The 57,671-nt window shown below is 72.9% G+C and carries 48 protein-coding genes, 1 tRNA gene and 1 pseudogene (2 of these 50 cut by a window edge); 24 read left to right on the top strand and 26 right to left on the bottom strand.

Translation table 11 applies throughout. The features are described from left to right. Together rfaE2 and SM573_RS14875 are read left to right on the top strand one after the other, a co-directional pair. A protein-coding gene (gene rfaE2, locus SM573_RS14880; RefSeq protein ID WP_474616305.1) for a D-glycero-beta-D-manno-heptose 1-phosphate adenylyltransferase crosses the window boundary here: on the top strand, positions 1-1,296 show its 3' portion. It extends 513 nt beyond the left edge of the window; 1,296 of the gene's 1,809 nt are visible here — the last part of the coding sequence; the start codon falls outside the window, past its left edge; it ends in the stop codon at positions 1,294-1,296. Continuing rightward, entirely contained in the window at positions 1,293-2,171 is an 879-nt protein-coding gene (locus tag SM573_RS14875; RefSeq protein WP_474616304.1) for a glycosyltransferase family 2 protein, read from the top strand. The genes rfaE2 and SM573_RS14875 overlap by 4 nt, the downstream gene beginning before the upstream one ends. A gap of 37 nt (positions 2,172-2,208) precedes the next feature. Here the strand turns inward: SM573_RS14875 and SM573_RS14870 are convergent, their stop codons facing one another. Further along, positions 2,209-3,312 carry a glycosyltransferase family 9 protein gene (locus SM573_RS14870; protein WP_474616303.1) on the bottom strand — a complete coding sequence of 368 codons (1,104 nt, stop codon included), beginning with the start codon at positions 3,310-3,312 and terminating at the stop codon, positions 2,209-2,211. A 5-nt stretch (positions 3,313-3,317) separates the two neighbouring features. Next, positions 3,318-3,863: an Hsp20/alpha crystallin family protein gene (locus SM573_RS14865; protein WP_474612757.1), complete on the bottom strand. Its 546-nt coding sequence runs from the start codon at positions 3,861-3,863 to the stop codon at positions 3,318-3,320. 151 nt (positions 3,864-4,014) lie between these two features. Here SM573_RS14865 and SM573_RS14860 point away from each other — a divergent pair, with 151 nt between their 5' ends. The 5 genes from SM573_RS14860 to SM573_RS14840 all read left to right on the top strand — a co-directional run bounded on the left by SM573_RS14860 (position 4,015) and on the right by SM573_RS14840 (position 8,525). Next, positions 4,015-4,632: a pyridoxamine 5'-phosphate oxidase family protein gene (locus tag SM573_RS14860; protein ID WP_474616302.1), complete on the top strand. Its 618-nt coding sequence runs from the start codon at positions 4,015-4,017 to the stop codon at positions 4,630-4,632. A 99-nt stretch (positions 4,633-4,731) separates the two neighbouring features. Next, positions 4,732-5,316: a winged helix-turn-helix domain-containing protein gene (locus SM573_RS14855; protein WP_474616301.1), complete on the top strand. Its 585-nt coding sequence runs from the start codon at positions 4,732-4,734 to the stop codon at positions 5,314-5,316. A gap of 310 nt (positions 5,317-5,626) precedes the next feature. After that, positions 5,627-6,835 (top strand): MFS transporter, encoded by a 1,209-nt coding sequence (locus SM573_RS14850; protein WP_474616365.1) that lies wholly within the window; start codon positions 5,627-5,629, stop codon positions 6,833-6,835. A gap of 99 nt (positions 6,836-6,934) precedes the next feature. Beyond that, complete coding sequence (locus SM573_RS14845; protein WP_474616300.1) at positions 6,935-7,543, top strand: hypothetical protein; 609 nt, start codon at positions 6,935-6,937, stop codon at positions 7,541-7,543. Between the two features lie 220 nt (positions 7,544-7,763). Beyond that, positions 7,764-8,525: a hypothetical protein gene (locus tag SM573_RS14840; RefSeq protein WP_474616299.1), complete on the top strand. Its 762-nt coding sequence runs from the start codon at positions 7,764-7,766 to the stop codon at positions 8,523-8,525. A 227-nt stretch (positions 8,526-8,752) separates the two neighbouring features. Here the strand turns inward: SM573_RS14840 and SM573_RS14835 are convergent, their stop codons facing one another. Beyond that, a complete protein-coding gene (locus tag SM573_RS14835; protein WP_474612903.1) occupies positions 8,753-9,136 on the bottom strand; it encodes a VOC family protein in 384 nt (127 codons plus the stop codon). Between the two features lie 501 nt (positions 9,137-9,637). Here SM573_RS14835 and SM573_RS14830 point away from each other — a divergent pair. Beyond that, on the top strand, positions 9,638-10,171 hold the full coding sequence (locus SM573_RS14830) for an NUDIX domain-containing protein (protein ID WP_474612752.1): 534 nt from the start codon (positions 9,638-9,640) through the stop codon (positions 10,169-10,171). A gap of 282 nt (positions 10,172-10,453) precedes the next feature. On the opposite strand, the gene SM573_RS14825 is transcribed toward SM573_RS14830, so the two are convergent. After that, complete coding sequence (locus SM573_RS14825) at positions 10,454-10,783, bottom strand: hypothetical protein (RefSeq protein WP_474612751.1); 330 nt, start codon at positions 10,781-10,783, stop codon at positions 10,454-10,456. Positions 10,784-11,242: 459 nt separating this feature from the next. Between SM573_RS14825 and SM573_RS14820 the strand changes: the two genes are divergently transcribed. Together SM573_RS14820 and SM573_RS14815 are read left to right on the top strand one after the other, a co-directional pair. Next, positions 11,243-11,914 (top strand): hypothetical protein, encoded by a 672-nt coding sequence (locus tag SM573_RS14820; RefSeq protein ID WP_474612750.1) that lies wholly within the window; start codon positions 11,243-11,245, stop codon positions 11,912-11,914. Between the two features lie 251 nt (positions 11,915-12,165). After that, positions 12,166-12,837, top strand: a complete 672-nt coding sequence (locus SM573_RS14815) for a tyrosine-type recombinase/integrase (RefSeq protein WP_474616298.1) — start codon at positions 12,166-12,168, stop codon at positions 12,835-12,837. A gap of 17 nt (positions 12,838-12,854) precedes the next feature. On the opposite strand, the gene SM573_RS14810 is transcribed toward SM573_RS14815, so the two are convergent. Continuing rightward, a tRNA-Thr gene (locus SM573_RS14810) sits at positions 12,855-12,928 on the bottom strand. 144 nt (positions 12,929-13,072) lie between these two features. Here SM573_RS14810 and SM573_RS14805 point away from each other — a divergent pair. Continuing rightward, positions 13,073-14,878 carry a metallophosphoesterase family protein gene (locus SM573_RS14805; RefSeq protein WP_474616297.1) on the top strand — a complete coding sequence of 602 codons (1,806 nt, stop codon included), beginning with the start codon at positions 13,073-13,075 and terminating at the stop codon, positions 14,876-14,878. 26 nt (positions 14,879-14,904) lie between these two features. Here SM573_RS14805 and SM573_RS14800 read toward each other — a convergent pair whose 3' ends face one another. From SM573_RS14800 to tmk, 6 genes are all read right to left on the bottom strand, one after another. Then, the gene (locus SM573_RS14800) at positions 14,905-15,744 is read right to left on the bottom strand and encodes a PSP1 domain-containing protein (protein ID WP_474612747.1); all 840 of its coding nucleotides are present in this window, start codon (positions 15,742-15,744) and stop codon (positions 14,905-14,907) included. A 365-nt stretch (positions 15,745-16,109) separates the two neighbouring features. Next, positions 16,110-16,796 (bottom strand): hypothetical protein, encoded by a 687-nt coding sequence (locus SM573_RS14795; RefSeq protein WP_474616296.1) that lies wholly within the window; start codon positions 16,794-16,796, stop codon positions 16,110-16,112. After that, positions 16,796-17,101, bottom strand: coding sequence for a hypothetical protein (locus SM573_RS14790; protein WP_474612745.1), 306 nt, complete (start codon positions 17,099-17,101; stop codon positions 16,796-16,798). Before SM573_RS14790 ends, SM573_RS14795 begins: the two co-directional genes overlap by 1 nt. 1 nt (position 17,102) lies before the next feature. Then, positions 17,103-17,432, bottom strand: coding sequence for a YbaB/EbfC family nucleoid-associated protein (locus SM573_RS14785; RefSeq protein ID WP_474612744.1), 330 nt, complete (start codon positions 17,430-17,432; stop codon positions 17,103-17,105). Positions 17,433-17,589: 157 nt separating this feature from the next. Next, on the bottom strand, positions 17,590-18,861 hold the full coding sequence (locus SM573_RS14780) for a DNA polymerase III subunit delta' (RefSeq protein WP_474616295.1): 1,272 nt from the start codon (positions 18,859-18,861) through the stop codon (positions 17,590-17,592). Next, a complete protein-coding gene (gene tmk, locus SM573_RS14775) occupies positions 18,861-21,185 on the bottom strand; it encodes a dTMP kinase (protein WP_474612742.1) in 2,325 nt (774 codons plus the stop codon). The genes SM573_RS14780 and tmk overlap by 1 nt, the downstream gene beginning before the upstream one ends. Positions 21,186-21,333: 148 nt before the next feature. On the opposite strand from tmk, the gene SM573_RS14770 reads away from it, so the two are divergent. Further along, positions 21,334-22,542: an amino acid deaminase/aldolase gene (locus SM573_RS14770; RefSeq protein ID WP_474616294.1), complete on the top strand. Its 1,209-nt coding sequence runs from the start codon at positions 21,334-21,336 to the stop codon at positions 22,540-22,542. A 137-nt stretch (positions 22,543-22,679) separates the two neighbouring features. Here SM573_RS14770 and SM573_RS14765 read toward each other — a convergent pair whose 3' ends face one another. Next, positions 22,680-23,255: a TetR/AcrR family transcriptional regulator gene (locus SM573_RS14765; protein ID WP_474612902.1), complete on the bottom strand. Its 576-nt coding sequence runs from the start codon at positions 23,253-23,255 to the stop codon at positions 22,680-22,682. Positions 23,256-23,480: 225 nt separating this feature from the next. On the opposite strand from SM573_RS14765, the gene SM573_RS14760 reads away from it, so the two are divergent. The 4 genes from SM573_RS14760 (at position 23,481) to SM573_RS14745 (ending at position 28,060) form a co-directional block, all read left to right on the top strand. Beyond that, positions 23,481-24,797 carry a D-arabinono-1,4-lactone oxidase gene (locus SM573_RS14760; protein WP_474616293.1) on the top strand — a complete coding sequence of 439 codons (1,317 nt, stop codon included), beginning with the start codon at positions 23,481-23,483 and terminating at the stop codon, positions 24,795-24,797. A gap of 129 nt (positions 24,798-24,926) precedes the next feature. Beyond that, the gene (locus SM573_RS14755) at positions 24,927-25,823 is read left to right on the top strand and encodes an ABC transporter ATP-binding protein (protein WP_474616292.1); all 897 of its coding nucleotides are present in this window, start codon (positions 24,927-24,929) and stop codon (positions 25,821-25,823) included. Next, a complete protein-coding gene (locus SM573_RS14750) occupies positions 25,820-27,451 on the top strand; it encodes an ABC transporter permease (RefSeq protein ID WP_474616291.1) in 1,632 nt (543 codons plus the stop codon). The genes SM573_RS14755 and SM573_RS14750 overlap by 4 nt, the downstream gene beginning before the upstream one ends. A gap of 120 nt (positions 27,452-27,571) precedes the next feature. Next, the gene (locus SM573_RS14745) at positions 27,572-28,060 is read left to right on the top strand and encodes a GbsR/MarR family transcriptional regulator (RefSeq protein WP_474612737.1); all 489 of its coding nucleotides are present in this window, start codon (positions 27,572-27,574) and stop codon (positions 28,058-28,060) included. An 81-nt stretch (positions 28,061-28,141) separates the two neighbouring features. On the opposite strand, the gene topA is transcribed toward SM573_RS14745, so the two are convergent. The 6 genes from topA to SM573_RS14715 form a co-directional block, all read right to left on the bottom strand. Continuing rightward, positions 28,142-30,970 carry a type I DNA topoisomerase gene (gene topA / locus SM573_RS14740; RefSeq protein ID WP_474616290.1) on the bottom strand — a complete coding sequence of 943 codons (2,829 nt, stop codon included), beginning with the start codon at positions 30,968-30,970 and terminating at the stop codon, positions 28,142-28,144. A 305-nt stretch (positions 30,971-31,275) separates the two neighbouring features. After that, positions 31,276-31,836, bottom strand: coding sequence for a hypothetical protein (locus tag SM573_RS14735; RefSeq protein ID WP_474612901.1), 561 nt, complete (start codon positions 31,834-31,836; stop codon positions 31,276-31,278). A 200-nt stretch (positions 31,837-32,036) separates the two neighbouring features. Further along, on the bottom strand, positions 32,037-32,579 hold the full coding sequence (locus tag SM573_RS14730; protein ID WP_474612735.1) for a hypothetical protein: 543 nt from the start codon (positions 32,577-32,579) through the stop codon (positions 32,037-32,039). Between the two features lie 102 nt (positions 32,580-32,681). Beyond that, complete coding sequence (locus tag SM573_RS14725) at positions 32,682-35,042, bottom strand: sodium-translocating pyrophosphatase (protein ID WP_474616289.1); 2,361 nt, start codon at positions 35,040-35,042, stop codon at positions 32,682-32,684. Positions 35,043-35,374: 332 nt separating this feature from the next. After that, a complete protein-coding gene (locus tag SM573_RS14720; RefSeq protein WP_474612733.1) occupies positions 35,375-35,812 on the bottom strand; it encodes an ATP-binding protein in 438 nt (145 codons plus the stop codon). Next, positions 35,809-36,165, bottom strand: coding sequence for an STAS domain-containing protein (locus SM573_RS14715; RefSeq protein WP_474612732.1), 357 nt, complete (start codon positions 36,163-36,165; stop codon positions 35,809-35,811). Before SM573_RS14715 ends, SM573_RS14720 begins: the two co-directional genes overlap by 4 nt. A gap of 188 nt (positions 36,166-36,353) precedes the next feature. On the opposite strand from SM573_RS14715, the gene SM573_RS14710 reads away from it, so the two are divergent. Together SM573_RS14710 and SM573_RS14705 are read left to right on the top strand one after the other, a co-directional pair. Continuing rightward, positions 36,354-38,729 carry a DEAD/DEAH box helicase gene (locus SM573_RS14710; protein WP_474616364.1) on the top strand — a complete coding sequence of 792 codons (2,376 nt, stop codon included), beginning with the start codon at positions 36,354-36,356 and terminating at the stop codon, positions 38,727-38,729. Positions 38,730-38,880: 151 nt separating this feature from the next. Further along, positions 38,881-39,459, top strand: a complete 579-nt coding sequence (locus SM573_RS14705) for an LURP-one-related family protein (protein ID WP_474612731.1) — start codon at positions 38,881-38,883, stop codon at positions 39,457-39,459. 178 nt (positions 39,460-39,637) lie between these two features. Here SM573_RS14705 and SM573_RS14700 read toward each other — a convergent pair. The 7 genes and pseudogenes from SM573_RS14700 to ssd form a co-directional block, all read right to left on the bottom strand. Further along, a pseudogene (locus SM573_RS14700) lies at positions 39,638-40,033 on the bottom strand (Rv3654c family TadE-like protein); the annotation flags it as partial. Between the two features lie 164 nt (positions 40,034-40,197). After that, positions 40,198-40,563, bottom strand: coding sequence for a TadE family type IV pilus minor pilin (locus SM573_RS14695; RefSeq protein WP_474612899.1), 366 nt, complete (start codon positions 40,561-40,563; stop codon positions 40,198-40,200). After that, complete coding sequence (locus SM573_RS14690) at positions 40,563-40,691, bottom strand: DUF4244 domain-containing protein (protein ID WP_208418639.1); 129 nt, start codon at positions 40,689-40,691, stop codon at positions 40,563-40,565. Before SM573_RS14690 ends, SM573_RS14695 begins: the two co-directional genes overlap by 1 nt. Positions 40,692-40,756: 65 nt before the next feature. Continuing rightward, positions 40,757-41,575: a type II secretion system F family protein gene (locus SM573_RS14685; RefSeq protein WP_474616288.1), complete on the bottom strand. Its 819-nt coding sequence runs from the start codon at positions 41,573-41,575 to the stop codon at positions 40,757-40,759. Beyond that, positions 41,575-42,636, bottom strand: a complete 1,062-nt coding sequence (locus SM573_RS14680) for a hypothetical protein (RefSeq protein ID WP_474616287.1) — start codon at positions 42,634-42,636, stop codon at positions 41,575-41,577. The genes SM573_RS14685 and SM573_RS14680 overlap by 1 nt, the downstream gene beginning before the upstream one ends. Continuing rightward, on the bottom strand, positions 42,633-43,832 hold the full coding sequence (locus SM573_RS14675) for a TadA family conjugal transfer-associated ATPase (RefSeq protein ID WP_474612727.1): 1,200 nt from the start codon (positions 43,830-43,832) through the stop codon (positions 42,633-42,635). The genes SM573_RS14680 and SM573_RS14675 overlap by 4 nt, the downstream gene beginning before the upstream one ends. Next, positions 43,829-44,929, bottom strand: a complete 1,101-nt coding sequence (gene ssd, locus SM573_RS14670) for a septum site-determining protein Ssd (protein ID WP_474616286.1) — start codon at positions 44,927-44,929, stop codon at positions 43,829-43,831. The genes SM573_RS14675 and ssd overlap by 4 nt, the downstream gene beginning before the upstream one ends. Positions 44,930-45,391: 462 nt before the next feature. Here ssd and SM573_RS14665 point away from each other — a divergent pair, with 462 nt between their 5' ends. Then, entirely contained in the window at positions 45,392-46,318 is a 927-nt protein-coding gene (locus tag SM573_RS14665; RefSeq protein ID WP_474612725.1) for an LLM class F420-dependent oxidoreductase, read from the top strand. A 618-nt stretch (positions 46,319-46,936) separates the two neighbouring features. Then, positions 46,937-47,740: an HAD family hydrolase gene (locus SM573_RS14660; RefSeq protein WP_474612724.1), complete on the top strand. Its 804-nt coding sequence runs from the start codon at positions 46,937-46,939 to the stop codon at positions 47,738-47,740. A gap of 145 nt (positions 47,741-47,885) precedes the next feature. Here the strand turns inward: SM573_RS14660 and SM573_RS14655 are convergent, their stop codons facing one another. Beyond that, positions 47,886-48,632, bottom strand: coding sequence for a Fic family protein (locus SM573_RS14655; RefSeq protein ID WP_474612723.1), 747 nt, complete (start codon positions 48,630-48,632; stop codon positions 47,886-47,888). A gap of 254 nt (positions 48,633-48,886) precedes the next feature. Here SM573_RS14655 and acs point away from each other — a divergent pair, with 254 nt between their 5' ends. The 4 genes from acs to SM573_RS14635 form a co-directional block, all read left to right on the top strand. Beyond that, positions 48,887-50,875: an acetate--CoA ligase gene (gene acs / locus SM573_RS14650; RefSeq protein ID WP_474612722.1), complete on the top strand. Its 1,989-nt coding sequence runs from the start codon at positions 48,887-48,889 to the stop codon at positions 50,873-50,875. 264 nt (positions 50,876-51,139) lie between these two features. Continuing rightward, positions 51,140-53,932: an immune inhibitor A domain-containing protein gene (locus tag SM573_RS14645; RefSeq protein ID WP_474612721.1), complete on the top strand. Its 2,793-nt coding sequence runs from the start codon at positions 51,140-51,142 to the stop codon at positions 53,930-53,932. A 375-nt stretch (positions 53,933-54,307) separates the two neighbouring features. After that, positions 54,308-56,614: an immune inhibitor A domain-containing protein gene (locus SM573_RS14640; protein WP_474616285.1), complete on the top strand. Its 2,307-nt coding sequence runs from the start codon at positions 54,308-54,310 to the stop codon at positions 56,612-56,614. Between the two features lie 321 nt (positions 56,615-56,935). Then, positions 56,936-57,671, top strand: the start of a protein-coding gene (locus SM573_RS14635; RefSeq protein WP_474612898.1) for an immune inhibitor A domain-containing protein. Its footprint extends 1,670 nt past the window's final position; the window shows 736 of its 2,406 coding nt (coding positions 1-736); the start codon lies at positions 56,936-56,938; its stop codon lies off the right edge, out of view.

Below are 57,671 nucleotides of genomic sequence, written 5' to 3'. Positions count from 1 at the left end.
TGCGACTACGGGCTCGGCGCGTTGCCCGCGGCGGTACGCGCCTGGCTGGTCGCCCACCGCGAGCGGTACGCCACCGTGGCCCTGGACGCGCACGACCTCGCCGACTGGCGTGGCCTCGCCCCGACCGTCGTGACGCCGAGCTTCGCCGAGGCGACCCGGCTGCTCGCCCGTGCCGGCCGGCGCACCGCCGCCAACGAGCTGCACCTGGACCACCCGGACGGCGACCCGGCCGACGGCCCGTCCGAGCTGAGCGTCGGTGCGGCCCCGGGTGACCGTCCGCGCCACGCCGAGGTCGCACCGGCCGGCGCGGCGCGCGCCGACCGGACCGGACCGACCGGTGAACCGACCCCCGGCGAGGACCGGGTGGCGATGACCGGCGACGGGCTCAGCGTGACCGCGACCGGCGTCACGGTGAACGCGACCGCCGGCGAGGGCGTCGACCGGGTGACCCTGGCCGAGTCGCGCCTGCCCGAGCTGCACGCGCACACCGGCGCGGACGTGGTGGCGGTGACCCTGGACACCGAGGGCGCCGTGGTCGGCGCGGCCGACGGGGAACGACGGCGCAGCCACAGCACTCCCGTGCCGGCCAGCCACGCGGTGGGCGCCGGGGACGCGTACCTGGCGGCCATGACGCTGGCGCTGGCCGCCGACGCGCCGCTCTCGACCGCCGCGCAGCTCGCCCAGCTCGCCGCCACCATCACCGTCTCGGACACCGGCACCTGCGTGTGCCGCCGCGAGGACCTGCTCGCCGCGCTCGACCAGCCGGCCCCGGACGCCGGGCACCCGGTGCTCGTCGGCGCCGACGAGCTGGCCGCCATCGTGGACGCGCACCGCGGCGCGGGCCGGTCGGTGGTGTTCACCAACGGCTGCTTCGACGTGCTGCACCGGGGCCACGTGCGCTACCTGGAGCAGGCCCGCACCCTCGGGGACCTGCTGATCGTGGCGGTCAACTCCGACGAGAGCGTACGGCGGCTCAAGGGGCCGGACCGCCCGGTGAACCCGGGCGAGGACCGGGCCGCCCTGCTCGCCGCGCTCACCTGCGTGGACCACGTGGTGGTGTTCGAGGAGGACTCGCCCGCCGACCTCATCAAGATCGTCCGTCCGGACGTCTACGTGAAGGGTGGCGACTACCCGCCGGAGATGGTGCCGGAGGCGCCCCTGGTCCGCCGGCTGGGCGGGCAGGTCCGCACCCTCGGCTACGTGCCCGACCGCTCGACGTCGCGGATCATCGAGCGGATCCGTACGCACGGCCAGGAGCGGGACACCGACCCGTCGCTCTCCAGCAAGCCGTCGTGAACCGGCCGCTCGACCCGGGCACACCGGAGCAGTTCCGCGCCGACCGGGCGGTCGACGTGCTGATCCCGACCCGCAACCGCCCCACCGAACTGGCGGTCACGCTCTCCGGGCTGGCCGCCCAGGAGGGCGTGCCCGGGTTCGGTGTGGTGGTCAGCGACCAGTCCGACGGCGAACCGGCGTTCGCCCACCCGGCGGCCGCCACCATGGTCCGGGCGCTGCGTCACCGTGGCCACCCGGTGCTGCTCACCCGCCGGCTGCCCCGCCGCGGGCTGGCCGAGCACCGGGCCTATCTCCTGGCCGCCTCGCAGGCCCGGTACGTGCTCTGCCTCGACGACGACGTCTGGCTGGAACCGGGGGCGCTGCACCGGCTGGTGACCGCCCTGACCGAGCTGGGCTGCGGGTTCGTGGGCAACGCGGTGCACGGTCTCTCCTACGTGGACGACGTCCGGCCGGAGACCCACGGGCACTACGAGGAGTGGATCGGCCGCCCCGTGCCCGAGCGGATCCGCCCCGGCACCCCCGAGTGGGACCGGGCCCAGATCCACCCGGCCGCGAACCTGCTGCACGTCACGGAGAAGTTGAACCTGCCGCCCGGGGCCTGGCGCGCGTACAAGGTCTCGTGGATCGGCGGGTGCGTCCTCTACGACCGGGCGAAGCTGATCGACTCGGGGGGGTTCGACTTCTGGCGCCGGGTGCAGGAGAAGCACCAGGGTGAGGACGTCGCCGCCCAGCTCGCCGTGCTCGCCCGCCACGGCGGCGCGGGGGTGCTGCCCAGCGGGGCGTACCACCTGGAGACGCCGACCACCGTCACCGAGCGGGAGGTGGAGGCGTGGGAGGTCGTCCTCGCCGACGAGGACGCCCCGCAGCCCGCCTGAGCCGGCGGCCATCAGCGGGGCGGCCCGCGCCCGGCTCCTACCGGAGCAGCTCGCGGGCGGCCTCCACCACCTCGGCCACCGGCACGTCGGTGACGAACGAGTCCCGGTGCGGGCACTCGCCGTCGCCGGGGCGGTGGGGGTAGATGTCGGTCGTGCAGTCCACCCCGCACACGGGGCAGCGCACCGTCCACGAGGTGATCGGCCGGTGCCGGGCGCGTAGCGGGGTCGCCGTGTTGATGAGGTTGCCGACCCAGAAGATGCCGACCGTCGAGGCGCCGACCGCTCCCGCCAGGTGCAGCGGCCCGGTGTCGTTGGAGATCACGAGCGCGCAGTCGGCGTAACAGGCCGCCAGGCCGCCGAGGCTGAGCGTGCCGACCTGCGGACGCACCGGCACCCCGGCCGCCGCGACCACCCGGTCGACCACCTCCTGCTCGGCGGGGGTGCCGGTGACCAACACCTCGTATCCGTCGGAGGCCAGCTCACGGGCGACCTCCGCGAAGCGTTCGGCCGGCCAGCGTCGCCGGGTGTCGGTCGCGCCGGGGTGCAGCGCCACGCGGGGCCGCTCCACCGGGCCGAGCACCTCCGCCGCCTCCGCCCGGTCGGCGGCGGTGACCGCGAGCGTCGGCACGATGGTGGTGGCCGGGGCGCCCACCAGCGCCGCCACCTCCAGGTAGCGGATCACCTCGTGCTGGTAGTAGACGTACCGGACCCAGCGGTCCAGCGGCGGCGCCGACTCGGCGCGTAGGCCGGCGGTCATCCGGGCCCCCAGCGCGGCGACCAGCGGATTGGAGTTGGCGCCACCGCCGTGCATCTGCAACGCCAGGTCGAAGCGTTCGGCGCGGGCGGCCGCGAGGAAGTCGTCCATCGCCGCGGGCGGTTCGCCCGCCTCCGGCTGGCGGATGCCGTCGGCCGCCGGGACCACCAGCACCCGGTCGACCGGGCCGGGCCGGTCGCGCCAGAGCTTCGTGTGCCACGGCGAGCCGAGCAGCACGATCTCCGCCCGGGGGTACGCGGCCCGCAGCGCGTGAAGCGCCGGCAGCACGAAGATGAAGTCGCCGAGCGCGTTGGCGCGCAGCACGGCGATCCGTTCGACGTCGGGCACGCGCTCGGCGACCGGACCGAGCAGGGACGGGGCCGCCATCCCCGCTACGGCCGGTCGATCTCGCCGGCCGCCGTGTCGGGGCGGTGCAGCTCCCGGTCGGCGGCGGGGTCGCCGGGCGTGGGCGTACGGCCGCCGAGCGGGCCGGTGCGCGGCCCGGCGCGGCCGACGGTGATGGTGCGCGGCGCGGGCCGGGTGGCACGGGGCAGCCTTACGCGCAGCAGGCCGTGGTCCATGACGGCGTCGATGGCCTCCGGGTCCACGCGGGACGGCAGGTCCACCCGGTACTCGAAGCCGCGCGTCTCGAAGCCGCCGGGGATGCCCTGGTCGGCGTTGACCTCCGCCTCGGAGCGGGCTCGTACGCAGAGCTCCCGGTCGTCCAGCTCGACCGCGACCTCCTCCGGCGCCACCCCGGGTAGGCGGACGACCACCTCCCAGCCGTCGGGGATCTCGGTCAGCTCCACCTCCGGTGGGCCGGAGCGACCACCGACGAGCCGGCGCAGCTCCGCCCGGAGTGACTGCAGCTCGCCCATCGGGTCCCAGCCCTGCTGCCGACCGCGCCAGCCCCGGCCGAACCCGCCACCGCTCTCCATCTCCGGCCTCCACTGGTCACGTCCGCGCGTCGGGTGAGGCGGTACCCGGGCGTCCCGCCGGCAAACCTGCCGGGTGGCGGCCCCCTAGGCTGGCGGGCGGGGTCGCAGCGCGGCGGCTCCGCCACCATGGTCGAGATCCGGGGAGGGTCACATGACGGTGGAGATCACGTCGGCGGAGGAGCTTCGCGAGTTGCTGGGCACGCCCAACGCGCGGGCCGCCAACAAGGAACGCGCCCGGCTGCACGAGCGGGACCGGCAGTGGTTGGCGGCCTCGCCCTTCTGTCTCGTGGCCACGTCCGGCGCGGACGGCAGCTGCGACGTGTCGCCGAAGGGGGACCCGCGCGGGTTCGCCCTGGTGCTCGACGACCGCACCATCGCCCTGCCGGAGCGGCCGGGCAACCGACGGGCCGACGGCTACCGCAACATCCTGGAGAACCCGCACGTCGGGCTGATCTTCCTGATCCCCGGTCGCACGGACACGCTGCGCATCAACGGCCGGGCCCGACTGGTCCGGGACGCACCGTGGTTCGAGGAGATGACCGTCCGGGGCCACCGCCCCGTCCTCGCGGTGGTCGTGGAGATCGAGCAGATCTTCTACCACTGCGCGAAGGCGTTCCTCCGCTCCGAGCTGTGGAAGCCGGAGACCTGGCAGCCGGACGTGCTGCCCACCCGGGCCCGCCTCGTCAAGGAGCTGGAGGCGCCGGAGGAGAGCCTCGCGGCGCTGGAGCGCCACTACGGCCCCGAGTACGAGCGCAAGCTCTACGTCTGACCGACCCGGGACCCCGCACGCCGGTGCCCGGCCGGAGCGTACGGGTTCCCGGAGTCCGCGCCATTGCTAAAGATGTCTTTCTAAAGTTAGCTTTTACATATGGCGCTGTCGCGAGTGAGGCTGACCGACCCCAAGGCGTTGCGGGGGTACGCCCACCCCCTGCGGATGGCCCTGCTCGGGCTGCTCCGGGCCGAGGGCCCGATGACCGCCACCCGGGCCGCGGAGCACCTCGGGGAGAGCGTGCCCAACTGCTCCTTCCACCTCCGACAGCTCGCGAAGTACGGGCTGGCCGAGCGGGTGCCCGGCGCCGACGCCCGGGAGCGCCCGTGGCGCGCCACCGCGCAGACCACCACCTGGGACGACGACTCGGACGACCCGCAGACCCGCGCCGCCGTCGACGAGCTGAACTCGGTGCAGCTCGCGCTCTACGCGCGCCGGGCCGAGGAGTTCCTCGCCCGCCGCCGCGACGAGCCGGCGGCCTGGCGCGCGGTGACCGGCTTCGGCGACCAGTCGCTCTACGTCACCGCCGACGAGATGGCCGAGCTGACCGCCCGGATCGACGCGCTGGTCGCCGAATACCACGACCGGGTCGCCGACCCGGCCCGCCGGCCCGCCGGCGCGCGTCGGGTCAGTCTCATCCACCTGGCCCTGCTGTCCGCGGCGGGTGACGACGATGAGCGCTGACCGCCGGGACAGCGCTTCGACCACCTCGGCCCCGGTGGCCGCCCCGCACCCGCCGCACACCGGATCCGCCCCCCTGATCACCGATCCGGCGACGGCCGGCGCCGACCCGGGAACCCCTGTCGCCGCGCCGGGGACGCCCGGTGGCGCGCCGGGGACGCCCGGTGGCGCGCCGGGGACGCCCGGTGGCGCGCCGGGGACGCCCGGTGGCGCGCCGGGGACGGCTGATTCCGCGCCGGGGGCGTCCGCGGGCGTGCTCGGGGCCACCGGTGGCGGGCCGATCCGCGGGCGGGTGCCCCGGCTGCTGCGCGATCTGGCCTTCCGCCGCTACTGGTCGGCACAGACCGTGTCGTACTTCGGCGACGAGGTCTCCACCCTGGCGCTACCGCTGCTCGCCGTGCTGGTCGCCGGTGCGGGACCCGCCGAGATGGGTTACCTGACGGCCGCCCTGCTCGCGCCGAACCTCCTCTTCTCCCTGCTCGCCGGGGCCTGGGTGGACCGGCTCGCCCACAAACGGCGCATCATGATCCTCACCGACGTGGGTCGGGCGCTCCTGCTCGCCACGATCCCGGCCGCCTACCTGCTCGACGTGCTGACCCTGCCGCAGCTCTACGCGGTGGCCTTCGCCATGGGCACGCTCGCGGTGCTCTTCGAGGTCGCCCGGGGGCCGCTCTTCGTCTCCCTCGTCCAGCGTCACGACTACGTCGGCGCCAACACCCTGATCAACGGGAGTCGGGCGATGTCACTGGTCGCCGGCCCGAGCATCGGCGGTGTCCTGGTGCAGGTGCTCACCGCACCGATCGCCCTCGTCGTCGACGCGCTGTCATACGTCGTCTCCGCGTACTTCCTGGGCCGCATCCGCCCAGCGGAGCCGCCACCCGCACGCGGCGGCGGGCTGGGAATCGTCGCCGGCCTGCGGTTCATCGCCCGGACGCCGATGATGCGGGCGATCCTGCTCGGCACCACCACCGTCAACCTCTTCAACTTCATGTTCGCCGCGCTCTTCGTGCTCTACGCGACCCGGGACCTGCACCTCTCGCCCGGCCTGCTCGGCACGGTGCTCGGCGCCGGCGCGGTGGGTGGCCTGCTCGGCGCGGCCGTCACCGGGAGAATGACCCGCCGCTTCGGCATCGGCCCCACCCTGGTGGCCGGCTTCGTGCTCTTCCCCGCTCCCCTGCTGCTCGTGCCGCTCGCCGACGGGCCGACCCCGCTGGTGCTGGGGATGCTGTTCGCCGCCGAGTTCCTCTGCGCCGTCGGCGTGATGATGCTCGACATCGTGGGCGGCTCGGTGCAGACCGCGCTCACCCCCGACCACCTGCTGGCCCGGGCCGCCGGTGTCCGGCGCACCATCAACTACGGCATCCGCCCCGTCGGGGCGCTGATCGGTGGTGGCCTGGGCGCCGCGCTCGGCGTACGCGAAGCGCTCTGGATCGCGACGGTGGGCGCACTGGCCGGCGTGCTGTGGGTGCTGTTCTCCCCGGTCCGTCGCCTCCGTGAGCTGCCCGAGGCCGGTGACGCGTGACCACGTTTGGGCGCGCGGCTCGGGGTACTGGATTCCGGTAGACCTCGAACGCGGCGACGCGCCGCCCCCGGACCCGGTCGACGGAAGGACGGTTTCGACATGGCCACGCGGAGCAACTCGGGAGCCACCGCGACCAGCAACCCCCCGGGCAACCAGACCCCGAACACCCCCGACATCAACGAGAGCGAGATCGCCGCCGTGAAGGTGGACGAGCTGCGCAGCCGGCTGAGCCGGCGCGGCGTCGACGGCACCGCCGGCATGAAGAAGGACGAGCTGGTGAAGGCCCTGGTGCGGAGCCTGCGGGACGGCTCCTCCTCCGGCGGGTCGTCCGGCGGCGGGGTGCGCACCGGCCAGCGTAGCTCGAAGTCCCTGAAGTACTCGCAGGAGATCACCTCCGTCGACGACGAGCCCGAGCGCCCCGGCCGCAGCCTCGTGACCACCGACCACGACGTCATCCGGCAGTGGGCGCAGGAGCGTGGCGCCGTGCCGTGCACCGTGGACGGTACGGAGCACGACGGCCGGCCCGGCGTCCTGCGCTTCGACTTCCCCGGCAACGGCCGCGACGAGCGGCTGCGCGAGATCGACTGGACGGAGTGGTTCGAGACCTTCGACAGCCGCCGGCTCAACTTCATCTACCAGGAGGAGCGCGCCGACGGCCGGCAGAGCAACTTCTTCCGCCTGGAGAACCCGGACCGCGAGGACGGCTGACCCCACCGGTCCGCCCCGGCCCAGGTCAGCTCCGGCGGCCTGGGCCGGCCCCGGCCTCACCGGCGCTCCGCCCGCTCTCCTCCGGCCGCCAGGAGCACGTCCGGCCCTCCCGTCCGACGATCCCAGTCGCGCCTCGCGGGGTGCCGACAAAGCGGTCCGAGCCCTGATGACGGCCGTGCCGGCGCGAAACGGGATGGCGCCAACCGTTAGGGTCATGTCTATGCGTCGACTGATCCCAGCTATCTCTGTCGCCCTCGTCGCCCTGGTGGCGGGCTGCGGCACCAGCTCCGACAGCCCCGCCGACAACTCGACCGCGCCGGCCGCCACGACCGCCGCCGACCCGGTCACCGCCATCAAGGAGGGCATGGGCCGCAGCCTCTCCGGGACGGTCACCATGGACGCCTCGGTCAAGGCCGGCCCCGCGACGATCGAACTCACCGGCAAGGTGGACCCGGCCGCGCACGCGCTCGTGGTCACCGGCACCGCGCCCGAGCCGATCGAAGCCCGGCTGATCGGCGACGTCGCCTACATCAAGATGGACTCCCTCGAGGGCAGCAAGCCCTGGATGAAGCTCGACCTCACGAAGCTCCGGCCGGAGAGCACCCTGCGTCAGTCCTTCGACCTCGAGTCGCAGACCGGCATCATCGGCGGCATCGTCTCGGCCGAGAAGGTGGGCGACGGGCAGTACAAGGGCACCGCCGACCTGGAGAAGGCGGCCCAGGCCGCCAGCACCGACGGCGGCATGCGTGAGGGCCTCGAGTCGACCGCCAAGCTCGCGAAGGACCCGAAGGCGGTCCCGTTCGAGGCGACCGTCGACGGCGACGGCCGGGTCACCTCGCTCTCCTACACGATCGCCACCAAGAACCTCGGCGACATGGTCACCGAGATGAAGCTGAGCGGCTTCGGTGAGCCGGTGAAGGTGGAGGCCCCGCCCGCCAAGGACACCGACGAGGCCTCCGCGGACATGTACAAGTTCCTCTGACCGACCAGCGCCTCCGGCTCGCCGCCACGGGCGCTCATCCCTGAGTTCCCCACGGGCGTGGGTCGCGGTCCCCGCGGCCCACGCCCGCCGTTTTCCGGCCCGCACTCGGCGGTCACCGTCGGTGCGGGGTTTTCCTCGGCGTCGTTGCGGTCGGGGGCGTCGCGGCGTACCGGGAACCGCCTGGAGCTGGCGCTCCGGTTCCACAACCGGAGGGCCCGACGCGGCCGCTAGCGGAGGTGCTGGACGATCTGGACGGGGTTGCCGTCCGGGTCGGCGACCCAGGCGATCAACAGCCGGTCGAGCCAGGTGTGCGGCCCGATCAGACCCGGAACCCCGTCGGCGGTCAGCTTCTCGTACGCGGCGACGGTGTCGTCGGTCCAGAGGATCACCGCCGCCCGCTGGCCCTCGGGCACCGGGTCCAGCCCGTGGTCGTCGCGGGTGGACGCGACGGAGGCGATACCGAGGGTGTAACCGTCGAGCGCCAGGTCCACGTGGATCGGCTCACCCTCGGCCGGCACCCGGAACGTCTCCGTGAAACCGAGACGCGCGTAGAACGCGGCGGCGCGCACGACGTCCTGGCTGAACAGGATGACCTGGGGAGTTCGGAACATCGACACGTCCGGACGCTATCAGCGGATCCGCGGCGGTGTCGTGGCGCTCACCGGGGCGCACCAGTCGCCCGGGATGCCGGTGGCCGGAAGCGCTGGGCGGCGTCGGGCCGTTCATGCAGTTCTCGACGAACAACTCCTCGCCCCTCCTCAGCAAGGCGATCCGCGCCTCGTCATCCTCGACGTGGGGGGCGTCCTGGCGGCCATCGTGCAGGCGTTCGTAGGCGGCCTCGCACTTCTCCCCGTCACCGGAGTCTCCCTGGCGCTCCAGCACGGCATGCAGTTCGGCACCACGTTCGGCCATCTCACGCAGGTACGCCATCTGCTCGTCAGGCGACGCACTGCCGCCGCAGGCGGTGAGAAGTGCCGCGAGGGACAGAGCCGCTGCCGCGAGGTGCCTACGCATGGGCGCGGAGTGTATCAACGGCCCTTGATGTCCGACGCGAATCGCCGCATCCCTTCGCCAGGGACGAGCCTGTCCCATCCCTCTGCTCTAATCCCGGCATGCATGTCGTCGTCACAGGCGCACTCGTGGAAAACGGCGCGGTCCTGCTGGTGCACCGCAGGCCGACCAAACGGGCGTACCCAGATGTCTGGGATCTGCCCGGGGGGCAGGTCGAAGCGGGTGAGTCGGAGCTGCAGGCACTCGCGCGGGAGATGCACGAGGAGCTCGGCGTTCGAATCGTGGCGGAGTCCGCCGCACGGTGGGGCGTCTTGCATGACGGCAGTGGTGCGGACGCCGTGCACGTGGGCGTCTGGCACATCGGGGACTGGACCGGCTCTCCGACCAACCGTGCACCCGACGAGCATGACGACATCGCCTGGGTCGGCATCAGCGAGTTGGGCGAGCTTCCCCTCACGCACGGCGTCCTGGCGGCGTTGGTTCGTTCCCGGTCCGGGTTCGAGTGCGCCCGCAGCCACCCGGATGTCACCGACCGCAACCAGGACGACCGGGGAAGCAGGGCTGACTGCCGCGCATGTGCGGCGACCGATCCGTCACCGCATCAGGTGGGGGTAGACAGGATCGCGACGCCGTGACCGGCGGTACCATCGTGAGCCTCGGGAAACGGCGAAGTCCACGTCGGTGACCTGGGCTTCTGTGCCGAGCTGCCTGACGGAATCGAACCGTCGACCTACGCATTACGAGATCAAGTTGGCGACCTGTGCCAACCTGGCCTCGACTGGCCTGACGTGCGGAAATGCCTCTCGGCATCTCTCAGCGTCGGTGGTCACGGTCCGACCTCTTGAGGACTAAATGAGGACTGACATAGGCCATGCCCGTAGGCCGCCCCGCGCCGGTCGGGTGTTGCACTCGCTCCGCTACCTACCGGGCCTGACTGGTGCTATCACGTCCCGCCACAGCACCTTCATCAAGGCCCTGTGTCGATTTGTGCCGCCACGGGGCATGAGCCGACGGGCGTGCAGGGTTAGCAAGCCAGCCCATACCGCGACCACCCCAGCAAGCACCGTCCCCATCGCAACGACGAGCGGGATGAACACCATCGGCGGCTTCAGGGACCACAGGGCCACCACGGCGACGCCAACGCCCCACATGAGTAGCCCGAGAGGCAGACAGCGGTACCCGATGACAAGCAGTCGGTACGCCGGAGCCGCCCGGATTCGGTCGACCGCCTCCTCGGTTTCTGTCATGTCTGTCGCTCCTCCGGCCACGGCACCGGATCATCGTGGCAGGCAGCACCAAACGTGCCAACGGAACCGGTCGACGCACGGGTTAGGAAGTGTGGGTACGGGCGGAAGCCGCTTGGCAGTGACCTGGCTTTACCTGCGCCGCCATGCGGGCTCCCACGTGCAAGAGCTGACCACCATTGACCCTCGGCTCCGCCCCATCGGGCACGGAACGGGCACGCCCCGCTCCCCTGCTTTGCAAAGACAAGACTGTTGTCGGCCGGCGTCCGTGACCGCCGTTGGCCTGCTCGCCTTGTCGCCTCACGTCGACCCCGGGAAGGTTCCGTCGGCCGGCTTGGCTGTACGGATGGCTGTACAGCTGGTCTCAGCGCTCTTCTCGTCTGCCACCGCGCCGGTCCGTCCAGCGCCGTTGCTGTCGTCCGTTGATCCTCTTGACCAGACACGCTGAGTAGGGTCGGCCCGGTGAATTTGAATCTCTTCAACGATGTGCCCGAGGGCCTAACGTTACGGGCCCGGTCCTTCATCCGCGCCAACGGCGTCAAGGTCGACTGCCTGCAAGTCGAGGAGTGCCGGGAGCGATGGGTTGCGTTAGGGATTCCTCCGACAGAGATCGATCGGGTGGCGGTCTATCAGGAGCGCTGGGGTGGTCTGGTCTTGCCTCCAGCCCCGCAGTACGACGGCGGCCCCAGGTACCTCGGCGCCGATACGCCAGAAGGGTCAATAACTGAGGGATGGTGGTTCGAAGCTGGCACACAGCGGACAGCGGTTCCGTATGCCTTCATGATCGGACCTGCCGGCGAATTCGGGATCCACGCAGGGGATTGGGTTCCTCTACATGCCTCCATCGAGGGTTGGGTGGAGTCTCTTGCGTTGGCTGACCATGCAGCCATGTGGGCGAAGCAAATCACGAAGGTCAACGGCGATGAGGTGGATGACATCGCGTTGGACGACTACGAGCCGGTGCGAGAGGTCACGGGGCTGGCGGATACCTGGTGGCGGGGCACTAACTCGCTGGTGGCGATCTACACAGGGGAAGCACAGTGCCTTTCCTTCCCTGCGGGTCGCACCGCACGGATCTACTCAGGGCTTGATGAGTGGGGCCTACGCGGCGGAGTCGCTGAGGGCGACAGCTAAGCATTCGGTGGCGACTTAAGCCTCGGCTGCACCAGTTGTGATGTCTAACCACGAACGCCACGGTCCTGTTTTCACACGGCCAGCCTCCGAGCCATATCCGCCGTGAGTCCCACACATCGTGGAGCGGGCCAGGGGCCAGGGTGACAAGGTGGAGCGCCCTACCGGACGAACGACCTTACCGGAGACGCGGGAAGCGAGGATGCGGACGGGCACCCTGGCCCCTGGTCTGCTCGGCTCTGCCTGGGCTCACCGTGGAGATGGCGACCCGCGCAACCACCGGCTACCGCACCGTCCGGACGGCGTCCTCCATCTCTGTCGAAGATCCCCCGCCCGGAGGACAAACAGCTCTTGCAACCGCCAGCGTGGCCGGCGCGCCGGCCGATGCCGGCGCTTGCGCCGCCAGGAGGCCGAGCGCGGCCGGCGCGGCCCGCTTGCGGGCCGCCTTGATCGACCCGGCTCGGGCGCGGGTGACGGTGGGCGCCTGGGCGTCCCAGTGGATGGCGGCTCAGGTGCAGCTCAAGCCGTCGACCCGTGCCCGGTACGAGTTGGCGCTGCGGCGGCAGATCCTTCCGACGTGGGAGGACATCCCGCTTTCGGCAGTCTCGTACGCGGAGGTAGCGGCCTGGGTGCAGCGGCTCACCGCGTCCGGCCTTGCCCCGGCAACGGTCCGGTACGCGCACCGGGTGCTGTCGCTTGCCCTGGCGCACGCGGTGCGGGACGGCCGCATGGCTCGGAATCCGGCAGAGGGCGTGCGGCTGCCTCGGGTCGTGCGGGAGGAGCCGATGTTCCTCGACCACGACCTGGACGCGGTCGCCAACCGGCTGGACGAGGCGGTCGCGGCGCGGGACAAGGACTATTCAAGGACTCGACCCGCCAGCGGCGACGTAATCGGCCATGGGAAACGGCGAAGCCCAGGTCGGTGACCTGGGCTTCTGTACCGAGCCGCCTGACGGAATCGAACCGTCGACCTACGCATTACGAGTGCGTCGCTCTAGCCGACTGAGCTAAGGCGGCAACGATCGTCAAGTGTACGGCACGCACCCGCTCCGGCCGAATCCGATACCCCCCGCCCCGTCCCGACCCGGCAAGCCCGACATCCGGCGCGAAGGGTCGCTCGCCGGACAGCGCTCGCGATCACAGCCGGACTACGCTGCGGCGGTGACCGACGATCACCCCCGCCCCGACGACCCGGCCCACACTCCCGACGGCGCGCCGGTCGACGGGGCCGTCGCGGGCCCCCGCAGCGCGGATCAGGCCGCCGTCGCCGGTGAGCGGGCCGGCGGCCGGGAGGCCCGCCGACCCCGGAGCACCGATCCGCTGGAGCTGGGCTTCACCCCGCGCAAACCCGTCCCCTGGCTCGCGCCGTTCCTGCTGATCAGCACCGGCATCCGTACGCTCCTCGCGGTGCTCTTCGGGGCGTACCTGGACAAGCGGGAGCTGCAGAACTCCCTCGAGGCGCGGATCGAGCGGCAGGTGGGCTCGGACGGTGGGCTCTGGCTGGACTACGTGGCCGACCTGGGTGACGGCTTCAACGCCACCTACTCGATCGCGTACCTGCTCGCCCAGCCGGAGCTGGAGGTCGACGGGCGCCGGTTGCCGCGGGCGCAGACGCTGGTGATGGGCGGCGACCAGGTCTACCCGTCGGCCGCCTTCGAGGCGTACGAGGACCGGTGCAAGGGCCCCTACCAGGCGGCTCTGCCGGCCACCCCGCCCGAGCGGCCCACCCTCTTCGCGGTCCCGGGCAACCACGACTGGTACGACGGCCTGACCGCCTTCCTCCGCCTGTTCGTCCGCTCCCGGGACCGGCACTTCGGCGGCTGGGGCACCGGCCAGTCCCGCTCCTACTTCGCCGTCGCGCTGCCCGCCGACTGGTGGTTGCTCGGCCTCGACGACCAGTCCGGCTCGTACCTCGACGACCCGCAGCTCGCCTACTTCGACGACGTGGCGAGCAGGCTGGGCCCGCAGAGCCGGGTGATCCTGGCGGTGCCGGCGCCGACGTGGGTCAAGGCCGTCGACCACCCCATGGCGTACGACTCGATCGACTACTTCATCCGTACGATAGTGGCGCCCACCGGGGCGCAGGTGCGGTTGCTGATCTCCGGCGACCTGCACCACTACGCCCGGTACGCCGGCCCGGACCGGCAGCTGATCACCTGCGGCAGCGGCGGCGCCTACCTCTACCCGACGCACAAGCTCCCGGAGCGGATCGAGGTCCCCCCGAAGGACACCCTCGCCCGGCGGGCCAGCCCCTCCCGCCCGTACGACCTGGTGGGCCGCTACCCCGACGCGGCCCGCAGTCGGCGGTACGGCTGGGGGATCTTTCCCCGGCTGCCGCTGCGCAACCCGGGCTTCACCACCCTGCTGGGCACCCTGCACACGCTGCTGATGCTCGCGATGGCGGGCGTGGCGGCGAACCGGGTCGGCACGACGGAGCAGCGCCTGTTCAGCGTGCCGCTGGTGCTGATGCTGGTGGTCACGTTGCTCGGGGCCGCGTTCTTCGCGAAGCCGCCGAGTTCCGGCGGCAAGCGGCACGCCCGGCACTGGATCCTCGGTGTCGGGCACGGGCTGGCCCACCTCGCGTTGGGCGCGGCGGGCACCTGGGCGTGGTTGCAGCTTCCCTTCGCCGATTGGCCGTGGCCGCTGCCGGTCGTCGCCGCCGCGGTCGTCTACGGCCCGGTCAGCGGGCTGGTGGCCAGCCAGCTGGTCGCGGCGTACCTGCTGGTCGCCGGGTCGTTCGGGGTGAACCTCAACGAGCTGTTCGCGGGCCAGGGCATCGAGGACTCGAAGGCGTTCCTGCGGATGCGGATCGACCCGGACGGCGCACTGACGATCTACCCGATCGCGGTGGACCGGGTAGCCCGTGACTGGCAGGTCAACCCGGACCAGAAGCCGACGGCCAGCTGGCTGGTCCCCAAGTCCCCCCTCACCCCACGCCTGGCCGAACCCCCGATAACCCTGACCTGACCCCCACCCCTGTCTCCCGGCCGGGGTCAGGGGTTGTAGTGCTGGTCGTGGGCTTGGCGGGGGCCGCAGACGGAGGCTCGGGAGCAGGAGCAGCGGGAGCCGTCGGCGTCCAGCCGCACGGTGACCGAGTCGCGCGGGACGCTGTGCCCGATTACCCGGCCGTCGCCCTGCGGGGTGGTGACCCGGCTGCCCACCGGCGGCGCGGTCTCCTGGAATCTCTGGTACAGCGGGTGCTCGTATTTGAGGCAGCACATGAGGCGGCCGCACGCCCCGGAGATGCGCAGTGGGTTGAGCGGAAGGTCCTGGTCCTTCGCCATCCGGATGGTCACCGGCTCGAAGTCGGTGAGGAAGGTGGCGCAGCACAGGTCGCGCCCGCAGGAGCCGATCCCGCCCTGCACCCGGGCCGAATCCCGGGCGGAGAGCTGCCGCAGCTCGACCCGGCAGTGCAGCGTGGCGCCGAGGTCGCGGACCAGGGAGCGGAAGTCCACCCGGTGCGGCGCGGTGAAGTAGACGGTGGTCCGCTCGCCCCCGCCGTCGCCGGAGCCGAGCACGTGGTCGACGGCCACCACCTTCATCGGCAGACCGTGGGCGCGGATCAGCCGCTTCGCGGCCACCTTCGCCTCGGCCTTGCGGCGGCGCAGCGCCTCGTCGCGGCGCAGGTCCTCCTCGCCGGCCATGCCGGCCAGCCGGGGGAAGCCGTCGGTGTCCTCCCCGACCCACTGCGCGGCCCAGACGCACTCCGCCACCTCGGGCCCGTCGTCCGTGGGCACCAGCACCTTGTCGCCGACCTGCGGACGAAGCTCCCCGGGATCGAGGTAGTAGAGGCGCCCGTACCGGTTGAAACTGACCGCGCAGAGCATGCCCATGCCCCCACCCTACGACGGACCGCGGACCGGTGGCCGCCCGGCCGTCGCCGGGCGACTACACCGTGCAGTCATCCACGACCGTCGACTTGACCGATCCGCCGCCCAGACCGTCGTGTGGTTGGCCCTCGCCCGGACGGCTGAATCCGGGCCGGCACGGGCGACAAACGACGGGCGGAGGCGTTGAGTGGAGACCAGACCTGCGGGGGGTGCAGGGGAGCCACGGCGTCGCCGCCGGAGCCCGGCCGGGCTGCCCGAGGGCGACGCCGTGGACTGTCCAGGGTCGGCCGCCGCACCGGCCCCTCGCCGTGGCGGGCCAACGCCCGAGCAGGCCACGCCCTCGTCGACGAGCCGCCCGTGGGAGCGGGTCACCACCCGATCCGGGTGCTGCCGTCGTAACGGGGGCGACCCACCACCGACGGACGCCAGGTCGACTCGGCGAGGCTCGGCCCCCACTGCCGCAGCAACGTCTCCGCCCCGTCGTACGCCACGCAGAGCACGGCCAGCACCCGCGCGGCGATCTCGGCCGCCTCGATCACGCGCGGCCCGGCGGACCCGGCCCGGGGCACCGCCCCGGGCAGCGTGGCGGTGGCGGCCACCACCGCCACGGCCTCGGTCGAGCGGAGCACGTCGGCCAGCGCCCGGGCCAGCGCGAGACGGCTGCCCTCGACCCAGTCGGCGAGGGCCTCGGCGTAGCCGGCCGTCGACTCCAGGCGCCCGACGAGACTCTCCGGGCCCTCGTCCAGGTGGTGCAGCAGCGCCGCGCGCGACTGCCCGTACGCCTCGGCGGCCGGGCCGGCCCAGCGCACCGGGCCCGCCAGCACGGTGGAGACGTCGTCGTAGCCGCGCACCAGCCGGCGCGTCGCGTGCCCCGCGTCGGCCAGCGGCGCGGGACGCAGGTCGAGAAAATGGCGCACGGCCTCACCGGGGAGCACCTGCATCCGGCGGAGCAGCGGCCAGACCCGGTGCCCCTCCGGCGCGCCGGAGGCGAGCAGGACGTCCACCCGGCGCAGCAGGTCGAGGCCGGGCTCGGCGAGCCGGTCGAGCGCGTCCATCACGCCTCCCCGGCCAGCCGCCGTCGGGCCCCCCGGTCGGCCTCAACGTAGCCGTCGGCGGCCTCCCGGACGGCGGCGGCGACCGCGTCGACCCGGCCGGCGGCCGCACGGGCCTCGCGGGATCGGCTGTCGGTGGCGGCTGTCCACTGTCGATGCAGCGCGCGCCCGATCTCGCCGGCCCGCCCCGGTGCGTCGGCACCGAACGCGGCCTGCGGCGGATCTCCGGCGGTGACGGCGTGGGACAGCGTGGTCAGCGTCGCGCTCGCCTCGTCGAGGCGGGCGGCGAGGGCACGCAGGGCGTCCATCTCAGGCTCCCGCGAGCGGTCGGTAGGCCGCGAACGTCTCGTTGTGCAGCTTCTCCCGCGCCCACTCGGCGGCGTCGGCGGCCGCGGTCACGGCGGCCTTCACCGAGGTGGCCACGTCGCGGGGGTTGCGGGCGTGCAGGGGCGCGAGGAAGCGGACGTCGGTGACCCGGCCACCGGCCGTCACCACCACCTCGACCAGCCCGTCGGGCGAGCGCACGGTGACCTCCACCGTCGACACCGCCTGGTCGAACTCGGCCTGGAGCGACTCGATGCGGCGGTAGCGCCGCACGGCCTCCTCGATCCACGCCTCGTCGATCTCCCCCCGTGGCATCGGCGGACTCCTCCTCGGCTGATCCTCACTGAGCGTGGCGTCACCGTCACCACCGCATCCCGGACCGTACCGCATGGAAATCGCAGCTGTCGATGCCTGTGGACGACGGGTCCGGCCCGCGGGACCGCCGGCGGGACGAGCCGCCCGACGGCTCGGCTCAGCCCCGCCAGAGGGCCAGCATCATCGCCTCGACGGCGATCCGCGGCTTCACGTTCGCCTCGATGGCCGCGCGGCAGGCGAGCACCGCCTCCAGACGGCGCAGTGCCCCCTCGGCGTCCCACCTCTGCGCCCCGGCGGCCGCCACCTCGGCGGTGTCGGTGTGCACCGGCGCGACCGGGGCGCGCAGCGCCACGGCGAGCGCGTCCCGGTAGAAGCCGGCGAGGTCGACCAGCGCCCGGTCCAGCGCGTCCCGCTGGGCACGGGTGGCCCGCGACTTCTGCCGCTTCTCCAGGTCCTTGAGCTGACCGGCGGCCCCCCGGATGGCTCCCGCCGCGCCGCGGCCGGTGCCGCCCGCCCCGAGCGCCGTCTCCAGGGCCGCCCGCTCCCCGGCGTCGGCCTCCGCCACCGAGGCCTCGGCCTCCGCCTCGGCCGCCTCGATCAGGGCGGACGCCGCGTCGAAGGCGGCACCCACCCCGGTGAGCCGGCGCGGGACCGCGAGCACGGCGTCCCGCCGCTTGCGCGCCTCCGGGTCGCGGGCCAGCCGCCGGGCCCGACCCACGTGCCCCTGGGCGGCGGCCGCCGCCCACTGCGCCACGTCGGGGGCGATGCCGTCCCGGCGGACCAGCACCTCCGCGACCGCGGTGGCCGGCGGCTGCCGCAGCGGCACGACCCGACACCGCGAGCGGATCGTCACCGAGATGTCGTCGGGGTGGGTGGATGGGGCGCAGAGCAGGAAGACCGTACGCGGGGGTGGCTCCTCGATGGCCTTGAGCAGCGCGTTCCCGGCCGCCTCGGTGAGCCGGTCGGCGTCCTCGATGACCACCACCTGCCAGCGCCCGCCGGACGGCGTGCTGGCGGCGCGCAGGACCAGCGCCCGCATCTCGCCGACGCCGATGGAGAGCCCTTCCGGCACCACCAACCGGACGTCGGCGTGGGTGCCGGCCATGGTGGTGTGGCAGCCGGGGCACTCGCCGCAGCCCGTGCCGTACACGCACTGGAGCGCGGCGGCGAAGGCGCGCGCCGCGACCGACCGCCCGGAGCCCGGCGGCCCCGTGAAGATCCAGGCATGGGTCATCCCGGCGCCGGGGTCCGGGCCCTCGGCACCGTCACCGGCTTCCGCGTCGGCCGGCGGGCCACCGGCGGCCGGGGTGAGCGCGAGCGTCCGCTCTCCGGCGGCGTGCCGCAGCACGGCGGCCGCCGCGGCGGCGGCCCGGCGCAGCGTGGCGACCGCCTCGTCCTGGCCGACGAGGTCGGCGAAGACGTCGGGCATCAGGTCCGTTGCTCCATCGTCACCATCTCCGCGTCGGATAACTCCGGCTGCACCGAGGTGTCCGGGCCCTGCGCCCGGCGCGGGTGCACGATCCCGGCCGGGTCGCCGAGGATCTCGTCGACGCGCTGCCCCACGAGCCGGGCGATCTCCTCCACCGGCCGGCCGGCGTCGAGCACCAGGTAGCGCTTCGGGTCGGCGGCGGCGAGGTCGAGGAAGGCGTACCGGACCCGGTCGTGGAAGGCGACCGACTCGGCCTCCAGCCGATCGGCGGCCTGGTTGCGGGCCGCGACGCGGGAGAGGCCGGTGCGCGGGTCGACGTCGAGCAGCACGACGAGGTCGGGCTTGAGCCCGCCGGTGGCCCAGGAGGAGAGCCAGGAGACCTCGTCGACGGGGAGCGTACGCCCGGCGCCCTGGTAGGCGAGGGAGGAGTCGACGTACCGGTCACTGATCACCACGCCGCCCCGGGCCAGCGCAGGGCGGACCACGGTGGCCACGTGGTGGGCGCGGTCGGCGGCGTACAGCAGCGCCTCCGCGCGCGGCGACGGCGCCTCGCCCTCGGTGGTGCCGAGCACCAGCGACCGGATCCGCTCGCCCACGCCCGTCGCACCCGGCTCCCGGGTGACCACCACGTCCCGGCCCTGGCCGCGCAGGCGGTCGGCGAGCAGTGCCAGCTGCGTGGACTTCCCGGCGCCCTCGCCGCCCTCGAAGACCACGAAGAGCCCGTTGGAGACGAAGGGCTCGGCCGGCATCAGCGGGCGACCCCGGATCGAACCCCAGAGGTCGGCCAGGACCGGCACGCCCTTCTTGTCGTCCATCTGCCCGAACGCGCTGATCCCGGCGAAGATGCCGGCGGCGCCGGCGGCGAGCAGCAGCAACCGGGTGGAGGAGATCGAGACGCCGAGGTCGGCGATCTCCAGCGTGCGGGAGCCGCCGACACCGGCGAGCAGGCTGCTCAGCGCGATGGCCAGGATGAGCACCAGCCGGGTGCCGATCTGCACCACCGCGAAGACCCGGCCGCGCACCTCGTCGGCGATCTCGCCGCCGAGCAGCGTGGTGCCGGCCAGGAAGGCCATGCCGGCGCCGGCACCGACCAGGATCGCACCGACGATCGCCATCGAGAGGTGGATGGCGAAGGCCAGGGTCATCACCGCCGCGCTGGCCAGCACGATGCTCATGCCGAACCAGCGGCGCCGGGACATCTCCTTGACGATCATCGGACCGAGCCCGATGCCGATCGCCAACCCGATGAAGATCGCGGCGAAGAGCAGGAAGAAGGCGGCGTCACCGGCGCCGAGCGAGTTGGCGAAGAAGCGGGCCGTGCCGATCACGATGCCGCCACCGGCGAACGCGCCGAAGATCCCGAGCACGAGGCCCCGGACCAGCGGGGTGTGGGAGATGAACCGCCAGCCCTCGACGAACTGCCGGGTCATGCTCTGGTCGCCCTGCTCGTGCTCGGTGCGCCGCGCCTGGCTGATCTCCTTGATCCCGAACGCCACCACCACGGCGGTGGCGAGGCGGGAGAGGGAGTTGAACCAGAGCGCGAGCTGGGCCGGCTCGGCCCAGCCCGGCACCTGGCCGCCGGTCGCCGCCCGGACGCTGCGGTCGAGCACCGCGATGGCCAGCGCCGCGAACACCGGCGTCAGGCCGTACGTGGTGATGAGGGTGAGCTGGTTGGCCGTCTCCAGCCGCGCGCGCGGGATCAGGTTGGGGACCGCGGCCTCCTTGGCCGGGATCCAGAGCAGGGTGATCGACTCGATCAGGAAGGTGGCGATCGCCGCCCAGGTGACGACGAGGCCGCCGCTGGCGCCGGTGAGGGCGTACAGCGGGATCGAGGCGAAGAGCACGAAGCGCAGCAGGTCGCAGATGACCATCGTCCAGCGCCTGTCGAACCGGTCGGCGAAGACCCCGGCGATCGGCCCGAGCACCAGCGCCGGCAGCAGGCGTACGGCGATCACGCCGCCGAACGCCGCGCCCTGGGCCGTGCTGCCGGACACCTGCGAGGCGGCGAAGACGGAGGTGGCGAGCAGGCCCAGCCAGTCGCCGAAGGAGGCGGCGCCGAGCACGATCCAGAGCCGGCGGAACGGCCGGATGCGCAGCACGGAGCGGATCGCGCCGTAGCCGGACCGGTCGGTCTGGGGCGGGGTGGGCGGCTGGCTCGGGGCGCCACCGATCTGCCCCGCGGCGCTGCCGAGCGGGGCCGCGGGGCTCTTCGCCGCGCCCTGCGGGCCGTCGGGCCGGCCACCGGACGGCGACACGCCGGACGACTCGCCGCTGTTCTGGCTTTCGATGGCCGTACCTCCACGTGCCGGCCCATCGCTGGGCATCCCCGGTGGAACACTCTAGTCCCGGTGGGCCGCGGCCCCACCTCTGACATTCTCCTGCTCGCCGAGCCTAGGCCGCCGGGACCAGCACCCGCAGTCGGGTAGACGCGAGGGTGTTTCGCATTGACCGTCCGACAGTTAGCGTGCACACGTGGCCATCGAAACCGACAAACTTCGCGAGCGCCTGGACCGGGCGACCACCCACCTCGATCCGCCGTACGCCGTGGTCGACCTGAGCGCCTTCGACGCGAACGCGCAGGCGCTGGTCGACCGCGCGGCCGGCAAACCGGTGCGACTCGCCAGCAAGTCGGTGCGCAGCCGGGAACTGATCACCCGGGCGCTGCGCCGACCCGGTTGGCACGGCGTGATGGCGTTCACCCTTCCCGAGGCGATCTGGCTGGTCCGGGCCGGGGTGTCCGATGACGTGCTGGTCGCGTACCCGACGGCCGACCGGGGCGCCCTCGCCGAGCTGACCGCCGACGACACCCTGGCCCGGGCGGTCACGCTCATGATCGACAGCACCGAGCAGCTCGACCTGGTCGACGACGTGTGCGCCCCCGGACGCCGCCCGGAGCTGCGGGTCTGCCTCGAACTGGACGCCTCGTGGCGGCCACTGGGCGGGCGGGTGCACGTCGGCGTGCGCCGCTCGCCGGTGCACAGCGCGACGGCGGCCGGCGCGCTCGCCGCCACCGTCGCCGGCCGCGCCGGGTTCCGGCTCGTCGGCCTCATGGCGTACGAGGCACAGATCGCCGGCCTCGGCGACGCGCCGCCCGGACAGGCGGTGCTCGGCCGGGCGATCCGGCTGGCCCAGCGCGGCTCGTACCGGGAGTTGCTGGCCCGCCGCAGCGCCGCGGTGGCCGCCGTGCAGGAACACGCCGACCTGGAGTTCGTGAACGGGGGCGGCACCGGCAGCGTGGCCGCGACCAGCGCCGATCCCGCGGTCACCGAGGTCACCGCGGGATCGGGCCTGTACGGTCCGACGCTCTTCGACGCGTACCGCGCCTGGCAGCCCACGCCGTCGGCCTACTTCGCCTGCGCGGTGGTCCGCCGGCCGGCCCCCGACCTGGCCACCGTGCTCGGCGGCGGCTGGATCGCCTCCGGCCCGGCCGCCGCGAGCCGCCTGCCCCGGCCGGTCCTGCCGGCCGGGCTCAAGCTGCTGGGGCCGGAGGGCGCGGGCGAGGTGCAGACCCCGCTGGCCGGCGCGGCGGCCGCCACCCTCCGGCTCGGCGACCGGGTGTGGTTCCGGCACGCCAAGGCCGGCGAGCTGTGCGAGCACGTGAACGAGCTGCACCTGGTCGACGGCGACACCGTCGTGGCGACCGTGCCCACCTACCGGGGCGAGGGCCACGCCTTCCTCTGACCACCGGCCCGGTCGCACCCCGGGCCGTCGTCCGTACCGTCGCCCGGTCGCACCACCGGGCTCGTCCGCACCGTCGCCCCGATCGCACCCGGGGCTCGCGCCGCCGGCCGCCGCACCCCGCGGCCCGGCGGCGTCTCCTAGCCGGGCTGGGCGGCGTCGGCCGGGGCGTCCACCTGGCGGTGCAGGTACTCGCGGATCAGCGCCTTCGCCTCGGCCAGCACCCGCTCGTCCCCGTCCTGCTTTCGGCGGAACGCGAGCTTGATGAGCGCGTCGGCCGTCTCGACGGCGATCTCCAGATGGAAGCGGAGCTCGGGGACGTCCTTGAGCCCGAACCGCTCGGTGAGCACGCGGGCCAGCTGGTCCGCGATCACCCCGTTGTTGTCCCGCTGCTCATCGAGCAGGTGCAGGTCAACCACGTCGCCGAAGTGCAAGGTACGGAATCCCGGGACGGTGCGGTGCATCGTGATGTACTCGTCGATGCCCGCGTCGACGCCGTCCCACCAGTGGGTCAGGTCGTCCGAGGCGAACCGCTCGTCGAGCCGCTGGAGGTAGGACTCCATCGTGCGCAGGGTCAACGCCTGCACGATCGCCCGCTTGTCGGGAAAGAACTGGTAGACCGATCCGATCGCCACCTCGGCACGCTCGGCGAGCAAGGTCGTGGTCAGCCCTTCGTACCCCACCTCGTCGACGAGTTCGGCGCAGGCATCCAGCATCCGCTGGACCCGCGCGACACTTCGACCCTGCACCGGTACCCGGCGCAGCGGCCCGGTCGTGGCGGCTGGTGTGGACACTCGGCGCCACCCCCCTTCGACGGATGAACATATCTGCACGTCACGAACCCGTGACTACCGGTACAACGAGCGGGACTCAGTTGCGGTATTTACCAGCGAGAACGTTCCTGATATGAAGTAGCCTCATATTCACATCGAGGAGCGCGTATGGCCGGCACCGCACCCTCCACCGCCCCGTGGTCAAACTGGGCCGGCAATCAGCGCGGCACCGCCACCACCATCTTGCGCCCTGGATCCACCCCCGAGGTCGTCGAGGCCGTCCGGAACGCCCGCGCCGAGGGCCACCGCATCCGGGTCGCCGGCAGCGGACACTCCTTCACCCCCGTCGCGCTCGCCGACGACCAGCGGATGGAGCTGGCCGCGCTGGACACCGGCGTACGGGTCGACGCCGAGCGGCGACTGGCCACCGTGCCGGCCGGCATGACCCTGCACGCGCTCAACGACCTGCTCGCCCGGCACGGCCTCGCGCTGCCCAACCTCGGTGACATCGACGCCCAGACGGTGGCCGGGGCGATCTCCACCGGCACCCACGGCACCGGGGCCGGATACGGCTGCCTGGCCACGTTCGTGGAGGCCCTCACGCTGGTGACCGGCACGGGTGAGGTGGTGCGCTGCTCGGCGCGGGAGCACCCGGACGTCTTCGCCGCCGCGCGGGTCTCGCTCGGCGCGCTCGGGGTGCTGGTCGAGGTGACGCTGCGCTGCGTCGACGCGTTCGTGCTGCACGCGCACGAGCGGCCCGCGCCACTGGACGCCGTGCTGGCCGACCTGCCGGAACTGATCGCGGGCCACGACCACGTCGAGTTCTACTGGTTCCCGTACACCGCCCGGGTGCAGGTCAAGACCAACGATCGCGTGCCCGCCGACGACCGGCCACTGTCCCGGCTGCGCGGTTGGCTCGACGACGACTTCCTCGCCAACACCGTCTTCGCGGGCGCCTGCCGGCTCGGCCGGGCAGTGCCGGCCCTCGCCCCGACGATCAGCGCGATCTCCGCGCGGGCACTCACCGAGCGCCGCTACACGGGCCGCTCCGACGCGGTGTTCTGCACACCGCGCCGGGTCCGCTTCGTCGAGATGGAGTACGGGCTGCCGCGCGCCGCGCTCGGCGAGGCGCTCGGCGCGCTGCGGCGCATCGTGGACGACCTGCCGTTCAAGGTGCTCTTCCCGGTGGAGGTGCGCTTCACCGCCGAGGACGACATCTGGCTGTCGCACGGCTACGGCCGCGACTCCGTCTACCTGGCCGTCCACCAGTACGTCGGCACGCCGTACGAGCCGTACTTCACCGCCTTCGAGCGGGTCGCCGCCGGCCTGGGCGGCCGGCCGCACTGGGGCAAGATGCACTGGCGCGACGCGAGTTCGCTCGCCCCCGCGTACCCCCGTTGGGCGGACTTCCTGGCCGTACGCGACCGCCTGGACCCCGACCGCGTCTTCACCAACGCCCACCTGACCCGCGTCCTCGGCGACTGACCGTCCGCATCATCACGCCGGCGGTGGCGCTCGTCACGCGCCGCGGGCCTGATCTTCGCCGATTTTTTAACGCGTTTTATACGCTTCAGAGGTTTCACGATTTTGTGAAACTGGCGTAGCGTTCGGGGCATGACTGCTATCTCCGTCTCCGCGCTGGTGAAGACCTTCGGCAGGGTTCGCGCACTCGATGGACTGGATCTGCACGTCGATGCCGGCGAGGTGCACGGTTTCCTGGGCCCCAACGGCTCCGGGAAGTCCACCACCATCCGGGTCCTGCTGGGGTTGCTGCGGGCGGACGCCGGGTCGGTCAGCCTGCTCGGCGGCCACCCCTGGCGGGACGCCGTGGACCTGCACCGGCGCCTGGCGTACGTGCCGGGCGACGTGAACCTGTGGCCGAACCTGACCGGCGGTGAGGCGATCGATCTGTTCGGGTCGCTCCGGGGCGGCCTGGACCGGCGCCGCCGGGACGAGCTGATCCAGCGGTTCCAGCTCGATCCCTCGAAGCGGGCGCGCACGTACTCGAAGGGGAACCGGCAGAAGGTCGCGATCGTCGCCGCCTTCGCCTCCGACGTGGAGCTCTACATCCTCGACGAGCCGACCTCCGGGCTCGACCCGCTCATGGAGGCGGCCTTCCAGGAGTGCGTACGCGAGGTGAAGAGCCAGGGCCGCACGGTCCTGCTCTCCAGCCACATCTTCTCCGAGGTGGAGGCGCTGTGCGACCGGGTGAGCATCATCCGGCAGGGCCGGACGGTGGAGAGCGGCACCCTCGCCGAACTGCGCCACCTGACCCGCACCTCGGTCTCGGTGGACACCGCCCGTCCCATCACCGGGCTGGTGGAGCTGCCCGGCGTGTACGACGCCGTCGTGTCCACCACCCACGCGACGTTCGCCGTGGACACGGCCGACCTGAACCGGGTGCTGGAGTACCTGACCCGCTTCGACGTACGCGCCCTCGCCAGCGCCCCGCCGTCGCTGGAGGAACTCTTCCTGCGCCACTACGACGACGAGTTGGTGGGTGTCCGGTGAGCAGCGCCTACACGGGCACCGGTCGGCTGGCCCGCCTCGCGCTGCGGCGCGACCGCGTGCAGCTGCCGGTCTGGATCCTGAGCACCGTCGCGCTCGGCGCGTTCGCCGGCTCGGCGATCGACTCGCAGTACCCCACCGAGGCAGACCGGATGGCCGTCCTGCGCGTGGCCGTCGAGACGCCCGGACTGCTGATGTTCCGGGCCGCGCCCACCGGCACCAGCGACGGCCAGATGACCGCCTTCGGGATCCTGGCGTTCCTGGCCCTGATGGCGGGCTTCATGAGCACCCTCGCCGTCGTCCGGCACACCCGCCAGAACGAGGAGACCGGGCGCGCCGAGATGATCGGCGCGACGGCCGTCGGCCGGCACGCGAACCTGAGCGCCGCCCTGACGGTCGTGGTCGGCGCCAACGTCGTGCTCGCCGCGCTGATCGGGCTCGCCTTCACGGGCAACGGCCTACCGGCAGCCGGTTCCTTCGCGGCCGGTGCCGGGGTCGGTGCTGTCGGCATCGCCTTCGCCGCCATCGCGGCCGTCGCCGCCCAGCTGACCCAGGGAGCGCGGGCCGCCAACGGGATCGCCGCCACGGTGGTCGGCGCCGCCTACCTGCTCCGCGGCCTCGCCGACGCATTCGGCGAGGTCCAGCCGGATGGCTACACGATGACCAGCGCCTGGCCCTCCTGGCTCTCCCCGATCGGCTGGACCATGCAGATGCGGCCCTTCGCGGGCGACCGGTGGTGGGTCCTCGTGCTCCCGGTCGCGCTCTTCGCGGTCCTGACGGCGGCGGCCTTCGCCCTCACCGCGCGGCGGGACGTCGGTATGGGCCTGTTCGCGGACCGCCCCGGACCGGCTCGCGCGTCCGCCGCGCTGCTCACCCCGCTCGGACTGGCCTGGCGGCTGCAACGCGGCACGGTGCTCGGCTGGACCGCCACGATCACCGCGTTCGGGCTGCTCGTCGGCTCGATCGCCAACGCCGTCGCCGACGAGCTGGCGACGAACGAGAACGTCACGGGGCGGCTCGACGACCTCGCCGGTGGCGGCGGGCACGCGGTGATGGACACGTTCTTCGCCGCGATGCTGGCGACCATCGGTGTGCTGGTCGCCGGGTACCTGGTCCAGGCGTTGCTGCGGGCGCGGGCCGAGGAGTCGAGCGGGCGGGCCGAGGCGGTGCTCGCCACCGCGACCGGCCGGTTGACCTGGTTGGGCGGCCACGTCGTGGTCGCCACGGCGAGCGCCGTGGCCATGCTCGGGCTCGCGGCGGTCTCGATCGGCCTGGTGTACGGCGCGAGCGCAGGCGATCCCGCCGGCCAGATCCGGCACCTGGCCGGCACGGCGTACCTCCAGCTGCCGGCGGTGCTCATCCTCGCCGGGCTCGCCGTGGCGCTCTTCGGGCTCGTGCCGCGGCTGTCGGTCGGGCTGGCCTGGTCCGGCTTCGTCCTCAGCTTCGTCCTCGGCCCGTACGGGTCGCTGCTCGGCGTGCCCGAGGCGGTCCGGGACGTCTCGCCGTTCAGTCACGTCCCGGCGGTGCCGGCCGACGCCACGCTGGCGCCGATGGCGGTGATGTCCGCCCTCGCGCTCGCACTCGGCGCCACGGGCCTGACCCTCTTCCGCCGACGTAACCTCGCCTCATGATCCAACACCCCTGTCCGCGGCGCGGCCGGCTCTCCGGCCGCGCCGTCGTGTCGGCGGGCCGTGGGACGCCGCACCGGGCGATCGTTACAGGGAATTCAGAAAGTAGTGAAAGATAGGACGATGCAGCCGCCAGGTCACCGCGACGAGGAAGCCGTACGCCGCTTCATCGAGCACTTCGCTCTCACGTTCAGCGACATGGGCGTACCGAGGATGCCCTCCCGGGTGCTCGCGGCGCTGCTGGTCGCCGAGGACACCGGGATGACCGCGGCGCAGATCAGCGAGCGCCTCGGGGTCAGCCCGGCCGCTGTCTCCGGCGCGGTGCGCTACCTGATCCACGTGGGCATGGCGGTACGCGAGCCGGCGCCCGGCTCCCGCCGGGACCTCTACAAGGCGGCCGAGTCCCGCACGTACACCGCGATGATCCGCAGCGGGATCTACACGAGGTTCGCCGACGTCGTGCACGAGGGCGTGGTGGCCGTCGGCGACGAGACGTCGCCGGCCGGCGCGCGCCTCGCCGAGCTGCGGGACTTCTTCCTCTTCGTCCAGGAGGAGATGAGCGCCGCCGCGGACCGCTGGGAGAAGCTGCGCCAGGAGCGGCACGGCGGCTGACCGCCCCGGGGGCGTCCCGGACAGCCCCGGGCGGAGCGCGTCCTGGACGGTGCCGGGCGGTGCGCGCCCCGCCGTGGCGTCCTACTCGGTCGCGGTCGTGGTCTTCCGGGGCGCCGCCTTCTTGGCGGGCGCGGCCTTGGCCGTCGTGGCCTTCCGCGTCCCCGTCGACTTGGTCGCCGCCGCGGTCTTCTTCGCCGCCGTCGACTTCGCCGCGGTCTTCTTCGCCGGCGCGGCCTTCTTCGCCGCCGCCTTCTTGCGCGGCGCCGGGCCCTTCGCCCGCTTCTCGGCGAGCATCTCCGAGGCCTCCTCGATGGTGAGGGCCTCCGGCGTCTGGCCGCGCCGCAGCGACGCGTTGGTCTCCCCGTCGGTGACGTACGGGCCGAAGCGGCCGTCCTTGATCACCAAGGGCTTCTCGGTCAGCGGGTCGACGCCCATCTCCCGCAGGGGAGGCGCGGCGGCCCGACGCTGGCGGGTCTTCGGGGCGGCCAGCAGGGCGAGCGCCTCGTCCAGCGTGACGGTGAACATCTTGTCTTCCGAGTCCAGCGACCGGAACTCGTCACCGCGCTTGACGTACGGGCCGTAGCGGCCGTTGTTGGCGAACACCTCGACGCCGTCCGGGCCCACCCCCACCAGCCGGGGCAGGCTGAGCAGCTGCAACGCCTGCTCGAAGGTCAGCGTGTCGGGCGACTGCGTACGCAGCAGCGACGACTTTCGCTCGCCGCTGGCCACGTACGGGCCGAACCGGCCGGACTTGAGCAGGATCGGCTCGCCGGTGGCCGGGTCGTCACCGAGCTTGCGCTCGCCACCGCCGCCGAGGAACAGCTCGTGGACCTTCTCCGGGGTCAGCTCGTCCGGTGCCAGGCCCTCGGGGATCGGCGCGCGGTCGCCGTGGCTGCCGCCCTCCTCGCCCTCGCCCGACGGCGCGGGCTGCTCGCCCGGCAGCGCCCGCTGCAGGTACGGGCCGTAGCGGCCGACCCGCACCACGACCTCGCGCCCCTCGTCGTCGGTGAAGAGCGGGATCGAGTTGACGCTACGCGCGTCGATCTCGCTGAGGTTCTCGGTGACCAGCTTCTTCAGGCCACCGGCGTGGGCGATGGCCTGGTCACCGGTGCCGTTGCTGCTGCCGAAGTAGAACGAGGTGAGGAAGTCGACCGCCGCGTGGTCACCCCCGGCGATCTCGTCCAGCTCGTTCTCCATGCTGGCGGTGAAGTCGTAGTCGATGAGGCGCGGGTAGTGCCGCTCCATCAGCCCGATCACCGCGAACGCCAGGAACGACGGGATCATCGCCTGGCCGCGCTTGAAGACGTAGCCGCGGTCCTGGATGGTCTGCATGATCGACGCGTACGTCGACGGGCGGCCGATGCCCAGCTCCTCCAGCGCCTTGACCAGCGACGCCTCCGTGTAGCGGGCCGGCGGCTGGGTGTGGTGGCCCTGCGCCGCGAGCTCGTCGGCCGTCAGCGGCTGGTCCTTGACCAGGGTGGGCAGCCGGCGCTCGGCGTCCTCGGCCTCGGCGTTCTCGTCGTCGCTCGACTCGACGTACGCCCGCAGGAAGCCCGGGTCGGTGATCGTCTTACCGGTGGCGCCGAAGTCGGCCTCCTCACCGGTGCTGGAGAGCGCGCGGATGCGCACCGAGACGCTGGAGCCGACCGCGTCGGTCATCTGCGAGGCGATGGTGCGACGCCAGATCAGCTCGTAGAGCTTGAACTCCTCGGCGGACAGTTCCTTGGCCACCTCACCCGGGGTGCGGAAGTTGTCCCCCGCCGGGCGGATCGCCTCGTGCGCCTCCTGCGCGTTCTTCACCTTGCCGGTGTAACGGCGCGGCTCCGGCGGCACGCTGCGCTCGCCGTACAGCTCCGTGATCTGCCGGCGGGCCGCCGTGATGGCGGTCTCCGACAGGTTCACCGAGTCGGTACGCATGTAGGTGATGTAACCGTTCTCGTAGAGCCGCTGCGCGGTGCGCATCGTCTGCTGCGACGAGAACCGCAGCTTGCGGGCCGCCTCCTGCTGGAGGGTCGAGGTGATGAACGGCGCGTACGGGCGGCGGCGGTAGGGCTTCTCCTCGACCCGGGTGACGGTGAACGGCCGCCCCTCCAGGCGGGCCGCCAGGCCCCGGGCGCCGCCCTCGTCGAGGTGGACCACTCCGGCCCCGGCCTTCACCCGGCCGGTGGTCGGCTCGAAGTCCTTGCCGGTGGCGATCCGGTCGCCGTTCAGGGCGATCAGCGTGGCGTGGAACGTGCGCGGCCCCTCGCCGGCGTTCCGAACGGCCAGCGTGGCGAGGATGTCCCAGTACTCGGCGGTGCGGAAGGCCATCCGCTGCCGCTCCCGCTCGACCACGATGCGGGTCGCCACCGACTGCACCCGGCCGGCCGAGAGCTTCGGCATGACCTTCTTCCACAGCACCGGGGAGACCTCGTAGCCGTACAGCCGGTCGAGGATCCGTCGGGCCTCCTGCGCGTCGACCAGATCCCGGTCGATCTCGCGCGGGTTGGCCACCGCCGCCTGGATGGCCGGCTTGGTGATCTCGTGGAAGACCATCCGCTTGACCGGCACCTTGGGCTTGAGCGTCTCGACCAGGTGCCAGGCGATGGCCTCGCCCTCGCGGTCCTCGTCGGTGGCGAGGAGGATCTCGTCGACCTCCTTGGCCAGCTTCGTCAGCTTGCTGATCTGCTGCTTGCGGTCGGGCGAGACGACGTAGAGGGCGTGGAAGCCGTTGTCGACGTCGACCCCGAGGCGCGCCCACGGCTCGCCCTTGTACTTGGCGGGTACGTCGGCGGCGTTGCGCGGCAGGTCCCGGACGTGGCCGAAGCTCGCCTCCACGACGTACCCCGGGCCCAGGTAGCCCGAGATCGTCTTGGCCTTCGCCGGTGACTCGACGATGACCAGACGGGTGGTTCCCGCGTTGCTCGGCACGTCTCTCCCTGACCTCACTCCTGCTCGTGACCGCTCGGTACCCGTTTCGGGCCGTGTTCGACCCAGCGGACCGGGGCGGCCCGGATGTCCAACGTAACGCGCCGTCCGCGTTTCGGGTTTCGCGGGCGGCAAACCACCCCGGCGGGGGTGGATCGGCCGGACGGCGCCACCGTACACCGTGGGTAGGGCCTCCAGCGGGCCACTGTGACGATGGCGAACCCTCGGCCGAGGCCCGGGTTGACCGTTTTCATCCGAAATCGTCCCTCCGGCTGTCCGCCACCTGACAGGCCCGCCGCGCCCGGGAGTCACGGCCAGGCCGGCGGTGGCGCGGCGGGTGGACGCTCGCCCACCAACTCGGCCAGGCGACGCAGGCGGCGCCGACCGGTGATCAGGTACGCGGGGCCCCCCGCGCGCGGGTCGAGCAGCTCACCGGCGAGGCCGACCGCGGCCAGCGCCCGGCCGACCGGCTCCCAGCACTCGTCGTCACCGGCGCCCAACCGGAGCAGGAACCCCGGCGGCTCCACCACCCCGGCCGCGGCCAGCCAGAGCCGCAGCCGCCGCCCGTTGAGGTGGAAGCCGACCGGGGGCCGCTTGGCCCTCCCCCGCAGCCAGGCCGCCGCCAGCGGCTTCAACGCCCGGGTGTACGACGTCCGTACCGCGTGCCGTTCGTCCTCGGTCGGCTCCCAACTGGCCGACAGCCCGCGCTGGGCCAGCTCGGCGACGAGGACGTGCACCCGCCACGCCGCGTCCACCACGACGGAGAGCCGCGCGGTCCCGCCCATCCGGACCACCTCGGCGGGGCCGGCGAGCAGGCCGGCCAGGTCGGGAAGGCTCGGCTCGGCCGTCTCGGCGCCGAAGAAGACCAGTTGCCGGCCGGCGTCCTCGGCGGTCGTCGACGCCGGTCCCGCCCGCGAGCCCGCGTCGGCCCCGGAGTCGAGCCCGGGATCCGGGTCGACGTCGGCCGGCCGGGACGGGACCCGGCGGCGGGCCGGTCTCGGTGGCGCCGGGTCGGGCACCGGGAAGAGCGCCGGGAGCGGTGCCGCCCCCGACGGTTCGCCGAGCCCGTTCAGCGACACTCCGGCACCTCGTCGAAGGCCTTCTTCAACTCCTCCGAGTTGAGCCGGCTGGTGTCCAGCCCGCTGGCCTCGTACTCCTTGTTCAACGTCGCCACCGCGGCCCGGACCCCGTCGTAGAACGCGTCGGGCTGGTTGGTGCTGAGCCCTTCGATGGTGTCCGCCGCCCGGCCGTACGCGTCGCGCATCTTCGCCAGCGACCCTCGGAAGCCGGCCGAGATCTCCTCGCCGTGCTCGGTCTCCGGCACGCCGGCCTCCTCGACCTGGCGGCGCGCGGTCTCGCTGGCCCGCTCGGCGCCCTCGAAGAGGCGGACCAGGTTCTCCTTGGCCTGCGCGGGAGTCGTCTGCGCGGTCATCTGCTGATCGGTGCTGCTGGTCAACCTGCTGATCTCCGAGCGCCACGGGGCGAGCGCGGAACAGACCGAGGCGGCCCACGCCTGCGGGCTGGGCCCGCCGCCGCAACCGGTGACCACCAGGACGAGCGTGGCCAGGACCACCGTGAGCTTTCCGGCGGCAGTCGCCCGGCACGTACGCATGCGAAGCAGCGTACGGCCTTCACCGAACGCCGGCACCGCTCAGGTTTGCGGGGCCCCGGCCGGCGATGGACGCCGGCCGGGGCCCCACGCTGCGGTGCGCCGTCAGGCCGGAACCGTCTCCGGCCGCTGCTCGGCGCTGCCCGAACCGGTGCCGTCACCGGGGTCCGCGTCGGACATCGCCACCCCCTTGCGCTTACTGAACAGCACGGCCACGACGACCACCAGCGCCGCCACCACGGCGATGGTGATCCGCAGGCCGGTGTTCTTGTCGGAGCCCACGCTCCAGGCCACCACGGCCGGCGCGATCAGCAGCGAGACCAGGTTCATCACCTTGATCAGCGGGTTGATCGCCGGGCCGGCGGTGTCCTTGAACGGGTCGCCGACGGTGTCGCCGATGACGGTCGCCGCGTGCGACTCGGAGCCCTTGCCGCCGTACGCGCCGTCCTCGACGAGCTTCTTGGCGTTGTCCCAGGCGCCACCCGAGTTGGCCAGGAAGACGGCCATCAGGGTGCCCGCCCCGATCGCACCGGCCAGGTACGCGGCGAGCGCGCCCGGGCCGAGGCCGAAACCGACCGCGATCGGCGCCATGATGGCCAGCAGACCGGGGGTCATCAGCTCGCGCTGCGCGTCCCGGGTGCAGATGTCGACCACCTTGCCGTACTCCGGCCGCTGGGTGCGGTCCATGATCCCGGGCAGCTCACGGAACTGCCGGCGGACCTCCATGACGACGGCGCCGGCCGAGCGGGACACCGCGTTGATGGCCAGCCCGGAGAAGAGGAAGACCACCGCCGCGCCGATGATCAGGCCGACGAGGTTGCGCGGGTTCGCCACGTTCAGCGAGTTGAGGATCTCCGCCCCGACGTCGCCGACCCCCGCGTCCGCGTACGCGGTGCGCAGCGTGTCGGTGTACGAGCCGAACAGCGCGGTCGCGGCCAGCACCGCGGTGGCGATCGCGATGCCCTTGGTGATGGCCTTCGTGGTGTTGCCCACCGCGTCCAGCTCGGTCAGCGTCCGGGCGCCGTGCTCGTCGATGTCGCCGGACATCTCCGCCACACCCTGGGCGTTGTCGGAGATCGGGCCGAAGGTGTCCATGGCGACGATCACGCCGACGGTCGTGAGCAGGCCGGTGCCGGCCAGCGCGACCGCGAAGAGCGAGAGCGTGATGGAGCTGCCGCCGAGCAGGAAGGCCCCGAAGACACCGGCGCCGATCAGCAGCGCCGAGTAGACCGCCGACTCCAGGCCGACGCTGATGCCGGCGAGGATGACGGTGGCCGGGCCGGTCTGCGAGCTCTTGCCGATGTCCTGCACCGGGCGCCGGTTGGTCTCGGTGAAGTAGCCGGTCAGCGCCTGGATGGCCGCGGCCAGCACGATGCCGATCACCACGGCGCCGATCGCCACGAGGCGCGGGTTGCCGTCCTCCTCGGTGAGCCCGCCGCCCAGCTCACCGAAGGTGGCCGGGAGGTACGCCCAGGTGGCGATCGCCACCAGCACCGCGGAGACCAGCGCCGAGGCGTAGAAGGCGCGGTTGATCGCGGTGAGGCCGCTGCGGTCGCTGGCGCGCAGCCGGGTGATGAAGACGCCGAGGATCGCGATGACGGCACCGATGCCGGAGACGATCAGCGGGAAGACCAGGCCCTCCTCGCCGAACGCGGCCCGGCCGAGGATCAGCGCGGCGACCAGCGTGACCGCGTACGACTCGAAGAGGTCGGCGGCCATGCCGGCGCAGTCGCCGACGTTGTCGCCCACGTTGTCGGCGATGGTGGCGGCGTTGCGGGGGTCGTCCTCCGGGATGCCCTGCTCGACCTTGCCGACCAGGTCGGCGCCGACGTCCGCGGCCTTGGTGAAGATGCCGCCGCCGACCCGCATGAACATGGCCAGCAGCGCGGCGCCGAAGCCGAAGCCCTCCAGGACGGTCGGCGCGTCACCGCGGAACATCAGCACGACCAGCGCCGCGCCGAAGAGGCCGAGGCCGACGGTGAGGAAGCCGACCACCCCGCCGGTCCGGAAGGCGATCTTCATGGCGGCTTCCCGGCCGCCCTGTCGCTCCCGCGCGGCGGCCGCGACCCGCAGGTTGGCCCGTGTGGCCAGCCACATGCCGGCGCCACCGATGAACGCGCTGAACAGCGCGCCCACCACGAAGAAGGCCGACCGGCCGATCTTCACGGCGGTCTCGTTGCCGTCGGTGTCGTGCACCGGCAGCAGGAAGAGCAGTACCACCGCGATCACGACGAAGATCGCCAGGGTGCGGAACTGCCGGAGCAGGTATGCCGAGGCGCCCTCCTGGACCGCCCCGGAGATCTCCTGCATGTTGGTGGTGCCCTTGCCGGCCGCCAGGACCGCCCTGGTCAGGGCGGCGGCGAAGACGAGCGCCACCATCGCGATGACCGCGGCGATGACGACGTACGTGACATTGGCTCCGGTAAGGGAAAGCCCGCCGCCCTCGGCGGCCAAGGTCTCGGACATCTGTGTCCTCCTGTACCGAACACGCACCGGTCGGTGGAGACGCACCGGCCGGCGCCTGGATGCGGACTCGCAAGCGCCCGCCGACCCGCCCGTGGACCAGCGACGAACACCCGTTCCCACTGGCTGCGGGATGGATCACTTGCTGACAACCCGGGTACTGTAGCCCTCCGCAGTGTCGGAGGTCACACCGAGGGGGCACCCCACGCCGATGATCTTCGTCGCTGTGTTATGAACCGAAATCTGATATAGGAGCCGGTCCATGACAACAGGCCGCGTCCCAGCGGGAACGCGGCCTGTGCGGTGCGCGCGAGGCGCCTGACGCGGCGGGTGGGTCAGCGGCCCACGGGCCAGACCATCCGCACCTCGGTGCCGATGCCCTCGTCGACCGGCCGGACCTGGAGGTCCTCCACGAAGCCGGCGAGCAGGGCGAAGCCCACCCCGGTGGTGAGCGCCTCGTCGGTGAGCGACTCGTTGGCCAACTCGTCCGGAGGCAGCGCGGCGAGACCGATGCCCGCCTCGATCGGGGCGCGGTCGACGACCCGGACGGCGTACTGCCCCGAGTCCGACATCTCCACCAGCACCGGGTCGTGCAGACCGTACTGGCGGTGCAGGGCGACCGCGCGGGTGCAGGCCTCGCCGATGGCGAGGCGGACCTCGTCGAGGAGGTCCTCACGGACGCCGGCCCGCCGGGCGACCGCGACGCCGACCAGGCGGGCGGTGCGCACGTGCACCGGCGCCGGGGAGAACGAGAGACGGACCGTGGCCATCACGCGCCGGCACCGGCCGGGTCGGCGCCGACCGCCGCGTCGACCGTGGCGTGCAGCGGGAACACCTGGTCGAGCGCGGTGATCCGGAAGATCTTGAGCAACGGCTCCTTGTCGCAGACCAGGGCGAACGACCCGCCCGCGGAGCGCAGCCGCTTCAGCGCGCCGACCAGCACCCCCAGCCCGGTGGAGTCGAGGAAGTCCACCCGGCCGAGGTCGACCACCACGTGGCGGGCGCCACCGTCGATCAGTTCGAGGAGCCGTTCGCGCAACCGGGGGGCGGTGTAGACGTCCACCTCACCGCCGACCTCGAGCACCGTGTGCTCCCCCACGGCCCGGGTCGCCAGCGACAGCTCCATCGGTCCTCCTCGCAAGAGCCGTAAACTCTCCTGGGCATCTAACCACTACCGCCGAGAGACGCAGTGGTCACCGGCGAAGCCTTCCCCATACCCCGGGCCCCGGCTTTTCATCTCCGAACACCAGTGCGAGAGTGCAGGACGTGACCAACGACAGCTTCAGCTCGGCGCGTCCCGCGCCGCGCCGCGACCTGGAGCCGTCGTCCGCCACCGTATCCGCCCCGGCCGCCCCCGAGCGCGCCCCGGGCGACCTGCTGGCCCGGCTGCGGGTCCGCGCAGACGCCGACCCGGTCACCCACGTCGAGCGCGTGCCCGCCCGCGCCGGGGTGCCGGCGCCCTGGCCGCAGTGGGTCCCGGAGGAGCTGCGGGCGGCCCTCGCCCGGCGCGGGGTGGTCGCGCCCTGGCGGCACCAGGCCGAGGCGGCCGCGCTGGCGTACGACGGACAGCACGTCGTGGTCGCCACCGGCACGGCGTCCGGGAAGTCCCTGGCCTACCAGCTTCCGGCGCTGGCGACCCTGCTCGCCGACCCCCGGGCCACCGTGCTCTACCTGGCGCCGACCAAGGCGCTCGCCGCCGACCAGTTGCGCGCCGTCGCCGAGCTGGAACTCGACGGTGTACGCCCCGCCTGCTACGACGGCGACACCCCGCGCGCCGAGCGGGAGTGGATCCGCCGGCACTCCCGCTTCGTGCTGACCAACCCGGACATGCTGCACCACGGCATCCTGCCCAACCACGGCCAGTGGTCGGGCTTCCTGCGCCGGCTCGCCTACGTGGTGGTCGACGAGTGCCACACCTACCGTGGGGTGTTCGGGTCGCACGTCGCGCACGTGCTGCGCCGCCTGCGCCGGCTGAGCGGGGCCACCGGCCGTGCCCCCTCTCCCGCGCTCGCCGGCTCGCGCACCACGCCCGTCTTCGTGCTGGCCTCCGCCACGTCGGGCGACCCGGCGACGGCGGCCGGGCGGCTCACCGGCCTTCCGGTGGCCGCCGTGACCGAGGACACCTCCCCGCGCGGCGGGGTGACCTTCGCGCTCTGGGAGCCTCCGCCGCTGCCCTCTGCCGACACCTCCTCCGACGCGGCGGACCTCGCGCCGGTGCGCCGCTCGGCGCTGCGCGAGACCGCGGACCTGCTCGCCGACACGGTCGCCGCGGGGGTACGCACCCTCGCCTTCGTGCGGTCGCGGCGCGGCGCCGAGGTGGTGGCGGCCAACGCGCGACGCGCCCTGGACGAGGCGGTGCCCGGTCTCGGCGACCGGGTCGCCGCCTACCGCGCCGGCTACCTGCGCGAGGAGCGGCGGGAGCTGGAGCGGGCCCTCCTGCACGGCGACCTGCTCGGGCTGGCCTCGACCAACGCGCTGGAGCTCGGCGTCGACCTGGTCGGCCTGGACGCCGTGCTGATCTGCGGATACCCCGGCACCCGGGCCTCGCTCTGGCAGCAGGCCGGCCGGGCCGGGCGCTCGGGGCAGGAGGCGCTCGCGGTGCTGGTGGCCCGGGACGACCCCCTGGACACCTACCTCGTGCACCACCCCGAGGCGGTCTTCGGGCGGCCGGTCGAGGCGACCGTGCTCGACCCGGCCAACCCGTACGTGCTCGCCCCGCAGCTGGCCTGCGCCGCGGCGGAGGCGCCCCTCACCCCCGCCGACCTGACGCTCTTCGGGGAGGGGGCGAAGGAGGCCGTCGACGAGCTGGTGACGGCGGGCGCGCTACGGCAACGCCCGACCGGCTGGTACTGGCGGCACCGGGAACGGCCCGAGGTCGACCTGCGGGGCGAGGGCGGTGCCCCGGTGTGCGTGGTGGAGGCGGCCACCGGGCGGCTGCTCGGCACCGTGGACGGCGGCTCGTCGCACTTCCTGCTGCACCCCGGGGCGGTCTACCTGCACCAGGGCGTCTCGTACGTGGTGGACGAGCTGGACCTGGCCGACGGGTGCGCGCTGGTGCACGCCGAGGAGCCGGACTGGACCACCCACGCGCGGGACGTCACCGACGTGTCGGTGGTGTCGGTGCGCTCGTACGTGGACGCCGGGCCGGTCGGGATGTTCCTCGGCGAGGTGGACGTGACCAGCCAGGTGGTCTCCTACCAGCGCCGGCGGCTCCCGTCCGGTGAGGTGATCGACACCCGGCCCCTGGACCTGCCGGCCCGTGAGCTGCGTACGGTCGCGGTCTGGTTCACCCTCTCGCCGGAGTCGCTGGCGTCCGCCGGTGTGGACCCGGGGGACGTGCCCGGTGGGCTGCACGCCGCCGAGCACGCCGCGATCGGGCTGCTGCCGCTGATCGCCACCTGCGACCGCTGGGACATCGGCGGGCTCTCCACCGCCCTGCACCCCGACACCGAGGCTCCGACCGTCTTCGTCTACGACGGGCACCCGGGCGGGGCGGGCTTCGCCGAGCGGGCGTACGGCACGGCGGCGACCTGGCTGCGGGCCACCCGGGACGCGATCGCCGAGTGCGCCTGTGAGACCGGCTGCCCGTCCTGCGTCCAGTCCCCGAAGTGCGGCAACGGCAACAACCCGCTCTCCAAGGCGGACGCCGTGCGGGTGCTCGACGTGGTGCTGGCGAACCTGCCCTCCTGAGACGCGGACGAGGGCCGCGCCCGGCTCCCGGTCGCGAGTGGGCGCTGCGCGGTGACCGGGCCCGTTCCTCCGGTGGGTCGGGCCGACGGCCGGGCCGGCAGCGGTGAATGTGGTGTGCGACACTCCGGCGCAGCCATCCTGAGGAGAACACATGCAGCTCGACGTCTTGCAGACCCAGCAGCGATTCCACATCCGCCAGCGACTGCGGATGATGGTCAACCAGTACGAGGTCCACTCCGTGGCACCGGACGGCTCCGAGGGCGAACTGCTGGCCTTCGCGCAGCAGAAGCGGCTCGCCTTCAAGGAGCAGGTCACCATCTACACGGACGACTCCAAGCAGCAGCCGCTGCTCGGCTTCAAGGCGCGCCAGCGCCTCGACCTCGGCGCCACGTACGACGTCACCGACGCCGCCGGCAACCCGATCGGCCTGTTCCGCAAGGACTTCGCGCAGTCCCTGCTCCGCTCCACCTGGCACGTCGAGCAGAACGGGCTGCCGCAGGTCACGGGCCAGGAGCGCAGCCTGCCGGTGGCGCTGCTGCGCCGCTTCGTCGACTCGCTCTCCTGGCTGCCGTACCACTTCGACTTCACGGCCGGCGGCCAGCCGGTGTTCTCGGTCGTGAAGAAGTGGGGTCTGCGCGACCGCTACGTGGTGGAGATCCAGCACCCGCAGATCGACCGCCGCCTGGTCATCGCGATGGCCGTCGCCCTCGACGCGCTCCAGGCCCGCTGACCCGACCCGTCGCCGGTGCCGTGGCCGGACCGGCCGCGGCGCCGGCCCTTCTCGTGCACGGTGTGCGGTGGCGGGTGGGTGATGGGCGGAGCCGGGCGACGCCGCGGTGCGGACTGCCGTGGCGCCACGACCCGTTCGGCCCGGTCGACGTCCCGCCGACGGGCCGGGCGCTGGCAGGTCAGCCCCGGACCGGACCCGCACGAGCGGTTGCGGCGGCGATCCGCCGCATCCCCGGCAGCGGACGGACCTCGACCTCCACCGTCACCAGCACGTCGAGGCCGTCGAGCCGGCAGCGCGTCAGCCGGCCGTGATTGGCACGGGCCAACTCGTCCGCCGCCGCGCAGGCCGGGCCGGCACCGCCCGGGGCCTGCCCCGCCGCGGCCAACGCCGCGAAGTCGGCACCGGCGCGGGCCTGGTGCCGGGCGACCCGGGCGGAGCCGACGGCGGCCGCGTACGTGCCGACCAGGACGAGCACCAACCCGACCGCGAGCAGGCAGACCGTGGCCCCACCACGATCACCGTCCCGACCTGCGCGGTGAGCCGTTCTCGCGTCCCCGTCACCGGCCGAAGGGCCGCGGTGAACCGACGCCTCGCCGCCGTCACCGCCCCGACCCGCGCGGTGGCCCGTGCCGCCTCGGGCGACACAGACGGCACGGGCAGCTCGGGCGGCGCTGGTGGCGACGCGGGCGGCCTCTCCCGGTTCGACGCGGGCGTGCCGTCGACGGGCCGGCGCGACGGTCACGGCCGGGCCGCCGGTGAGCCCGGTTCGACGGCGGCGACCGTGGTGGCCGCGACGGAGAGCCGGGGTAGCCGGGCGCCGAGAGGGCGGACGGGTGCCCGCACGGTGACAGTGACCCGGTCCTCGCCGACGGTCACGGTGACGACGGCGTCCCGGGGTGCGACCCGGTGTCCCGCCTCCACGCCCTCCTCGCCCCGGGAGGCGGCGAGTGCCGCCTCCCGGGCGGCGTCGAGGCAGGCCGCCTTCGTGGTGACCGCCTCCACCGCGGTGAGACCGGCGAACAGGAGCAGCAGCAGCGCCGGCAGGCCGGCCGCCAGCTCGGCGGTGAAGGACCCCCGGTCGCGGCCGGCCAGCCGGCGCCGGATCACTTCAGTGCCCGGTCGATGACGGCGGTCAACGCGGACTGGACGTTGCCGGACGTCAGCACCTTCAGCAGGATGCCCGCGAAGGCGACCGCGGCGAGCGTGCCGACGGCGTACTCGGCCGTGTTCATCCCGGCGTCCCCGCGCAGGCGGGCGAGCAGTTTGCGCACGTGTCGTACCCCTTCCTCGATGGTTGTCAGAGCACGTCGCCGAGGACGGCGACGATCACCGGCACCAGGCCGGCGAGAATGAAGGCTGGCAGGAAGCAGAGCCCCAGCGGCAGCACGATGAGGACGCCCGCCCGCCGGGCCGACGCCTCGGCGGCGGTGGCCCGGTCGGCGCGCAGGTCGTCGGCGAGCCGGGTGAGGGCGCCGGCGAGCGCGGCCCCGCTGTGGGACGACCGGTAGGCGGCGGAGGCGAGCCGGTCCGCGCCCGGTACGCCGTCGAGCACCGACCACGCCTCCTCGGGACCGCCGCCGAGCAGCAGCGTGCGACCGACCCGCCCGAGGCGGGCGGCGAGCGGACCGTCCAGCGCCTCGGCGACCGCGAGCACCGACCGGTCCACGGGTGCGCCCGCCCGCATGGCCGCGGCCAGGAGGTCGGCGGCGAGGGGCAGGTCTGCGGCCTCCTGGAGGCGCCGGTTGCGTGCCGCGGGTGACTCGATCCGCCGCAACAACCGGTCGAGCAGCAGCGCGGTGGGGGCCGCGCCCAGCAGGCCGGGCCACCCGCCGACCACCACCGCCAGCGCCAGCCCACCCAGCGCCGCGGCGAGCCGGACAGCGTCCGGTCGCCGCCGGGCGGAGCGTCGAGCGTGCCCGCCCGACACTTCCTCACCGATCGCCGGGGGATGCGCGCCGTCGCTGTCGTCGGCCCGGACCGCCGGTCCACCGTGGGGGATCGATCCGGCTCGGTCGTCGCGCAGCGCCCGCAGCCGGTGCAGCGGCCGGCGAGCGGTGAGGGCGACCAGCGGGGTCGCCGCCACCAGGAGGCCGGCGGCCAGTGCGGCGCGGGACATCAGCCGACCCGGGCGGGCGCGGCGCCGAGGCGCTCGGCCCAGAACAGCCCCGCGGCCTGGAGCGCGACCGCGAGCAGCGCGCAGGCCGCGCCGAGCGGCGTGTGCAGGAGCACGCGCACCGGGTCCACGCCGATGCCGTAGCCGAGCCCGATCCCGCCGAGCGGCAGGGCCGCCAGCAGCCAGGCGGTCGCCCGGGCGCCGGCCGCCTGTGCGGCCGCTGCGGACAACGCCCGGTCGGTCGAACGGGCGTCGGCCTCGATCCGCTCCACCAGATCCGCCAGGGGCGCGCCGGTGCGGTCGGCGAGCCGCACGGCGGCCGACGCCAGACGGTCGAGCCGGTCCCGGTCGCTGGTGCGGGTGGCAGGTGCGGTACTGGTCAGCGCCGGCACCGGAAGGCCGGCGCGCAGGTCCGCGGCGAACCCGCAGAGCTGGTCGAGGCGCTGCCGCCGGGCCTGCTCCGCGTGCCGTGTCGCCTGCCACCGGATCGCCCCGCGTACCCCGAGGACGGCGTACGCGGCGACCGCCACCGCCGCGACCGGGCCCGCGAGCAGACCGCCGGCCGTCGCCCCGGCGAGAGCGGCCAGCAGGGCGCTACGCCTCGGCGACCGGCTCAACAGGGACGCCCATCGGGGACCGCTGCCCGGCGGTGACGCGGCGCCGGGCTGCTGGCCTTGGACGGCGGCGCTCACGGCCGGAGTCCCACCCGAACCGGCCGGACCCCGCCCGTCGCGGCGGCCGGGAGGCCGCGACGGACCGGAGGGACGCCGCGGACCGGGCCGCTGGGCCAGCGGCCGTGGCAGGCCGGCATCGACCCGCGGCTCATGCCGGCGGGGCGGATCAGCGCGCGGTCCGTCGCCGGGGGTGTCCAGCGCCCGCCCCAGCTCGGTGACCCAGTCGACGAGCGGGTCCTCGACCGGCCGGTCCACCGGTCGGCGCCCCGACCCGCCCACGCCGCTGATCACCGCGCCACGACGTGCCCGGGCGCTGCGCAGCGGCCAGCCCACCAGCACCGCCACCACGAGCAGCAGACCCGCCGCGACGGGCCACGTTCCGGCGTTCACGCCGGACCCGCCGATCCGGGCCACGGCTCACCGAGGATGGGCGGAGCCGCCACGCCCCGCTCGGCGAGCATCGCCGCGAGGGCTCCGGCGGCCTGGCCGGGGCCTCGCCCGCGTACCCAGGCGGGCACCACGGTGACCATCCGGTCCGGGCCGTCCGGCAGCAGCAGGCAGACGGACTCCAGTACGCGGCCCCGGTCGCCGCGGCGGACCTGCAACAGGACCTGGAGGGCGGCGGCCACCTGGGCGTGCAGGGCCGCGCGCGGCAACCCGCCGAGCATCCCCAGCGCCTCCAACCGGGCCGGCACGTCGGACGGCGCGTTGGCGTGCAGTGTCCCGGCGCCGCCGTCGTGGCCGGTGTTCAGCGCGGCGAGCAGGTCGACCACCTCGCCGCCCCGGCACTCCCCGACGACCAGGCGGTCCGGCCGCATCCGCAGCGCCTGCCGTACGAGGTCGGCCAGGCTCACCACACCCGAGCCCTCCACGTTGGCCGTGCGGGCCTGCAGGCCCACCACGTGTGGATGCCTCGGCTGCAGCTCGGCCGCGTCCTCCACCAGCACGATCCGCTCGGTCGCGGGCACCAGCCCCAGCAACGTGTTGAGCAGCGTCGTCTTGCCGGAGCCGGTGCCGCCGGTCACCAGGTACGCGAGCCGCGCCGCGACCACGGCGGCGAGCAGCGGCGCGACCGGACGGGGCACGGTGCCGTGGCGCACCAACTCGTCCAACGTGAAGGGCTTCTGGCGGAAGGTCCGCAACGAGAGGTAGGGGCCGTCGGTCGCCACCGGCGGCAGTACGGCGTGCAGGCGCGTGCCGTCGGCGAGCCGCGCGTCGGCGTACGGGGAGCCGTCGTCCAGCCGCCGTCCGGCGCTCGCGGTCAGCCGCTGCGCCAACCGGCGCACCTCGTCGACCGTCCCCATCGGCACGGCCACCTGGTGCAGCCCCTGCCCCCGGTCGACCCAGACCCGCACGCCGTTGACCAGCACGTCGGTCACCTCCGGATCCGCCAGCAGCGGGGCGAGCGGCCCGGCGCCGACCAGCTCGTCGCGGACCCGGTCGGCCATCCGCAGCACCGCCGTGTCGCCGAGAACGGCGGCGGTGGGCTCGGCGCGTACCGCGGAGACGATCGCGGCCGGAGTGACCGGGGTCGCCGCGGCCGCGATCCGCTGCCGTACCCGGGCGGAGAGCCCCTCGTCGGTCATGCCGCACCCGCCGTCGGCACGCCGGTCACCTCGGCGACGATCCGCTGGCAGAGGACGGCCAACGGGCCTCGCCCGGTCGCCGCGGGCGCCTCGCCGCGCTCCAACCCGCGTACGATCGCCGGCTCGGGCCGAAGCGTGCCGGCCAACGGCAGGTTCAGGGCCCGCGCCACCTCGGCCGCGCGCAGCCGACCGGGTGCCGGCCCGCGCACGATGACCGACAGGTCCGCGCAGTGCGGGGCCGCGGCCGCGGCGACCCGGGCGGCCGCCGCCGTGGCACGCAGCTCGGCCGGAACGACCAGGTAGGCCCGGTCGGCGCCCTGTAGCGCGGTCACCGCGGCGTCGTCGAGCTGCCGGGGCAGGTCGACGGCCACGAAGTCCCGCCCTCGGCGGGCGGCGTCGAGGGTGGCGGCCATCGCGGGGGCGGGCAGTGCGAGCAGGTCGCCGCGGTCCCACGAGAGCACCACCAGGTCACCCCGGCGAGGCAGGGCCCGGACCAACGCCGGAGCGTCCACCCGGCCGTCGGCGGCGGTGAGCGCCGGCCAGCGGAGGCCGTCGAGCTGCTCCCAGCCGAGGACCAGGTCGAGCCCGCCGCCGAGCGGGTCGGCGTCCACGAGGAGTGTGCGCAGCCGCGCTCGGGCGGCGGTGACCGCGAGCCCGCCGGCCAGGATGCTCGCCCCCGCTCCGCCCCGCCCACCGAGCACCGCCACGACGCGGGCCGCGGCGACCGGCGGGTCGGCGCCGTGCTCGGCGAGACGGTCGACCAGCCAGGGCTCGGCGGCGGGCAGGGTGGCCACGTGCTCGGCGCCGATCAGCTCGGCGACCTGCCAGCCAGGATCGAACTCACCGGAGCGGCCCACGAGAACGAGCCGGGGCCGCTGCGGCAGGCGCGCCCGGAGACAGGGCTGCGCCTGGTCGACACCGAGCAGCACGAGCGGTGCGGGCAGCCAGCGGGTGCGGGCGGCCGCCGGATCGGGGGCGAGCTCCAGCTCGGCGCCGCCGGCGGCGGCGAGCCGGAGCAGGTCGTCGAGGAGGTCGTCGTCGCCGGTGACGACCAGCGGACGTCGGCCGGACGGGGCGACGGAGGTACGGGGTGGCATCGCGGCCTCCAGCGGTCAGGGCTCGAAGGTGCTGGACCAGACCCTGCTCGCGATCCGCGCCACCGGCTGCCCGGAGACGCCGGGCTGTGGACAACCGGAGCGGCTGTGGACAACGCCCGCCGCGGCGTTCGATCTGCTATATGGAGCCATCCGATGCGGACCGTCGGCCGGCGCGGCAGGCCGGCCCGCTACGGGCAGGCCACCCCCCGCACGGGCCGTCGCGGGCGGGCGCCACGCACGGGCCGTCGCGGCGGGCGCCACGCACGGGCCGTCGCGCGGCGGCGTGGAGCGACGTTCAGGTCCCGGTTGATGGCCGGCGCTGCGGGGCTCGGCTGAGGTGTCGGGTGAGCCTGCCGACCGCGCCAGCCGCGGCGACCCGGATCACCACGTTCGGCGCGTCGGGTGGTCGGCCGGCGAGATACCGTCGGGATGGCGATGATCGGTTCTGCCCGAGGAGATGCCGTGGACCAGCAGCAGCGATCCGGTGACGTCGACCCGGCCGACGTGAAGCGGCGGATCGGCCCGATCGGGGTCTGGACGGGTGTCCTCGGCGGTCAGTCGGCTGAGTTCGGCCGCACGGTCGCCGCCGAGGTGGAGGAGCTGGGCTACGGCGCGCTCTGGGTCGGGGAGACGGCGCGGTACAAGGAAGCGCTCGTCCACTCCGCGATCCTGCTCGGCGCGACCCGCAGCCTGGTGGTGGCCACCGGCATCGCCAACATCTGGGTCCGTGACGCCACGGCCGCCGCCAACGGCGCGAACGCGTTGGCGGAGGCGTACGACGGCCGTTTCCTGCTCGGGCTCGGGGTGAGTCACGCGCCGCTGGTGTCGGCGCGCGGCCACGACTACGGGCGGCCGCTCGCGGCCATGCGCTCCTATCTCGACGCGATGGACGAGACCGAGTACGCCGCACCGCTGCCGCAGCGGGCCCCACGGGTGCTGGCCGCGCTGCGTCCCGGGATGCTGGAGCTGGCGGCGCGGCGCAGCGCGGGCGCGCACCCGTACTTCGTCACGCCGGAGCACACCGCGCGTGCCCGCGAGATCCTCGGCCCGGAGCCGGTGCTGGCGCCGGAGCAGGCCGTGGTGCTGGACACCGATCCCGACTCGGCGCGGGAGAAGGCCCGCCGGTACACGTCGTGGTACCTCACCCTGCCCAACTACGTCCGCAACCTGCGGGACCTCGGTTGGGCCGAGGAGGACCTGGCCGGCGCGGGCAGCGACGCCCTGGTCGACGCCCTCGTGCCGTGGGGCGACCCGGAGACGGTGGCGGAGCGGGTCCGGGCGCACCACGAAGCGGGCGCCGACCACGTCTGCGTTCAGCCGCTGGTCGACGGGCCGGAGGAGCTGATGCCGCAGCTGCGGGCCCTGGCTTCGCTGCTGCTGCAGCCCTAGGGCGGCGCGCGGGCAGCCGGGTCGGTCCCGATGTCGGCCGCGCCGTCGGCGAGCCCGCGCCCCTTGCCGGTCGCCGGCCGGGACGAGACACCGCCCGTCGATCGGGCCGCGTCCACCGCCGGGAGCGGGCGGCAACGCCGCTGAATCGTTACCGAGCCGCCGGACTACCGGGCCGCCCGCGCCCCGGCCGGCCTTCGGGACCTCGGCTGCGCGAGAGCGAGGACGTGCCCCGGCGGGGCGTCGAGGCGGACGGTGACGGCCTGTGAGCTGGGCCGCAGCGGGTGCTCCGGAAAGGGACGACCCCCGTCGGGGGGAGACGGGGGTCGTCGGGAGGTTCGGCTCCGGGGGGGTCGAGCCGAACCAACTCAGCGGTCACGGGGGGTGCAACCGCTGAGGGTCTGCCTGATGTACGAGATATGAACACTCGTTTTGCCCACAAGTCTGCCTGAGCAGACCTGTTACGTCGAGTGGTGTCCACTCCACTCGCTGCGAATTTGTTTTCGCAGAGTGTGATCGCGGTCACTCTGAGCGGAGGTGATCGGGTCGACCCACTGATCCGGAGATCATGGGACCCCGGGCACCCGCCGACCATAGACCATCGGGCTAGACTTTCGCGCCGTGGGCCAAGGTGCCGCTTTCTTCGATCTGGACAAGACCGTCATCGCCAAGTCGAGCGCCCTGGCGTTCGGGCGCCCGTTCTACCGGGACGGGCTGATCACACGGCGTGACGTGGTCAAGTCGGCGTACGCGCAGCTGATGTTCCGGCTGGGCGGCACCGACGAGCAGACCATGGCCCGTACCCGGGACTACCTCGCCACACTCTGCAAGGGCTGGCAGGTGGAGCAGGTCCGCCAGATCGTCGCGGAGACACTGCACGAGCTGATCAACCCGTACGTCTACGCCGAGGCGGCCGCCCTCATCGAGGAGCACCAGGCCGCCGGGCGGGACGTGGTGCTGGTCTCCGCCTCCGGTGAGGAGATGGTCCGTCCGATCGGCGAGCTGCTCGGGGTGACCGACGTGATCGCCACGCGGATGACGGTGGAGGACGGCCGCTACAGCGGCGAGGTGGAGTTCTACGCGGCCGGCCCCAGCAAGGTCGAGGGCGTCAAGCGGCTCGCCGAGGAGCGCGGCTACGACCTGGCCGACTCGTACGCCTACTCCGACTCGTACACCGACCGACCCCTGCTGGAGTGCGTGGGCCACCCGACCGCGGTGAACCCGGACCGCCAGCTGCGCAAGTTCGCCGTCGAGCACGCCTGGCCGGTGCTGGAGTTCCGGCACCCGATCCCGCTGGGCCGGCGGCTGCGGGAGCGCCCGGCCGTGCCGGTGGCCGCGGCGGCGCTCGGCGTCGGCGTCGGGGTGGCGATCGGTATCGCCTGGTACGGCCGGCACCGCCGCACCCGCTCGGCCCCGGTCGCCTGACCCCGCACCGCGCTTCGTCGGGAGCCTCACCCGACCACAGCCCGCGCGACTTCCGGGAAGTTGTGGCCTCCGGGACCCGGGAGGCAGCACTTCCCGGAAAGTTGCGGCCTCGACGCGGCGCGGGCGCGCGACGGCGCGCGGCGCGTCAGGATTCCGCGAGGATCTCGTCGCCGATCAGGGTGAGCTGGTCGGCGCCCACCTCGACCGCCGCCATGTAGTGCCGCAGCCAGGAGCGGAGCCCGTCCGGCGTGCCGGTGGCGAAGGCACCCGCCGAGCCCACGTACTCCGGCTCCCGCTCGTGGTGGCCGACGTCCACCGCGAGCAGCCCGCGCGGGTCGGTGCCGCTGGCCAGCAGCACGAGCCGCGCCGCGCCGCGGGCCACCACGCCGGACGGGCCGGCGAACGGCCGGAGCGCGAGCAGTTCCCCGTGGACCACGGCGGCGAGCACCAACGGTGAGACCTTGGTGCCGCCGGCGACCAGCGCGGCCAGGCCGTCCAGCCGGGCACCGACCACCGGGTCGGCGGCCGGGCGGCCGAGCTCGGGTTCGGGTACGACGTCGCGGGCGGCGAGGACGTGCAGCTTGGCCAGCGCCTGCCGGGGCGCCTTCGGCCACAGGTCGGCGAGCCCGGGAAGTGCCCCGGCGACCCGCAGGGCGCCCTGGAGCACCGGGTCGGTGACGGTGCCGGCCCGGACCGCCTCACGCTCGTACGCGTACCCCTCCAGGGCGGCGCTCGCCACCGCGGACCGGAGGCTGACCTCGGCCGCGACCTGGCCTCCGTGCCGGCGCAGCGCGCGGTGCCGCAGCGCCGCGTCGAACCGCTCGCGGGCCCGCTGCACGGCGGGAGCGATGTCGGCGAGCGCGAGCAGCGGGGCGAGCGGATCGGTGGTCATCCCGTCACGCTAGCGACCCGGTCCGCGGCCTGACGGGCAACCACCACCGATGGCGACCGGCGCCACGCGGCCGACAGCGCGCGCGGTAGCCGGACCCGAGCCGCCCGCCGCGGCGGAGTCGGGGGCGTGCAGTTGGGCGCGCGACGGGCGCCGTTGGGCGCGGTACGGGTGGCCGGCGGTCGCCCCGGGCGGGCGCCGGGACTAACCTCTCCCCCAAGCGAGACTCAGGTCACCCCGAGCGACGAGGAGTACGGATGAGCGAGGCATTGGCCAACTTGCTGAACGAGACGCGCCAGTTCCCGCCGCCGGCCGAACTCGCCGCGAACGCCAACGTGAAGGCCGACGCGTACGACGAGGCGGCGGCTGACCGGCTGGCCTTCTGGGAGCGACAGGCCGGACGGCTGACCTGGTCGACGCAGTGGGACCAGGTGCTCGACTGGTCGAACCCGCCGTTCGCGAAGTGGTTCGTCGGCGGTCAGCTCAACGTGGCGTACAACTGCCTCGACCGGCACGTGGAGGCCGGCCGGGGCGACAAGGTGGCCATCCACTGGGAGGGCGAGCCCGGCGACACGCGCACCCTCACGTACGCGGACCTGCACAAGCTGACCTGCCAGGCGGCCAACGCGCTGACCGAGCTGGGCGTCACCGCCGGCGATCGGGTGGCGATCTACCTGCCGATGATCCCCGAGGCGGCGGTGGCGATGCTGGCCTGTGCCCGTATCGGCGCCACGCACAGCGTGGTCTTCGGCGGTTTCTCGGCCGACGCGCTGACGAACCGGATCCAGGACGCCACCGCCAAGGTGGTGATCACCGCCGACGGTGGCTACCGCCGGGGCAAGCCGTCGGCGCTGAAGCCGACGGTGGACGAGGCCGTGGCGAAGTGCCCGTCGGTGGAGCACGTCCTGGTGGTCCGGCGCACCGGCGAGGACGTCGCCTGGTCGGAGAAGGACCACTGGTGGCACGAGACGGTGGAGACGGCCTCCCCGGAGCACGCCGCGCAGCCGTTCGACGCCGAGCACCCGCTCTTCATCCTCTACACGAGCGGCACGACGGCGCGGCCGAAGGGCATCCTGCACACGACGGGCGGTTACCTGACCCAGACGTCGTACACGACCCACGCGGTCTTCGACCTCAAGCCGGAGACGGACGTCTACTGGTGCACCGCCGACATCGGCTGGGTCACCGGGCACTCCTACATCGTGTACGGGCCGCTCTCCAACGGTGCCACGCAGGTGATGTACGAGGGCACGCCGGACACCCCGCACAAGGGCCGGTTCTGGGAGATCGTCGACAAGTACCGGGTGACGATCCTCTACACCGCGCCGACGCTGATCCGCACCATGATGAAGTGGGGCGAGGACATCCCGGCGAAGTACGACCTCTCCTCGCTGCGGCTGCTCGGCAGCGTGGGTGAGCCGATCAACCCGGAGGCGTGGATCTGGTACCGCCAGCACGTCGGCCGGGGCCGGCTGCCCATCGTGGACACCTGGTGGCAGACCGAGACCGGCGCCATCATGATCTCACCGCTGCCCGGGGTGACCGAGGCCAAGCCGGGCAGCGCCATGACGCCGCTGCCGGGCATCGTGGCGGACGTGGTGGACGACCAGGCCCAGTCGGTGCCGAACGGTGGCGGTGGCTACCTGGTGCTCAAGGAGCCGTGGCCGTCGATGCTCCGTACGATCTGGGGCGACGACAACCGCTTCCTCGAGACGTACTGGTCGCGGTTCGGCGCGGGCGCCGGGTCGGGCGGCGACTGGGTCTACTTCGCCGGTGACGGCGCGAAGAAGGACGACGACGGGCACGTCTGGCTGCTCGGTCGGGTGGACGACGTCATGCTCGTGTCGGGGCACAACATCTCCACCACCGAGGTCGAGTCGGCGCTGGTCTCCCACCCGTCCGTGGCGGAGGCCGCCGTGGTCGGCGCGACCGACCCCACGACCGGGCAGGCGATCGTGGCGTTCGCCATCCCCCGCGGCAGTGTGGAGACCGGCGGCGAGTCGGGTGAGCAGCTCATCGCGGACCTGCGCAACCATGTGGCGAAGACGCTCGGGCCGATCGCCAAGCCGCGGCAGATCATGCTCGTGCCCGAGCTGCCCAAGACCCGCTCCGGCAAGATCATGCGGCGGCTCCTGCGGGACGTCGCGGAGAACCGGTCGCTGGGCGACGTCACCACGCTCCAGGACTCCTCGGTGATGGAGCTGATCTCGGCCGGCATGGGCGGCGGGAAGTCCGACGAGGACTGACGGCGCGCGTACCTGTCGGAGGGTGGTGGCCCGCGGGCCACCACCCTCCGTCATTTCTTACGGGGAGCAACACCGCCCGGTACGAGGCGTCACATCGGTCAGTCGGAGGAATCGAAGAAGCTGAACGGACATTGGGGAGCTCCAGCCCCTGTCGCTCGGGTCCCGTTGTGATTTAGGTTCACGCCGGCCGCGCACTTCGACGGACGTCACATTGATGGAGGGCCGGCCAAGGTCCTGCCACCCATGCCCGAGAAACGGAGCGGCATGAACAGAAAACCCCAGTCCGGGGCACGCCGACGCCTACTCGTCGCGCTGCCCGCCATCGCCCTCGCGGCCACGTCACTGACCGTGACCGGCAGCGCGGCGGCCGAGCCGTCCACGACCCCCCGGGCCGTGATCGGCAGCGACGAGTTCTACATCAACTACGCCGAGCCCGAGGTCCAGCCGGACACGGCCGGTCGTGAGGTCAAGGGCAAGGACGGCGTGTACGCGCCGGCCCGCGAGGCCGCCCGTGCGTTCGACCGCAAGCACGCCCGGGGCAACCCGGTCACCGCGCGCGAGCTGGCCAAGATCGAGGCCAAGTCGATCCGGACCGGCAAGAACCCGCGGAAGATCAAGCAGGCGCCGAGCACGCAGACGGCGAAGCTGCTGACCCTGCTCGTCGAGTTCAACGACAAGGCCAACGACGACTTCACCAACGTCATGGTGCCGCGGACGGTGTTCGAGGATCGCACGTGTGTGCCGGGCACGGTGCAGAACGGCCCCAAGCACAACAACATCCCGAACCCGGCGAGCCTGCCGCACAAGGACAACAACTCGATGTGGGTGCAGGACTTCTCACCCGCCCACTACGACAAGATGCTCTACAGCAAGAAGGGCATCACCGAACGGGTGCGCAAGGACCTGAAGGGTCCGGACGGCAAGGCCGGCATCGACCTGTCGGGCCGCACCATGCACAACATGTACCTGGAGATGTCGAAGGGCGCGTACACCGTGGACGGGCAGGCCAGCCCGTGGATCACGGTGCCGCACTCGGAGGCCTGGTACGCGGCGAACCGCTGCTTCCAGGACGAGAACGGCAACTGGGTCGCCGGCCGTGAGCAGTCGATGAACGGCCACCCGGACAACCCGGCCGGCGCCGGCCGGCTCGCCACCGACGCGATCGACGCGCTGGCCGCGATGGACCCGGACTTCCCCTGGGCCGACTACGACATCGAGGACCAGGCCGACCGGGACGGCGACGGCAACTTCTTCGAGCCGGACGGCGTGATCGACCACCTGGTGCTCGTGCACGCCGGCAAGGGCAAGTCCAGCGGTGGCGGCGCGCAGGGCGTCTACGCCGTGTGGGCGCACTCCTCGTCGGTTCCGGGCGGCTACACCGTGCCGGGCACCAACCTCCAGGTGTCCAACTACATCGTGCAGCCCGAGGACGCCGGTGTCGGTGTCTTCGCGCACGAGTTCGGCCACGACCTGGGTCTGCCGGACCTCTACGACACCTCCGGCAACGCCGACTCGGACGTGGACTTCTGGGACCTGATGGCCTCGGGCTCGCACTCCGGTGAGATCTTCCAGGCGTTGCCGACCCACATGGGCATCTGGGACAAGTGGGTCCTCGGCTGGGCCGACCCGCTCACCGTCGCACCGGACTCCCGGGGTCGCCTGGTGAAGCTCGGGCAGACCTCGCGTACGCCGGTGGGCACCGAGGACGGCATCAAGGTCGACCTGCCGGACAAGGTCATCACCCTGGCCGAGCCGCACAGCGGCGCGAACATGTGGCACAGCGGCAACGACCAGGACTGGGCCGACGTGCGGCTGACCCGCTCGATCGACGTGCCGGCCGCGGCCGACGCGAAGTTCTGGATGTGGAACAACTACGTCATCGAGGCGGACTGGGACTACGGCTTCGTCGAGGTCTCGACGGACGGCGGCGCCACCTGGACCGAGCAGAAGGTCTACGACGAGGCCGGCACCGTGGTCACGACCCCGGACAACTACCCGGACCCGAACGGCCGGATGAACGACTTCGGGGGCAAGAAGTACGGCCTGACCGGCAGCACCGACGGTTGGCGGCACGACTACGTCGACCTGTCGGCGTACGCCGGGACGACCATCCAGCTGCGGCTGCGCCAGGCCACCGACGAGGCGTTCGTCGAGCGGGGCTGGTTCGCCGACGACTTCTCGGTGACCGGTGGCGGCGCCACCACCTGGAGTGACGACGTCGAGAACGGCGCCAACGGCTGGACGCCCAGCGTGCACACCTGGGTCGACACCACCGGCGGCGGCTGGAACATCGACAGCGGGACCATGGTCCAGGCGCACTACTACCTGGCCGAGTGGCGCAACTTCGACGGCTTCGACAAGGGCCTGAAGTACGCCTACGACACGGTCTACTCGCGCGACGCGTGGAAGGTCGACCGGATCTCGTACAACGCGCCGGGCATGCTGGTCTGGTACCGGGACACCGCGCTCGGCGACGTCAACCACGTCACCGGGCAGCTCACCGCGCTGCCGAGCTACGGCGCGAAGGGCGGGTTGCTGATCGTCGACTCGCACTTCGACCCGTTCCGGCGCAAGGGTGAGGCGGCGGTGAAGGACCCGTCGGTGACGGACAACCTGCCCAGCCGTCCGCAGTCGTCGAACGCGGCGTTCTCGCTGAACCGCACCTACCCCTTCCAGGAGTGCCTGGAGGCGGCGGGTGAGCCGTACAGCGAGTACTGCACCAAGTTCGGCTCGCAGCCGCCGGTGCGGGCGTTCACCGACGCCAAGGGCTGGTACCCGGGCATCGAGATCCGGGACGGCGCCGCGTACGCCCGGGACAGTGACGCGTCCGTGGTGGTGCCGTCGCGGGGCAACGCGCCGTACACCACCCGGGTCACCCACCCGGACGGCAAGCCGGCGCCGGAGTACTACGGCCAGACGCTCGGCGGTGGCGCGATCGTCCTGGGCACCGGTAACCCCGGTGACCAGCGCGTCAACTACGGCGTCTCCCTCTCGATCCTGACGGCCGCGAGGGACAACGCGTACGCCATGGTCTTCGTGACCCCCGCGAGGAGCTGACCGACCGGCCCCTCGTGACCCGCGGCCCGTCCGGAGCGTGCGCTCCGGGCGGGCCGCTCGTCGTCCGGCGCCGCCCGGCGACCCTCCCGAGGGCTACGGGTGTGACAAATCCGCGGGGAACGGCGCTCCCTCTTGGGGATCTCATAATCACGGTCACTCAAAGTGATCTTGATCAAAACGTAATGTTAACGGTTGCCTCGGGCGACGGTCATATCGCCCGGATTTATCCGGGCAAAGGCCTTCCAAGGGCCGTGGAGTCTCCGGCAATTGACTCGTGACAAGCGGTCGCTCCTCTGTAAGGGTGGTGACGCATCTCATGACAGTCGCTGCATCCGTGCACCCTGTCATGTAACAAATCCACAAAGGAGGGACCCTTTGAGGAGACGAGTCACAGCCGGTCTGGCCACGGCCACGGCCGCGCTGCTGGCGGCGGGAGTCGTGGCGACGCCGGCCTCCGGCGCCCCGGCGGCGAGCCCGACCCCCGGATCCGACAAGGCCAAGCACGGCAGGGACAACCTCCCCGATCCGATGGCGGATCAGCAGCGGGAGATCCGGAAGCAGGCCATCGCCGACCTGCTCTCCGGCAAGGCGAAGCTCAAGACCCGCAACGGGTCGAAGGTCATCGAGGTCAAGGACGACGTCTTCGTCGAGTACCAGCAGCCGCCGAAGACCGACCCGATCTTCACGATGCTGGTGAACTTCGGCGACCAGATCGACCCGCGCACCGGCGGTGCCCCGGGTCCCGTCGTCAACCAGATCCCCGAGCCGGACCGGAACTGGGACGGCAGCGCGACCGACGACAACAGCACGCTGTGGCGGCCCGACTTCCACCGTGAGCACTACGTGGACATGTTCTACGGCGACGGCGAGTCGATGCGGGACTTCTACCTGAAGCAGTCCGGCGGCCGTTACACCGTGGGCGGCGACGTCACCGACTGGGTCACCGTGCCGTTCAACGAGGCCCGGTACGGCTCGAACAACATCCCGGAGAGCGACGGCTACTGGAACTTCATCAAGGACAGCGCCACCGCCTGGTACGACTCGCAGGTCGCCGCCGGCAAGACCTCGGCGCAGATCAAGGAGTACCTGGCGCAGTTCGACGTCTGGGACCGGTACGACTTCGACGGCGACGGCGACTTCAACGAGCCCGACGGCTACATCGACCACTTCCAGGCCGTGCACGCCGGTGAGGGCGAGGAGGCCGGCGGCGGCGCCGAGGGCGAGGACGCCATCTGGTCGCACCGCTGGGCCGCGTTCCCCAACCTGGCCGGCTCCGCCGGGCCCGCGTACAACAAGTCGGGTGGTGTGCAGATCGGCGACACCGGCCTCTGGATCCGTGACTACACCACGGAGCCGGAGAACGGCGGCCTCGGCGTGTTCGCCCACGAGTACGGCCACGACCTCGGTCTGCCGGATCTCTACGACACCGCGGGCGGCGACAACGGCGTCGGCTTCTGGAGCCTCATGGCGTCCGGTTCGTGGCTGAGCCACGGCACCGACGACATCGGGTCGACCCCCGGCTACATGGACCCCTGGTCGAAGCTCTTCCTCGGCTGGCTCAACCACTCCACCGTCGAGTACGGCAAGGGCACCACGCAGGTGACGCTCGGCCCGGCCGGCGACAGCGACGGGCCGAAGGCCCAGGCCGTGGTGGTCAACCTGCCGCCGCAGACGCAGACCACCACCTACAACACGCCGTTCGGCGGGTCGTACGAGTGGTGGGGCGGGAGCGCCGACGACCTGAACACCACGCTGGCCCGGCAGCTCGACCTGACCGGCGCCACGTCCGCCTCGATCAACGCCAAGGCGTGGTACGACATCGAGGAGGACTACGACTACCTCTACGCCGAGGTGTCGACCGACAACGGCGCGAGCTGGACGCCGGTCAGCAGCCCGCTGATCGACGCCGGCGAGACCGGGGTCGACGGCTCGTCGAGCGGCAACTGGGTGGACCTGAGCTACGACCTCTCGGCGTACGCCGGCCAGGTCGTGCAGTTCCGCTACCGCTACCAGAGCGACGGCGGCGTGCACCTCGCCGGCGCGTTCCTGGACGACATCTCGCTGGTCAAGAACGGCACCGTCGCGTGGACCGACGACGCCGAGACGCTGGCCGCCGAGTGGACCGCCCGCGGCTTCACCCGCATGGGCGGCGAGGTGACCGCCGAGTACCCCCGCTTCTACATCGCCGAGAACCGGACCTACTTCGGGTACGACGACACGCTGCGGACCGGTGGGTACAACTACGGCTTCACCGACACCCGGCCGAACTGGGTCGAGCGGTTCGCGAACCAGCCCGGCATGCTGGTCTGGTACGTGAACTACGCCTACGGTGACAACAACACGGCGGAGCACCCGGGCTACGGCCTGAACCTGCCGGTCGACGTCCGGCCGGGCGCGATCACGGTTCCGGGCCAGGGCGCCATCACCAACCGGCGCAGCAGCTTCGACGCGACGTTCAGCCGCTACCAGAAGCCGGCGCAGACCTTCCACCTCAACGGGAAGGCTGTCACGCTGCCGAAGCTGAAGGCCAACCCGGTCTTCGACGACAGCGTGGTGGACCGGTACTGGACGCCGCAGAACGAGCAGAACTCGGTCAAGGTGGCCGGCACGGGCACCCGGATCGAGATCGTGAAGCAGGGCAAGAAGCCCACCGACGACATGGTCGTGCGAATCAGCAACTGATCCATCGATCGGTACCGGGGCCGGTGGCGGAAACGCCACCGGCCCCTTTTTGTGTCCCTCATCCGATTGATCGAAGTATGTCAGTGCACGTGCGGGAGAGCCCGCGTCACCCCTGTTCAGCACGGGCGATGAACGTCAGGCATGTGACGGACAGCGACGTCACCAACAAAATCTTGCAACAAATCGACGCGCGCGTCTTCCCACCCGTCACACCAGTGTCTATGTTCACCAGTGGTCCCACCTGTGGGATCGATCTTCGCCGGTCCACCCCCGTAGGACCGGTTCCTTCTTCACCGGAGGTACCACGTGCGCAAAGTCGCAGTGGGTCTGCTCGGGCTCTCACTGACGGCGACGGGCCTCGTCTTCGGCCCGTCCGCCTCGGCGGCGCCCCAGCCCAAGCTGCCGGCAACAGCTCCCACCAGCGCCGAACCACAGGCGCTCCGGGACGAGCTCCCCGACAAGCTCGAGGACAAGCGTCGCGAACTGCGTCAGCAGGGCCTGTCCAACGTCCTCAGCGGTCGCAGCAAGCCCATCGAGCGCAACGGAAGCACGGTCGTCAAGGTCGGCGAGACGAACGGCACGGGCACCAACGCCCGCACGTTCGCCGCCGGCAAGAAGGCCAAGGACCAGTACGTCGAGCTCAAGCGCGAGCGGACCGACAAGATCTTCGTGATCCTCGCGGAGTTCGGCAACCAGCGCCACCCGTCCTACCCCGACAAGGACATGAACCCGGACATCGCCGGGCCGACGACCTTCGACGGGCCGCTGCACAACCAGATCCCCCAGCCCAACCGGGCGGTGGACAACTCCACCGTCTGGCAGGCCGACTACAGCCCGGAGCACTTCCGCCAGCTGTACTTCGGCACCAACCCCGGTGACGAGTCGCTGAAGCAGTACTACGAGGCCCAGTCCTCGGGTCGCTACAGTGTCGAAGGCATGGTCACCGACTGGGTCAAGGTCCCGTACAACGAGGCCCGCTACGGCCGCTCGGACGACCCGAAGGCCGACGACGACCCGACCGGCGACCCGGCGGTCTGCGGCGACAACGTCTGCTCGA

It is taken from the genome of Micromonospora xinjiangensis (genome assembly GCF_056150165.1).
This window is presented reverse-complemented; position numbering and strand designations above follow the sequence as displayed.

Excerpts from the sequence above, each read along its gene's own strand:
- SM573_RS14870 (WP_474616303.1), bottom strand. The coding sequence starts at position 3,312 with ATGGCGGCCCCGTCCCTGCTCGGTCCGGTCGCCGAGCGCGTGCCCGAC.
- SM573_RS14865 (WP_474612757.1), bottom strand. The coding sequence starts at position 3,863 with ATGGAGAGCGGTGGCGGGTTCGGCCGGGGCTGGCGCGGTCGGCAGCAG.
- SM573_RS14860 (WP_474616302.1), top strand. The coding sequence starts at position 4,015 with ATGACGGTGGAGATCACGTCGGCGGAGGAGCTTCGCGAGTTGCTGGGC.
- SM573_RS14855 (WP_474616301.1), top strand. The coding sequence starts at position 4,732 with ATGGCGCTGTCGCGAGTGAGGCTGACCGACCCCAAGGCGTTGCGGGGG.
- SM573_RS14845 (WP_474616300.1), top strand. The coding sequence starts at position 6,935 with ATGGCCACGCGGAGCAACTCGGGAGCCACCGCGACCAGCAACCCCCCG.
- SM573_RS14840 (WP_474616299.1), top strand. The coding sequence starts at position 7,764 with ATGCGTCGACTGATCCCAGCTATCTCTGTCGCCCTCGTCGCCCTGGTG.
- SM573_RS14835 (WP_474612903.1), bottom strand. The coding sequence starts at position 9,136 with ATGTTCCGAACTCCCCAGGTCATCCTGTTCAGCCAGGACGTCGTGCGC.
- SM573_RS14830 (WP_474612752.1), top strand. The coding sequence starts at position 9,638 with ATGCATGTCGTCGTCACAGGCGCACTCGTGGAAAACGGCGCGGTCCTG.
- SM573_RS14825 (WP_474612751.1), bottom strand. The coding sequence starts at position 10,783 with ATGACAGAAACCGAGGAGGCGGTCGACCGAATCCGGGCGGCTCCGGCG.
- SM573_RS14800 (WP_474612747.1), bottom strand. The coding sequence starts at position 15,744 with ATGGGCATGCTCTGCGCGGTCAGTTTCAACCGGTACGGGCGCCTCTAC.
- SM573_RS14795 (WP_474616296.1), bottom strand. The coding sequence starts at position 16,796 with ATGGACGCGCTCGACCGGCTCGCCGAGCCCGGCCTCGACCTGCTGCGC.
- SM573_RS14790 (WP_474612745.1), bottom strand. The coding sequence starts at position 17,101 with ATGGACGCCCTGCGTGCCCTCGCCGCCCGCCTCGACGAGGCGAGCGCG.
- SM573_RS14785 (WP_474612744.1), bottom strand. The coding sequence starts at position 17,432 with ATGCCACGGGGGGAGATCGACGAGGCGTGGATCGAGGAGGCCGTGCGG.
- SM573_RS14780 (WP_474616295.1), bottom strand. The coding sequence starts at position 18,861 with ATGCCCGACGTCTTCGCCGACCTCGTCGGCCAGGACGAGGCGGTCGCC.
- tmk (WP_474612742.1), bottom strand. The coding sequence starts at position 21,185 with ATGCCCAGCGATGGGCCGGCACGTGGAGGTACGGCCATCGAAAGCCAG.
- SM573_RS14765 (WP_474612902.1), bottom strand. The coding sequence starts at position 23,255 with ATGCTGGATGCCTGCGCCGAACTCGTCGACGAGGTGGGGTACGAAGGG.
- SM573_RS14760 (WP_474616293.1), top strand. The coding sequence starts at position 23,481 with ATGGCCGGCACCGCACCCTCCACCGCCCCGTGGTCAAACTGGGCCGGC.
- SM573_RS14755 (WP_474616292.1), top strand. The coding sequence starts at position 24,927 with ATGACTGCTATCTCCGTCTCCGCGCTGGTGAAGACCTTCGGCAGGGTT.
- SM573_RS14745 (WP_474612737.1), top strand. The coding sequence starts at position 27,572 with ATGCAGCCGCCAGGTCACCGCGACGAGGAAGCCGTACGCCGCTTCATC.
- SM573_RS14730 (WP_474612735.1), bottom strand. The coding sequence starts at position 32,579 with ATGCGTACGTGCCGGGCGACTGCCGCCGGAAAGCTCACGGTGGTCCTG.
- SM573_RS14725 (WP_474616289.1), bottom strand. The coding sequence starts at position 35,042 with ATGTCCGAGACCTTGGCCGCCGAGGGCGGCGGGCTTTCCCTTACCGGA.
- SM573_RS14715 (WP_474612732.1), bottom strand. The coding sequence starts at position 36,165 with ATGGAGCTGTCGCTGGCGACCCGGGCCGTGGGGGAGCACACGGTGCTC.
- SM573_RS14705 (WP_474612731.1), top strand. The coding sequence starts at position 38,881 with ATGCAGCTCGACGTCTTGCAGACCCAGCAGCGATTCCACATCCGCCAG.
- SM573_RS14690 (WP_208418639.1), bottom strand. The coding sequence starts at position 40,691 with ATGAACACGGCCGAGTACGCCGTCGGCACGCTCGCCGCGGTCGCCTTC.
- SM573_RS14685 (WP_474616288.1), bottom strand. The coding sequence starts at position 41,575 with ATGTCCCGCGCCGCACTGGCCGCCGGCCTCCTGGTGGCGGCGACCCCG.
- SM573_RS14675 (WP_474612727.1), bottom strand. The coding sequence starts at position 43,832 with ATGACCGACGAGGGGCTCTCCGCCCGGGTACGGCAGCGGATCGCGGCC.
- ssd (WP_474616286.1), bottom strand. The coding sequence starts at position 44,929 with ATGCCACCCCGTACCTCCGTCGCCCCGTCCGGCCGACGTCCGCTGGTC.
- SM573_RS14655 (WP_474612723.1), bottom strand. The coding sequence starts at position 48,632 with ATGACCACCGATCCGCTCGCCCCGCTGCTCGCGCTCGCCGACATCGCT.
- acs (WP_474612722.1), top strand. The coding sequence starts at position 48,887 with ATGAGCGAGGCATTGGCCAACTTGCTGAACGAGACGCGCCAGTTCCCG.
- SM573_RS14645 (WP_474612721.1), top strand. The coding sequence starts at position 51,140 with ATGAACAGAAAACCCCAGTCCGGGGCACGCCGACGCCTACTCGTCGCG.